The following is a 57671-nucleotide window of genomic DNA, read 5'->3' on the forward strand; positions in this document are numbered from 1 at the left end:
AGCGCCGATGGTACTGCACTCGGGAGGGTGTGGGAGAGTAGGACACCGCCGGACAATCTTCCAATTCAGGGCCACCCCCGCACGGGGCGGCCCTGAATTGCGTTCTCCCCCGGAGAAGCCGGCCGGAGCCGGCTCCCGGACGAGCGGACTCAGCGGCTCTGGACGGACTCACGGATGTCGCGGAACAGGGCCGCCGCGTCGTCGACCCGGCGGCCCGGGAACATGCCCATCACCACGCTGCCGTGGTCGGCCCATCCGCACACGGCGAAGTCGCCGCCGTCGCCGCTCGTCGTACCGCACTTCATCACGCCACCCAGGCGGCCCGCGTCCACCTCGCGGAGCCCGGCGACGCGGCCGGTCTCGTCAGCCATCAGGCGGAACAGCGTGTCCAGGTCGCGTTCGGGCTGCCAGAGCAGCGTGGTGCCGCCGAACAGGAGCACCGAACGCTTGGCGTCCCCGCGGTCGGAGTAGACGGCGCCGAAGCCGCGGTCCAGCTCGATGTCGGCGGCCAGCCCGTCACGCAGGTAGTCGGCGGTGCTGCGGGCCCGCTCGCTGTCGTCCCGCACCAGCCCGGCCACCTCGGCCGGCTGGTCGAGCGTGGTGTCCTTCTGCTGGAACACCCGCCAGCCGCCCAGCCCGAGCGCTCCGGCGCCGGCCAGGCCGGCCGCGAGCAGTGCGGCCAGGACGACCTTGCGGCGCCGCGAGACAGGGCGGCGTTCGGGCTCCTGCGCGGGGTCGCGGCGGCTCAGCTCGATCGGCTCTTCGGTCAGCTCGACCGGATCGGAACCCCCGTCGACCGGGCGCTCGGTGAGATGCGCGTCGGACATGACCGCCACCGTACGCGAATCACAGGTGGTGCACGTCGGGTCCCCGAAAGCGCTCCGTAGACTTTCAGGGTGACCGAGAGACTGGATGCCCGACGCCCCGACGCCCCGACCCTCGCCGGCCAGTACCAGCCCGGCGAGGTAGAGCAGCGACGGTACGAGCAGTGGGTAGCCGGCGGGCACTTCCGGGCGTCGGCGGACAGCGAGAAGCCGCCGTTCACCATCGTCATCCCGCCGCCGAACGTCACCGGCTCGCTGCACATGGGCCACGCCTTCGAGCACACCCTCATGGACGCGCTCACCCGGCGCAAGAAGATGCAGGGGTACGAGGCGCTCTGGCTGCCGGGCATGGACCACGCCGGCATCGCCACCCAGAACCTGGTCGAGCGGCAGCTCGCCGGTGAGGGGCTGTCCCGCCACGACCTCGGGCGGGAGAAGTTCGTCGAGCGGGTCTGGCAGTGGAAGGCCGAGTCCGGCGGCGCGATCCTCGGCCAGATGCGCCGGCTCGGCGACGCCGTCGACTGGGACCGCGAGCGGTTCACCATGGACGAGGGTCTGTCCCGGGCCGTGCAGACCATGTTCAAGAAGCTCTTCGACGACGGTCTCATCTACCGGGCCAACCGGATCATCAACTGGTGCCCGCGCTGCCTCACCGCGCTGTCCGACATCGAGGTCGAGCACACCGACGACGAGGGCGAGCTGGTCTCGATCCGCTACGGCGACGAGGTCGTGGTGGCGACCACCCGGGCGGAAACCATGCTCGGCGACACCGCGGTGGCGGTGCACCCGGACGACGAGCGCTACCGGCACCTGATCGGCACCGAGGTGGAGCTGCCGCTCACCGACCGGCGGATCCCGATCGTCGCCGACGAGCACGTCGACCCGAGCTTCGGCACCGGCATGGTCAAGGTGACCCCGGCGCACGACCCGAACGACTTCGAGATCGGCCAGCGGCACGATCTGCCCTCGCTGACGATCATGGACGAGCGCGGCGTCATCACCGCGCCCGGCCCGTTCGAGGGCCTGGACCGGTACGAGGCCCGCCCGGCGATCGTCGCGGCGCTGCGCGAGCAGGGCCGGATCGTGGCCGAGAAGCGGCCGTACCTGCACGCGGTCGGGCACTGCTCGCGGTGCAAGACGACAGTCGAGCCGCGACTGTCGTTGCAGTGGTTCGTCAACACCGCACCGCTGGCCAAGGCCGCCGGTGACGCGGTGCGCGACGGCCGGGTGAAGATCGAGCCGGCCGAGCTGGCCAAGCGCTACTTCGCCTGGGTCGACAACATGCACGACTGGTGCATCTCCCGCCAGCTCTGGTGGGGCCACCGCATCCCCGTCTGGTACGGCCCGGACGGCGAGATCGTCTGCGTCGGCCCGGACGAGGAGCCGCCGACCGGCGAGGGCTGGCGGCAGGACGAGGACGTGCTGGACACCTGGTTCTCCAGCGGCCTCTGGCCGTTCTCCACGCTCGGCTGGCCGGAGCAGACTCCGGACCTGGCGAAGTTCTACCCGACCAGCGTGCTGGTCACCGGCTACGACATCCTGTTCTTCTGGGTCGCCCGGATGATGATGTTCGGCCTGTACGCGATGGACGGCGTGCAGCCGTTCGACGTGGTGGCGCTGCACGGCATGGTCCGTGACGAGCACGGCAAGAAGATGTCGAAGTCGTTCGGCAACGTGGTGGACCCGCTGGACTGGATCGACCGGTTCGGCGCCGACGCCACCCGGTTCACGCTCGCCCGGGGCGCCAACCCCGGCCAGGACGTGCCGGTCAGCGAGGAGTGGTGCCAGGGCTCCCGCAACTTCTGCAACAAGCTCTGGAACGCCACCCGGTTCGCGCTGCTCAACGGCGCGCACACCGACGGCCCGCTGCCGGACGCCGGTGACCTCTCCACCGTCGACAGGTGGATCCTGTCCCGGCTGGCGCACGTCACCGCCGAGGTCGACGAGCAGTTCGAGGCGTACGAGTTCGCGAAGGTCTGCGACCTGCTCTACCACTTCGCGTGGGACGACGTCTGCGACTGGTACGTGGAGCTGAGCAAGCCGGTGCTGGCCGAGGGCGGCCCGGCCGCCGACGCCACCCGGCGGGTGCTCGGGCACGTGCTGGACCAGCTCCTGCGGCTCCTGCACCCGGTCATCCCGTTCGTCACCGACGAGCTGTGGGCCGCGCTCAGCGGCGGCGAGACCGTGCTGGCGGCGTCCTGGCCGGTCGCCGACCGTGCCCTGATCGACGACGCCGCGGAGGGCGAGGTCGGCACCCTGCAGCGGGTGGTGACCGAGGTCCGGCGGTTCCGCTCGGACCAGGGGCTGCGGCCGACCCAGCGGGTCGCCGCCCGGCTCGACGGCCTGACCGGCGCGGGCATCGCGGCGCACGAGCCGCTGGTCCGCTCGCTGGCCCGGCTCGACGTGCCCGCCGACGACTTCCAGGCCAGCGCCACGCTGGCGATGCCCGGCGAGGTGAGCGTCGCGCTCGACACCCGCGGCTCGATCGACGTGGCCGCCGAGCGCGCCCGGCTCACCAAGGACCGGGCGGCGGCCGAGAAGGAGGCCACCCAGGCGCGGGCGAAGCTGGACAATCCGGCGTTCGTCGGCAAGGCGCCCGAGCCGGTGGTGGCGAAGATCCGCGAACGGCTGGCGGTGGCCGAGGCGGACCTGGTCCGGATCGACGCCGCCCTGGAGGCGCTTCCCGCATGAGCGCGAGGAGTGAGCCGGGGTTGCGAGCCCCGCAGTCGCGAACGAAAGATGGCTCCGCATGAGCGAACGCACCGACCCCAGCGCGTTCGCCGAGGTGGACGCCGCGCTCAACGCGCGCGGCTTCACCCGGATGCACTTCGAGCTGGAGAAGATCGAGACCCTGCTCGACCTGCTGGGCAGCCCGCAGCGGGCGTACCCGTCCATCCACCTGACCGGCACCAACGGCAAGACCTCGACGGCGCGGATGATCGACTCGCTGCTGCGGGCGTTCGGGCTGCACACCGGCCGCTACACCAGCCCGCACCTGGAGACCGTCCGGGAACGGATCAGCCTGGACGGCGAGCCGGTGAGCGAGGACCGGTTCGTGTCCACGTACCGCGAGATCGCGCCGCTGGCCGAACTCGTCGACCAGCGGTTCGCCGAGCCGCTGACGTACTTCGACATGACCACGGCGCTGGCGTTCGCCACGTTCGCCGACGCGCCCGTCGACGTGGCGGTGGTGGAGGTCGGGCTCGGCGGCGCGGAGGACGCGACGAACGTGATCCAGGCCGGCGTCGCCGTGATCACCCCGATCGGGCTGGACCACACCGAGTGGCTCGGCGACACGATCGAGGACATCGCGCTGCACAAGGCGGGCATCATCCACCCCGGCGCCACCGTGATCGCGGCGGCGCAGGAGGAGGAGGCGGCCCGCCCGATCCTGGAACGCTGCGCCGAGGTCAACGCCACCGTCGCGCGCGAGGGCGCCGAGTTCGGCGTGCTGCGCCGCGCGGTGGCGGTCGGCGGCCAGGTGCTGACCATCCAGGGCCTGGGCGGGGTCTACGAGGAGATCTTCATCCCGCTGCACGGCGCGCACCAGGCGCAGAACGCCGCTGTGGCGCTGGCCGCCGTGGAGGCGTTCCTCGGTGCCGGGGCGCGGCGGCAGCTCGACATCGAGGCGGTCCGTGAGGGCTTCGCCGCGACCAGCTCGCCGGGCCGGCTGGAGCGGGTGCGTTCCGCCCCGACGGTGCTGCTCGACGGCGCGCACAACCCGCACGGGATGGCCGCCACCGTCGCCGCGGTGCAGGAGGAGTTCGCGTTCAGCAAGCTCGTCGGCGTGCTGGCGGTGCTCGGCGACAAGGACGCGGCGAGCCTGCTCGAACTGCTCGAACCGGTGCTCGACTCGATCGTGGTCGCGGAGAACAGCTCGGCCCGGGCGATGCCGGTGGACGAGCTGGCCGCGCTGGCGCGGGAGATCTTCGGGCCGGAGCGGGTGCAGGTGGCCCGGGAGATGCCCGACGCCATCGAGGCGGCGGTGGCGGAGGCCGAGTCGGACGTGCCGGGCGAGCTGGCCGGGGTGGGCGTGCTGGTCACCGGATCGGTGGTGACAGTGGCCGACGCCCGCCGGCTGCTCAAGCGATGACCGGCCCGCAGCGCCCGACCGGTCCGCAGCAGCCGACCGGCGCGGAGCAGCAGGCCGGCCCGGAGCCGCGCCCGGACGTCGGGCCGCAGGCGACCGGTCTGGACCAGCCCGACGGCGGCCGCCGGTCCGGGCTGCGGAACCCGGACAAGGCGGTACGCGGGCTGGGCGCCGGCACCATGTCGCTGGAGGCGCTGGTGCTGCTGCTGGCCATCCAGCCGATCCGGGTGGTCGGCGGTGACCTGAGCGGCGCGGCGATCGGCGTGATCGTGGCGCTGGCGGTCGCCTGCGTGGTGCTCGCCGGCATGATGCGCCGCCCCTGGGCGTGGCACGCCGGCACCGTGATCCAGGGACTGCTGCTGCTCTCCGGGCTGCTGCACTGGTCGCTGTTCGCGCTCGGGGTGATGTTTGCGCTGGTGTGGGCGTACGCGCTGCACGTGCGGCGGGTCATCCTCGGCTGAGGACGGCCCGCCGCGTACGGCTCAGGCGTCGGCGAGCGTGCGCCACTGCGTCAACGCGACGCCGTGGCCGTCGGGGTCGCGGAAGGCCGCCGCCCACACCTCCAGCTTGGTGCCCCGGTTGACCACGCGCGGGGCGTACGTGAACCGGACGCCGGAGTCGCGCAGCCGCTCGTACGCCCCCTGGATGTCGTCCACCTCCAGGTTGACGTGCACCAGGCGGCGGCTGATCGGGGCGGCGCCGGTCACCCGGCGCAGCACCAGCCGGGTCGGCCCGGAGGAGAGCACGGCGTTGCCCTCGCCCCGGTCCAGCTCGTCGAAGCCGAGTTCGCGGTAGAAGTCGAGGGACCGGTCCAGGTCGGTGACGAGCAGCGTGATGCCGACGCCGCTGATCGGGCTGGCCAGCTCGTCCGGCTCGGCCGCGCCGGCCGGGCCGAAGATCGCCTCGTCCAGCTCCTCGGGCGTCGGCGGCGCGTCGGAGCGCCGAGGCGCGTCCGCGGGGTCGTCCAGCGGCACGTCGATCGGGTCGGGCCCGGTGTCGGCCGGCCCGGTGCCGGCCGGCCGGGTGTCAGCCGGTCCGCTGTCGACGAGCACGGTCTCGACCGGCACCGTGTCGGGCGGCTCCTCGGCCGGCGAGCGGGGTGCCGGGGCGCGGCGGGGGAGCGGGCCGGGGCCGGCCGTGCGGTCGGCCCGCTCGACGAGCTGCCCCTCCAGCACCACCGGGCCGCCGGGGCTCTGGTGCAGCACCACCGGTTCGCGTTCCTCGGCCCGGGGCGGGACGTCGTCCAGGTACGGGTCCGGCGCGGGCGGGTAGTCGTCGCGGAAGTCGTCCTCCGGCGCACGCCCGGCCCACGGCGGCGCCTCCTGCGCGATCAGCGGCTCGTCCAGCGGGTCCGGCTCGGCGGCGTACTCGGGCGGCAGGTCGGCGACCGCGGCGGCGCTCTCCGCGTGCGTGGGCACCTCGTCCCAGAGCACGCGTACGTGCCGCTGGTCGTCGAGCGCCACCCGGACCGGCAGCGCCTGGCCCAGCGAGGGCCACTTGGCGACCGGCACCCGAGGCTCGATGATCTTCTTGGAGCGGGGCGGCAGCCCCGGCGCGTCGATGACCAGTTGCAGCTCGCACCGGCCGAACGCGTACTGGGTGGGTGGTTCGGAGGCGCTGTGCACGTGCCCCAGGCCGATCACCCAGGTGCGGCCGCCCCCGCGCACCGTGGCCAGGGCGATCGCCAGCACCAGCAGCGCGACGCCGAGCGCCACGATGGCCCAGCTGGTCATGCCGAGCCCGAACACGGTCACGAAGGTGGCGACGGTGCCCAGCACCGCCCCGATCAGTTTGCGTACCGGCGCGATCGTGCGGTTCCCGCCATTCGCCACAGTGGACCTCCCAGGGGTTCCAGGGCCAGGCTAGGCCGCCGCGGCGGGCCAGGGAAGACGCAGCCGCCGCGCCGGCGCCGGGACCGGGTCGCTACGCTGACCGTACCCAGCCGAACCCCGTTTGAGTGCGCAGGAGGAACCCAGCGTGTCCAGCAGCAGCCCGGACGAGCGGACGCTCGTACTGATCAAGCCCGACGCGGTACGCCGCGGTCTGGTGGGCGAGATCCTGTCCCGTTTCGAGCGCAAGGGCCTGCGGATCGACGCGATGGTGAGCCGGAGCATGGACGGCGGCTTCGCCGACCAGCACTACGCCGAGCACGTCGACAAGCCGTTCTACCCGCCGCTGAAGACGTTCATGACCAGCGGCCCGCTCGTGGCGCTCGTGCTCTCCGGCGACCAGGTGATCGAGGTGGTGCGCGCGATGATCGGCAGCACCGACGGGCGCAAGGCCGCCGCCGGCACCATCCGCGGTGACCTGTCGCTGTCGAACCGGGAGAACCTGGTGCACGCCTCCGACTCGGCGGACAGCGCCAAGCGCGAGATCGCGCTCTGGTTCCCCGAGCTGGCTTGAGCGGTTCCGGCGGCGGCTCCGGGCCGCCGCCGGCCCGTCAGGGAGTCGGCGCGGGTGGCAGCGTGCCGAGTTCGCGCACGATCCGCTCCGCCAGGGCCACCGCCCGGGTACGCGCCTCCGCGGTGACCGCCTTCCGGTCACCGGGACGGGCCGGGCGGGCGCAGAGCACACTCGCCTCGACGAGGTAGCCCCGGTGCCGGACGACCACCCGGGCGTGACCGAGCAGCGGATAGTGGCCGCCGGAGTCCAGGCGGTCGCTGTCGGCGGTGACGGTGGCGAGCACACCCGTCGTGCCGGCCACCCGCACCGGAGCGCTGGCGCCCCGGTAGCCGATCACGCCGCTGTGCGGTTCGCCGAGCAGGTGCGTGGCGCCGCCGGTGCACGTCGTCCGGCGTACCGTCTCGAACGCCTGCTCGACCAGCGGCGGCGTCGCGTCGGGCCGCACGGCCGCGACCACCTGGACCCGGCCGATCGCCTCCCCGCGCTGCCCGCCGCCGGAGTAGGCGGCGGGCTTCGTCTCGGCGCGGACGGTGAAGAAGGATCTGACGGTGACCGGGTCACGGTAGTTGCCGACCAGTGGCCTCGGCATGTCGCAGAGGCCGAGCTGCGCGCTCGCGTTCGCTGTCGACTCGGCGCGTTCGACCGGGCCGAGACGCCCGGCGGCGCGGCGTACCGCGGCCAGGACCGCCGGCCCTTCGTGTTCCGGCGCGGGCGACGCGCTGGGCGCCGGTGGCGGCGACCCCGTCGCGGGCGCGACCGGCGTCCCGGCGCCGCAGCCGGCGAGCAGGGTCGCCGCCACCAGGGCGGCAGGGATCAGTCGGGCACGCACGTTTCCTCCCCCGTCGGCGTGTCACCGGCGACTGTAGAGGAACCGCCCGCCGTCCGGGGGGTGCGTTACTCGGTCGGCGGCTCGGTCCGGCAGGTCACCGCGACCCGGTTCCACACGTTGATGGTGGCGATCGCCATCACCAGGTCCGCCAGTTCCTTCTCCGACCACACCTTCGCCGCGGCGTCCCAGACGTCGTCCGGCACGCCGTGCTCGCCGAGCCGGGTCACCGCGTCGGTGAGGGCCAGCGCGGCCCGCTCCCGCTCGTCGAAGAACGGCGCCTCGCGCCACGCCGCGACAGCGAACAGCCGGCGGCTGTCCTCACCGGCCGCCAGCGCCTCGCGGCTGTGCATGTCCACGCAGAACGCGCAGCCGTTGCGCATCGACGCCCGCAGCTTCACCAGTTCCAGCACGGTGTGGTCCACGTTCGCCCGGACGTACTTCTCCAGGCCCAGCACGGCCTGGTACGCCTCGGGTGCCACCGCCGCCATGTCCATCCGGCTCATCGCCGCCTCCTTGAGGTTGGGGTACGCGGACAGGACGGGGCGCGGCGGGTGCGATGTGACGGCACGGCGGTGTGACGGTGGTCATGGCGCGGCTGGACAGCCGACGTTGAGGTGCCGGTCACCTCGACCGGAGTTCCCGGCCACCTGCGGCCGGTAGACCGGGCTGGCGACACTGCCGAGACCGGGAGAGACCATGACGCACTTCGATCGACGTACCCTGCTCCGCGCCGGCCTGGGCGCCGGTGCCGGAGTCGCCGGCGGCGCGCTGCTCGGCGCGCCCGGCGCGCCCGCCGCGCCCGGCCTGCGGCGCGGCGGCCGGCCGTTGCTCACCCACGGCGTGCAGAGCGGCGACGTGACCGCCGACTCGGCGCTGGTCTGGACCCGCGCGGACCGGCCCGGCCGGATGCTGGTCGAGGTGAGCCGCCGGCCGGACCTGCGCGGCGCCCGCCTGGTGCGCGGCCCGGTGGTCGACCCCACCGGCGACTTCACCGGCCGGGTCCGGCTGCGCGGCCTGCCCGCGGGGGAGCGGCTGCACTACCGGGTACGGGTGGAGAGCCTGGACCGGCACGGCCTGTGCAGCGAGCCGCTGACCGGCTCGTTCGCCACCGCACCCGGGCGGCACCAGCGGCGTGACGTGCGGTTCGTGTGGACCGGAGACATCGTCGGGCAGGGCTGGGGGATCAGCCCCGACTTCGACGGCCTGGCGATCTTCCGGGCGATGCGGGAGCGCCGCCCGGACTTCTTCCTGTGCAGCGGCGACACCGTGTACGCCGACGGCCCGCTGGCTGAGAGCGTCGTGCTGCCGGACGGCCGGACCTGGCGCAACCTGGTGACGCCGGAGAAGAGCAAGGTGGCCGAGACGCTCGCCGAGTACCGGGGGCAGTTCGCGTACAACCTGCTCGACGAGCACCTGCGGGCGTTCGCCGCCGAGGTGCCGCAGATCAACCAGTGGGACGACCACGAGGTGGTGAACAACTGGTACCCGGGGGAGATCCTGGCCGACGACAGGTACGGCGAGAAGCGGGTGGACGTGCTCGCCGCCCGGGCCCGCCAGGCGTTCCACGAGTGGCTGCCGGTGCCGGTCGGCGGGCCGATGTACCGCAGGCTGTCGTACGGGCCGCTGCTGGACGTGTTCGTGCTGGACATGCGCACCTACAAGGACCCGAACGACGGCAACACGTACGCCGACCGCGACCGCGGGCTGCTCGGCCGGGCGCAGCGGGAGTGGCTGATCCGGGAGCTGCGCGCGTCCCGGGCCACCTGGAAGGTGATCGCCAACGACCTGCCGATCGGCGTGGTGGTGCCGGACGGGGCAGACGCCCAGGAGGGCGTGGCACAGGGCGACCCCGGCGCGCCGGCCGGCCGGGAGCTGGAGTTCGCCGAGGTGCTGCGCGCCTCGCACCGGGCGGGGGTGACCGGGCTGGTGTTCCTCACCGCCGACGTGCACTACACCGCGGCCCACCACTACGACCCGGCGCGCGCCGCGGTGCGGGACTTCAGCCCGTTCTGGGAGTTCGTCTCCGGCCCGGCGCACGCGGGCGCGTTCGGGCCGAACGCGCTGGACGGCACGTTCGGCCCGGAAGCGGTCTTCGTGCACGCCCCGCCGCGCGCCAACACCTCCCCGGCCGAGGGCTTCCAGCACTTCGGCGAGGTGACCATCGACGGCCCGTCGCGGGCCCTCACGGTCCACCTCCGCGACCGCTCCGGCGCCTCCCTCTGGACCACCACCCTCCCGGCCCCGTCGCGCCCCGCCTGACCCCCGCCTGACCCCCGCCCAGGCTGCGTCGATCATGAGGTTGGCGGCGATGTCGATCTCGGATTTCGCCGTCAACCTCATGATCGACAGGGTGAGCCGGGGGGTGGGTGGGGGTGGGGGTCGAGTACGCTTGACTGGCACAGGCGACGACCCGGCCATCACCGGCGAGCCTCCGGAGGAACGGCCGGGTGACCGGCTCAGTAGAACCGGACGGGACCGGCCCGTCACAGCCGGCCAACGAGCGGGCGGTCGCACCTCGGCCGCCAAGCGGGGTGGTACCGCGGGCCACACCCGGGACGCCGGTCACGGCGTACCGGATCCGGCTCGTCCTCGCAGAACACAGACGAGTGAGCTGCTGAGGGAGAGCGACAGGCGATGGCCTATCCGTTGCACGACCCGACCGGCGCCGGTGTCCCGGCGAGCCCGGATCTGCCCGCGGTCGAGCGCCGGGTGCTGGAGCACTGGACGGCCGACAGGACCTTCGAGGCGTCAGTCGAGGCGAGGCCGACCTCCGTTCGGCAACCGGACCGGACGGACTCCGCCGATGGCGGCGTCGCAGGCGTCGCCGGAAACGAGTATGTCTTCTACGACGGCCCGCCGTTCGCCAACGGCCTGCCGCACTACGGCCACCTGTTCACCGGCTACGTCAAGGACGTGGTGCCGCGCTACCAGACCATGCGCGGGCGGCACGTCGAGCGCCGGTTCGGGTGGGACTGCCACGGCCTGCCCGCCGAGGTGGTGGCCGAGAAGCAGCTCGGCATCACCACCAAGGCGGAGATCCTCGAACTCGGCGTGGCCCGGTTCAACGACGCCTGCCGCACGTCGGTCCTGGAGTTCACCCACGACTGGGAGCGGTACGTCACCCGCCAGGCCCGTTGGGTCGACTTCGCCAACGACTACAAGACGCTCGACCTGGACTACATGGAAAGCGTCATGTGGGCCTTCAAGACCCTGCACGACAAGGGCCTGGTCTACGAGGGCTTCCGGGTGCTCGCGTACTGCTGGCGGTGCGAGACGCCGCTGTCGAACACCGAGACCCGGATGGACGACGTCTACCGGGACCGGCACGACCCGACGCTCACCGTCTGGTTCGAGCTGACCGCCGACGAGAACGCGCCGGAGCCGCTGCGCGGGCCGGTCAAGCTGGCCGTCTGGACCACCACGCCGTGGACGCTGCCGTCGAACCTGGCGCTCGCCGTCGGCCCCGGCATCGAGTACGCGCTGCTGGAGCGCGACGGCGAGCGCTACCTCGTCGGCGCCGCGCGCCTCGGCGCGTACGCCAAGGAACTGGACGGGTACGAGCAGGTCGGCACCGTGTACGGCCGCGACCTGGTCGGACGCCGCTACAGGCCGCTCTACGACTTCCTGGTCGAGCCGGCCGGCCCGAACGCCTACCAGGTGCTCGGCGCGGACTTCGTCACCACCGAGGACGGCACCGGGATCGTCCACCTGGCCCCCGCCTTCGGTGAGGACGACCAGAACACCTGCAACGCCGCCGGCATCCCGACCGTCGTGACCGTGGACGACCACACCCGGTTCACCGCGCTGGTGCCGCCGTACCAGGGCGAGCAGGTCTTCGACGTGAACAAGCCGGTGATCCGGGAGCTGAAGGAGCGGGGGGTGGTGCTGCGGCAGGACACCTACACCCACTCGTACCCGCACTGCTGGCGCTGCGACACCCCGCTGGTCTACAAGGCGGTGTCGTCGTGGTTCGTCGCGGTGACGAAGTTCAAGGACCGGATGGTCGAGCTGAACCAGCAGATCAACTGGACCCCCGGGCACATCAAGGACGGCTCGTTCGGCAAGTGGCTGGCCAACGCCCGGGACTGGTCGATCAGCCGGAACCGGTTCTGGGGCTCGCCGATCCCGGTCTGGCGCTCCGACGACCCGAACCACCCGCGCGTGGACGTGTACGGCTCGCTCGCCGACATCGAGCGGGACTTCGGCGTACGCCTGACCGACCTGCACCGGCCGGCGGTGGACGACCTGGTCCGCCCCAACCCGGACGACCCGACGGGCAAGTCGATGATGCGCCGGGTGCCGGAGGTGCTGGACTGCTGGTTCGAGTCCGGCTCGATGCCGTTCGCCCAGGTGCACTACCCGTTCGAGAACCGCGAGTGGTTCGAGCACCACTACCCGGGTGACTTCATCGTCGAGTACATCGGGCAGACCCGCGGCTGGTTCTACACCATGCACGTGCTGGCCACCGCGCTGTTCGACCGGCCGGCGTTCCGCAACTGCCTGAGCCACGGCGTCCTGCTCGGCTCGGACGGGCGCAAGATGTCCAAGAGCCTGCGCAACTACCCGGACGTCTACCACGTGTTCGACTCGTACGGGTCGGACGCGATGCGGTGGATGCTGATGTCCTCGCCGGTGATGCGCGGCGGCGACATGGCCGTCACCGAGTCGGGCATCCGCGACACGGTGCGCCAGGTGCTGCTGCCGCTGTGGAACGTCTGGTACTTCTTCTCGCTGTACGCCAACGCCGACGGCCACACCGCGCGTCGCCGTACCGACTCGGCGAACGTGCTCGACCGGTACGTGCTGGCGAAGACGAACGAGCTGGTGGCGACCGTCGGCGCGCAGATGGACGCGTACGACATCTCCGGCGCGTGCGCGACGGTGCGGTCCTACCTGGACGCGCTCACCAACTGGTACGTGCGCCGGTCCCGGGACCGGTTCTGGGCCGGCGACGCGGACGCGTTCGACACGCTGTGGACCGTGCTGGAGACGCTGTGCCGGGTGGTGGCGCCGCTGGCGCCGCTGACCGCCGAGGAGATCTGGCGCGGGCTGACCGGCGAGCGGTCGGTGCACCTGACCGACTGGCCGCAGGCGGAGGAGTTCCCGGCCGACCACGAGCTGGTCTCCGCGATGGACAACGTCCGGGCGGTCGCGTCGGCGGCGCTGTCGCTGCGCAAGGCCAAGGGCCTGCGGGTACGGCTACCGCTGGCGAAGCTCACCGTGGCGTCGCCCGTCGCCGCCCAGCTGCGGCCCTTCGCCGACCTGGTCGCCGACGAGGTGAACGTGAAGGAGGTCGTGCTCACCGACGAGGTGTCCGCGTACTGCCGGCAGGTGCTCACCGTGGTGCCGCGGGCGCTCGGCCCGCGCGTCGGCAAGGCCGTCCAGCAGGTGATCAAGGCGGTCAAGGCGGGGGAGTGGGAGCTGCGCGACGGAGCCCCGGTCGCCGCCGGGGTCACGCTCGCCGAGGGCGAGTACGAGCTGCGCCTGGTCGCCGCCGACGCCGAGCACTCCGCGCCGCTGCCCGGCGGTGAGGGCGTGGTCGTGCTGGACACCGAGGTCACGCCGGAACTCGCAGCCGAAGGGCTGGCCCGGGACGTGGTCCGGGTCGTGCAGCAGGCCCGCCGCGAGGCCGACCTGGACGTCTCCGACCGGATCGCGGTGGCCGTCTCCGCCTCCGAGGAGGTACGCGCGGCGGTCGCCGCGTACACCGAGTTCGTGGCCCGGGAGGTGCTGGCCGACAGCATCGACTTCGCCGAGGGCCTCGACGGCTTCACCGGTGAGGCCGGCGAGGGCGAGCGCGTGACCGTGACGGTCCGCAAGGTGTGAGCGGACCGGGCCCTCCTGCACCCCCCTCGGGTGGAGGAGGGCCCGGCCCCGGCGAGTGGACTGCGGGCCACCCGCTCGGTGGCGGACGGCCGCGTCGGCTACCGTGACAGCGCCTGTTTCACGTACGACCGCCGGAGGACCCGTGCCCCTGCTCTACACCATCGGCAAGCTCACCGTGGCGCCCGCGCTCCGGTTGGCCTTCCGTCCGCACGTGGAGGGTTTGGAGCACATCCCGGCGACCGGCGGCGCGATCTTCGCCAGCAACCACCTCTCCGTCGCCGACGAACTGCTCCTCGGCACCGTGGTGCCCCGTCACCTGGCGTTCTGGGCCAAGTCGGAGTACTTCAAGGGCACCGGGCTCAAGGGCGGCTTCTCCAAGTTCGTGCTCACCGGCCTGGGCGCGATCCCGGTCGAGCGGGCCGGTGGGCGGGCCGCGCTCACCGCGTTCGACGCGGCGATCCCGGTGCTCAAGGCAGGTGACCTGGTCGCCGTCTACCCGGAGGGCACCCGCTCCCCGGACGGGCGGCTCTACCGCGGGCGTACCGGCACCGTCCGGCTGGCGATCGCCGCCGGCGTGCCGATCATCCCGGTCGGCGTGACCGGCACCGACAAGGCCCAGCCGATCGGTACGCGGATCCCGCGACCGGGCCGCGCCAAGATCACCATCAAGTTCGGCAAGCCGCTGGACTTCACCGGCCGTCCCGACGACCGCACCTCGCTGCGCGCGATGACCGACGACATGATGGCCGAGATCCAGAAGCTCAGCGGCCAGGAGTACGTCCCGCGCTACGCCCCGAAGCGCGCCGACCAGACCGCCGGCGACCAGGCCGGCGGCGAGCCGACCGCCTGAGCGGTCACGACTTGGGCACCACCACGCGCTGGCGCAGGTCGTTCAGCAGCCGCCCGCTGTCGTCCACGGAGAGCCGGGTGAACACGCCGGTGGTGAGACTGCCGTGGTCGGCCGAGACGCAGACCACCACCGAGTCGCCGTCCGCCCGGCCGACGGCGCAGCGCTCGTGGCGCCCCCGTACGCCGGTGTCCACCACCACCGACTCCTGCAGGGCGTAGTCCCCGGCGAGGCGCTCGATCTCCGACTTGGCGTCCGACTCCGGGCTGAACCGCAGGCCGGTGCTGCCGAACAACGTCACCCGCTTGCCGTCACTCGTGCTGTAGATGCCCGCGAACGTGTCCTCGGCGAGCAGGTTCGACTCGCGTACCTGGGATTTCAGCTCCTCGGCAGCGGCCTTGCTGCTCTCGTCCTGGCGCAGCCGCATCGAGTCGATCTGGTCCGGGAGGGTGACGCTGGCCGGGTACTGGCTGGAGATCGGCTGGAACCACCAGAGCGGGAGGCCGCAGCAGCAGGCGACGGAGAGCAGCAGCAGCCAGGGCCAGCGGCGCCGGCGCCGGGTCCGCTTGGGCGGCTGCTGCCAGCCCGGGGGCGGCGCGACAGGCGGTCCGGCCTTGCCCCGGCGCTGCTTCGGCGGCCGGCCGGGCTTCGCCGGCGGCGCGACGGGCGCCGCCGGTGGCAGGAGCCGGGCTGCGGGCGGAGCGGGGTGGTGCGGCGGTGGGACCGGCCGGGCCGGTCCGGGGTACGGCGGGCTGTGCGGCGGCGGCGAGACCGGCCGGGCGGCGGGCGGCGCGGGATGGGCCGGTGGCGCCGGTTGCGGGGCGGGGTGAGCCGGTGGCGCCGGGTGGGCCGGGTGGGGGTTGTCCGGCACGGCCCAGGGCGCGGTGTACGGCAGCGTCGGCGTCGGCGGCGGCAGCTCGGGGGCGTGCAGCTCCCAGCCGGTGGTGTCCACCCCCGCCCACGGGTCGACCGGCGTGGCGTGTTCCGGTGACGCGAGCGGCGGCACCGGCGTGGGCTCGGCGGACTCACCCCAGGCGGGCCGGCGCGGCGGCGGTGGCGGAACGGCTGCGGAACCGCTCCAGCGCGGCGCGGGCGCCTCGACCCGGGTCCGGTCGGGTGTGCTCTCCACGCGGGTGGGATCCGGGGTGTTCTCGACCCGGGTGGGCCCGGGCGTGGGCGTGGCCTGCTGCGGCTGCGGCGCGAGGTCGATGCGGGTCGGATCCGGCCGGCGCCCGGTCCGCGCGGTGGGGACGGGCGTGGTGCGGCCGGGAACCGCTGCCGAACCCCGGGCCCGGGTGACCGGTACGGGCGGGGTGGCGTCGGTGCCGGCCGGCGTCCCCGCGTCGGCGGCCGGCGCCTCGGCGTCGTCGGTAGGGGCGTCGGCGCCGTCGACTGTCGTTCCGGCGTCGCCGACGGCGGCGTCCGCGTCGTCGTTCGTCGTTCCGGCCCGGCTGGGCGATTCGGCGTCGCCGGCCGCTGCGCCCACCGGCTCGGCAGGCTCCGTCGGTTCGCCCTGGTCGGCCGGGCCGGCCTGCTCCGACGGGTCGGCCGGGGCGGCCTGGTCGGCGGGGGTGGCCTGGTCGGCCGGGTCGGCCTGCTCCGACAGGTCGGCCTGGTCGGCCGGGGCGGCCTGCTCCGACGGGTCGGCCGGTGCGGGCGTCGGCTGCGCGTCGGGGGTCGAGGCCACCGGGCTCGGCGCGGCCGGGGCGTCGGGCGAGGAGTCCTGTACCCCGTCGTCGGACGGCCGGTCACCGGGCTCGGTGGGGTGCGGCTGCTCGTCGGACGCGACGGCGGACGGCCGGCGGTGGGGCGTACCGTCGTGCGGTCTGCCGTCGGCGGCGTCGGACGGCTGGTCGGCCGGCACCCCGTCCGGGGTCCGGTCGTCGTCGGCGGCCTGCGGCGTGCCGGACGGGAACGCCGGAGCCGAGGCGCCGGTGGCGTCCTCGGTGTCGGCGGCGGTCGCCGGCTCGGTGACGGACGGCATCTCGGCCCCGTCGGCCGGCCGGTCCGCCCCCGGCTGCGGCTGCGGCATCGCGGCTATCTCCTCTCGCGCCCGTTGCGAGGTTAGTACCGCGCCGCCACCCGGGACGAATTCCGCCCCGGTCCCCGGCCCCCGCCCCGGTGATCAAGGAGTTCGTGTCCGGTGGGAGCGCGGGGCAGCACACAAACTCCTTGATCAACGCGGCGGACACGGGCGCGGGCGCGGGAGAAGGCGGGGGCACCGCGTACGCTTGGGCATCATGAGTGCCCCGTCCACGACCCCGCGTCCCGCCGCCGCCAACTCGGTCTGGCCCCGGCTGGAGCCGTTGCTGCCGCAGGTGACCAAGCCCATCCAGTACGTGGGTGGCGAACTCGGCGCCGTGGTCAAGGACTGGGACGCCGCGACCGTCCGCTGGGCGTTGATGTATCCGGACGCCTACGAGGTGGGCCTGCCCAACCAGGGCGTGCAGATCCTGTACGAGGTGCTCAACGAGCTGCCCGACGTGCTGGCCGAGCGGACGTACGCGGTCTGGCCCGACCTGGAGAAGCTGATGCGCGCCCACGGCGTGCCGCAGTTCACCGTCGACGCCCACCGCCCGGTGCGCGACTTCGACGTGTTCGGCGTCTCGTTCTCCACCGAGCTGGGCTACACCAACCTGCTCACCGCGATCGACCTGGCCGGCGTCCCGCTGCTCGCCGCCGACCGCACCGACGCCGACCCGGTGATCGTGGCCGGCGGGCACGCCGCGTTCAACCCGGAGCCGATCGCCGACTTCGTCGACGCCGCGGTGCTCGGCGACGGCGAGGAGGCGGTGCTGGAGATCACCGCCATCGTCCGGGAGTGGAAGGCGGAGGGCTCCCCGGGCGGCCGGGACGAGCTGCTGCTGCGGCTGGCCCGGACCGAGAGCGTCTACGTGCCGCGCTTCTACGACGTCGACTATCTGCCCGACGGCCGGATCCAGCGGGTCGTGCCGAACCGCCCGGACGTGCCGTTCCGGGTGCACAAGCGCACGACGATGGACCTGGACGCCTGGCCGTACCCGAAGAAGCCCCTGGTCCCGCTCGCCGAGACGGTCCACGAGCGGTACGCGGTGGAGATCTTCCGGGGCTGCACCCGTGGCTGCCGGTTCTGCCAGGCCGGCATGATCACCCGCCCGGTGCGGGAGCGTTCGATCACCACCGTCGGCCAGATGGTGCAGCAGGGGCTCGAGTTCTCCGGCTTCCACGAGGTCGGCCTGCTGTCGCTGTCGTCGGCCGACCACTCCGAGATCGGCGACATGTGCTCCGGCCTGGCCGAGCAGTACGCGGGCACCAACGTCTCGCTGTCGCTGCCGTCGACCCGGGTGGACGCGTTCAACATCGACCTGGCCCAGGAGTTGTCGCGCAACGGGCGGCGGACCGGTCTGACCTTCGCCCCCGAGGGCGGGTCGGAGCGGATCCGCAAGGTGATCAACAAGATGGTGTCGAAGGAAGACCTCATCCGCACCGTGGTCACCGCCTACTCCAACGGCTGGCGGCAGGTGAAGCTCTACTTCATGTGCGGCCTGCCCACCGAGACCGACGAGGACGTCCTCGAGATCGCCGACATGGCGCACGAGGTGATCCGGGCCGGCCGCGCCGCGACCGGATCCAAGGACATCCGCTGCACGGTCTCCATCGGCGGGTTCGTGCCGAAGCCGCACACCCCGTTCCAGTGGGCCTCGATGGAGCGGCCGGAGGTCATCGACGGCCGGCTCAAGCTGCTCAAGCAGGCGATCAACAGCGACCGCTCGCTGGGCCGGGCGATCGGCTTCCGCTACCACGACGGCGAGCCGTCGCTGATCGAGGGCCTGCTGTCCCGGGGCGACCGCCGGGTCGGCGCGGTGATCCGCAGGGTCTGGGAGAACGGCGGCCGGTTCGACGGCTGGAGCGAGCACTTCTCGTACCAGCGGTGGGTGGACGCCGCCGCCGAGGTGTTGCCGGCGTACGGCGTGGACCTCGACTGGTACACCACCCGCGAGCGCGAGGAGCTGGAGGTCCTGCCCTGGGACCACCTCGACTCCGGCCTGGACAAGGACTGGCTCTGGCAGGACTGGCAGGACTCCCTGTCGGAGTACGAGCAGGACGACTGCCGCTGGACGCCCTGCTTCGACTGCGGCGTCTGCCCGTCCATGGACACTGAGATCCAGATCGGCCCGACCGGCCGCAAGCTGCTGCCGCTCACCCCGGTCAACGGCCTGAAGCTGCCCGCCGCCGCGCAGGGCTGAGGCCACCGGCACGCACCGGAGCGCGGGAACCCGACCGGGTTCCCGCGCTCCGTCGTCTTTCCCGGTGACCGGCGCCATACCTGGGGCGGGGGTGCCCCGACTGGTCCTTCCTCGATACGCTGCGTCCGTAATGGACCGGCCGGGGCCGGCAGCGGGGAGGACAGTCAGGATGGGCATCAATCCGCCGGACACCGGCGATCTGCACGTCAGCGTCGAGGACCTGGACGCCGCCGCGGAGTACGTCGAGCGTCTCAAGCAGTACGTCGACGACACCATCGGCTACGAGATGGAACGCATCAAGGAGCGGATGAAGGGCGACAGCGGCAACGCCCAGACGGTGCCCAACGGCACCCCGTTCGGCGCGTACGAGGACGCCCGGATGCAGTGGCAGGCGCTGACCACGTCCACGGCCAGCATGGAGGCCCACCTCAAGGCCATCTCCTCGAAGCTGGCCGGCCTGAAGCAGGGCACACAGGACATCGCCAAGGCGTTCCGCGACGCCGAGGCCCGCAACGCGGCCAACGGCAAGGACATCGAGCGGCTCCTGGAGTCCGCGGCCCCGCCGCCGGACGCCGGGCAGCAGCCCACCTACCCGTACACGGCCTGAGGGGGAGACGGTCATGGCAGGAGGCACCTGGGAGCGCTGCGTCCGTGAGGTGACGCTCTCGGCGGACCCGGAAACCGTCGGATCGGTCGGCGCGGGCTGGAAGAACCTCTCCACCGCGCTCGGCCACCTGCGCGACTCGCTCGTCGGTCGCTCGTTCGTCGGCCCGATCGCGGCCGGGCAGGAGCGCCCGCACACCGGCGGCCTCCCCGGGATGCTCGCCGGCTGGAAGGGCAGCGGCGGCGACGCGTACCGCGAGCACCTCGGGAACATCGGCAAGGAGATCGAGGAACTCATCACGCACGCCAGCAACGTCAGTGGCGCGCTGACGCGGATCGAGGGTGACATCCGTACGGCGGTGGCGAGCATCCCGATCCCGCTGATGGACAACTTCGGCTGGAACGAGTGGAGCCTGCCCGGCGGCACCGAGCTGGACGACGCCCGCGACGGCGAGAGCCAGTCCGGCTTCCTCGCCGCCCTGCGCAGTGACTACCAGGCCAACCAGGCGCTCTACGCCGACGGCGCGTTCCGCGACAAGGCCGACGACCTCGAAGCCACCATGAAGATCGACGGCAACGCCAGCGACCAGAAGCGGGGCGGCTGGTGGGACACCAAGTCGCACCTCGACAACTGGTACCGCGACAACCAGCAGGCGGCCAACAAGGCGATGTCGCCGCTGCCGGCCGCGGTCGAGGCCGAGCGCCCCAAGCTGGCCGTACCGATGCCTGAGGGGGGTCTGGACGACGGCTACCGCCCGGACACCCGCGTACCCCCGTCCGGAGTGCCCGGCGGCGGGCTGCCGGGCGGCGGTGGCGGCGGCATCGGCGGTGGCGGTGGCGGCGGCGGGATGCCCTCGCTGGGCAGCACCGGTATCGGCGGCGGTGGTGCCGGCGTGCCCGGCGGCGGCTCGTTCACGCCCCCGCCGACCACGGGCGTGCCCGAGCTGGGTGGCGGCGGTCCCGGCGGCGGCTCGTACACTCCGCCGGGCACCGGCGTGCCCGGCGCCGGCGCCCCGGGTTCCGTCAGCCCCGAGTACGGCAGCGGCCTGGCCGGCGCGGGCGGGCCGGGCACGATCACCCCGGGCGGCCCGGGCAGCACCCTCGGCGGTGGTGCCGGACTGAGCACCGGCGGCGCCGGCTTCGGCGGCGGTGGCGGTGGCGCCGGACTGGGTTCCGCGGGCGGCATCGGTGGCGGTGGCCTCGGCGCCGCGGGTGGCATGGGCGTGGGCGCGCTGCCCGGCATGGTCGGCGGCGGTAACGGCAAGGTGCCGCCGCTGACCAGCGCGGCAGGTGCGCTGCGCGCGGCGGCGGGCGCGGGGCCGGGCGGCACGGGCGGCGCGGGCGGTGCGCGTGGCGGCCTGGCCGGCGCGGGCATGATGGGCGGCGGGATGATGGGTGGCCACGGCGGCGCCGGGCATGGCGGCGGTGGTGGCGACCACTCGTCGTGGTTGACTGAGGACGACGATCCGTGGGGCGCCGGTGACGGTGCGTCCCCGGGCATCCTGCGATGAGGACGGACGGATGAGGGTGCACGTCGGCGCGCTCCGGCCGGTGGTGGCCGCGCTGGCGGCCGGGCTGATGGTGCTGGGGGCCGCGCAGCCCGCGGTCGGCGCGCCGCGCCGGTCCGAGCAGTGGTATCTCGACGAGCTGCGGATCGACCGGGCGCACCAGATCTCCACGGGGCGCGGTGTCGTGGTCGGAGTCGTCGACACCGGCGCCGACGCCGACCACCCGGACCTGCGCGGTCAGCTCCTGGCCGGCCGGAGCACCTCCGGCTCCGGCGACGGCCGGCGCGACCCGGACGGTCACGGCACCCACATGGCCGGGATCATCGCTGCGAACGGAGCCGGTGTGACAGGCGTCGCGCCGGACGCCCGGATCCTGCCGATCCGCAAGCCGGCGGCCGAGATCGGCGATCCGGGCCACTCCGCGACCGGAATCCGGATGGCTGTCGACGGCGGCGCGAAGGTGCTCAACCTGTCCTACGGGCACGCCGGAGCCATCGACGAGGGCGAGGAGGCCGCGATCCGGTACGCGCTGGAGCGCGACGTGGTCGTGGTGGCCGCCGCCGGCAACGTCCGCAAACTCGGCCCCGACGTCGCCGCGCCCGCCAAGATCCCCGGCGTGATCGCGGTGACCGGCACGACGCGGGGTGGCGGCTTCTGGTCCGGGTCGGCCCAGGGCCCGGAGGCGGTGATCGCCGCGCCCGGGGACGAGGTCTACAACATCGGCCCCGACCGGGGGTACGGCTGGGGCGACGGCACCTCCGACTCCAGCGCCATCGTCGCCGGTGTGGCGGCGCTGATCCGGTCGAAGTTCCCGCGGCTCTCCGCGCCCGACGTGATCAACCGGATCATCCGTACCGCCCGGGACTCCGGCCCGCCCGGCCGCGACCCGCGGTTCGGCTTCGGCCGGATCGACCCGGTGGCGGCGCTGACCGCCGACGTGCCGTCGGTGTCGGCGAACCCGCTGCTCGGCGCCGCCCCGCCCAGCGCGTCCGCGCCGCCGGCCGCCGCCGAGGACGAAGACTTCGACGTGACCGACTACGGCGACCGGGGCGGCCCCACCGACCAGCAGGTCATGGTGATCGGCATCGGCATCGCTGTGGCGGTTGTGGTGCTGCTGGCACTCGTGGTGTTCCTGATCTGGAACCGCCGCCGTCACCGGCGCGAACTGGCCCGGGCCGGCTCGATCCCGGACGAGGCGCTGGACCGGATGGACGGCGGTGGGCAGGGCCCGCCGGTCCCGGCCGGCTATCCCGCCGCCCCGCCTTCCGGGTGCGGCCCTCCCGGCAGCCACCCGTCACCCGGCGCCTACGCCCACCCGGTCACCCCGCCCCACCCGGGCGCGTACCCATCCCCACCCCAGCAGCCCACCCCACCCCACGACACCCGCACCTGACCCACCCACCCAACCCCTACCCCGTCGATCATGAAGTTGACGGCGATGTCGATCTCCAATCGGCCCGTCAACCTCATGATCGACCGGCTGCCTGGCCCCGCCTCGCTGTGCCCGGTGATCAAGGGGTTTGTGGGGCCGGAGTGGGGCGGATCTGGACGTCAAGTCCTTGATCATCGTGTCAGGGCCCCACCTGAGTGCCGGGAAGGGCTGGGGTTTGGGTGGGTTTGGGGTGGGTGGGGTGGCCCCGGGTGTGGGGCGCGGTGGACGCTGCGTCAGGATGAGACCGATACGCAGGCACAGCCGAGGAGCTCACGATCGCCAGAAAGCCTCAACCCGAGGGCGGCCAGGCCCCCGTCGTCCAGCGGGTCCGTATCCGGTACGCCAAGCGTGGGCCGCTGCGGTTCACCTCGCACCGCGACTTCGCCCGGGCCTTCGAGCGCGCGTTGCGCCGGGCCGGCGTACCGATCGCCTTCTCTCAGGGGTTCACCCCGCACCCGAAGATCTCGTACGCCTCGGCCGCGCCGACCGGTGTGGCGAGCGAGGCCGAGTACCTGGAGATCGGGCTCCGGGAACCGGTCGACCCGGCGCGGCTGCGTGAGGCGCTCGACTCCGCGCTCTCGCCCGGCCTCGACGTGCTCGACGCGGTGGAGGCCACCGGCGGCAGCCTGGCGGACCGGATCGAGGCGTCGTACTGGCGGATCGAGCTGCCCGAGGTCGACCCGAAGGTGCTCGCGGAGGCGGTGGCGGCCTTCACCGCCGCCGAGGAGATCCAGGTCGAGCGGATGACCAAGCAGGGGCGGCGTACGTTCGACGCCCGAGCGGCAGTGGTGTCGATCGATGTCGTGGCTCCGGCTGAGACGCCTTCCGGGGCGGCGGCCGTACCGTGTGCGATACTCGAACTGGTCGTGCGGCAGGTCACCCCGTCCGTTCGGCCCGATGACGTCCTGTCCGGCCTCCGTGCGGTGGCCGCCCTGGAGCCGCCGGTCACCCCGAAGGTGATCCGGCTGGCGCAGGGCACGCTGACCGCGCAGGGCGAGATCGTCGATCCGTTGGACGCGGATCGCGACGGGGCAACCATCGGAGAGCGCTGACCGTCGGTCAACGCTCTGGCAGGCAGACTTCGGCGGTCGCGCGTTTGCGCGCCCGGCGGAAACACCTTTGCGGCAACCCTGCGTGGCAGCGCTCACCCGCGCCCGGGGCGGCCAGAACTGGAGAACGTCCATGCTCGAGAACGAGCCCGAGGGCGGCGAACGGACCGGCGCAGAGCCGGCCGGGACGACCGCCGACAGCGCCACCACCGCCTCCGGCAGCGCTGACACCACCGCCTCTGCCCGCACGGAGGGCGCCCCCTCCGGCAGCGCCGACGGCGCCACCGTGGAAGGCGCCGCCACCGTGGAAGGCGGCGCCACCGTGGAAGGTGTCGCCGAGACCAAGCCGCCCGCCCGTAAGCGGGCCAGCCGCCGCAAGGCCGCTCCGCTGAACCAGCCGGAGCAGACCGACGCGCCGGTCGAGGCGTCCACGACGGTGACCGGCAGCGGCGAGTCGCCGCAGGCCGAGGTGTTCGCGCCGGTGGCCGGCGAGTTGGACACCGCGCCGAAGACCACCCGGCGACGTCGTAAGGCGACGCCGGCGAAGGCGGTCGAGGAGCCGGTGGCCGCGGCCGGCGTGGAGGCCGCCTCGGAGGAGGTCGTGCCTCCGGTCAAGGTGACCCGGACCCGTCGTCGCAAGGCCACGCCGCCGGCTGCCGAGACGGTCGCGCCGGACGAGACCGCCGTCGCGGGGCAGGCGCCCGCGGACGGGGTGATCGACGGGCCGGTCTCCGCGCCCGGGGGCGAGCTGATCGCCGAGGGACGCGCCGACATCGACGGCGCCGAGACCACCACGGACAAGGCCACCACCAGCGAGAACAAGGCCGCGCGCGGCGGCAGGGTGAGCGCCGGCGGCACGGCCGGCATCGGTGAGACCACCGGCGAGGACGTCGAGGCCGAGAGTGTTGAGGACGCGAGCGCCGCGTCCGCGCGTACCGCAGAGGTCGACCTGGCCCGCGGCGGCGGCCCGGCGGACGCGACGGGCGTGGTGTCGACGGGCGCCGCCGTGCCGCGCGCGGCCGAGGAGCCGGCCGAGGCGCCGCCGGCCACGAGCCGCCGGCGTCGTGCCGCGCTCTCCGCGCCGACCGTCCTGTTCATGGCGCCGCAGCCGGACGAGGCGCCGGCCGTCCAGGTGACGTACCCGGCGGCGGAGGAGCCGATCGAGGAAGCGGTCGAGACCGGCCGGCGTCGCCGTCGGGCCCGCCGTGAGGTCGAGCCGGTCGAGGCCGAGGTCGAGCCCGAGGCCGCCGAGGAGGAGCCGGCCGCCGAGGCCGAGGAGGCAGCCGAGGCGGACGAGGACGACGAGACGGCCGCGGGCCGGCGTCGTCGCCGCCGGGGCCGCCGGGGTCGTGGCCGGGGCAAGGGCGGCGCGGACGACGCCGACGACGAGGACGTCGACGAGTCCGGCGCGGCCGAGACCGCCGAGGCCGAGGCCGAGGAGTCCGCCGAGGACGAGGAGGCCGAGGGCGAGGGGCTGACCCGTCGCCGTCGCCGTCGTCGCCGCCGGGGCGCCGGGGAGGCGGACACCGCGGCCGAGGACGGCGTGCCGACCGTCGTCAAGATCCGCGAGCCGCGCAAGCCGGTCGACGAGGTGCAGGGTGTCTCCGGCTCGACCCGGTTGGAGGCCAAGCGGCAGCGCCGCCGGGACGGTCGCGAGCAGCGACGTACGCGGCCGCCGATCCTGAGCGAGTCGGAGTTCCTGGCCCGCCGCGAGGCGGTGGACCGGGTGATGGTGGTCCGCCAGCGCGGCGACCGCACCCAGATCGCCGTGCTCGAGGACGGCGTGCTCGTGGAGCACTACGTCACGCGGAACTCGTCCGGCACCATGGCCGGCAACGTCTACCTGGGCAAGGTCCAGAACGTCCTGCCGAGCATGGAGGCGGCCTTCGTCGACATCGGGCGCGGGCGCAACGCGGTCCTGTACGCCGGTGAGGTCAACTGGGACGCCACCGGCCTGGAGGGCCGGGCCCGCTCGATCGAGCAGGCGCTGCGTTCCGGCGACTCGGTGCTGGTGCAGGTGACCAAGGACCCGATCGGGCACAAGGGCGCGCGGCTGACCAGCCACATCGCGCTCTCCGGCCGACACCTGGTCTACGTGCCGAACGGCAACGCCTCCGGGATCAGCCGCAAGCTGCCCGACACCGAGCGCAAGCGGCTGCGCGACGTGCTGAAGAAGCTGGTGCCGGACGGCGCCGGGGTGATCGTCCGGACCGCGGCCGAGGGCGCCAGCGAGGACGAGCTGGCGCGCGACGTCAAGCGGCTCCAGGCGCAGTGGGAGGACATCCAGGCCAAGTCGACCGAGGGCGGCGCCCCGGTGCTGCTCTACGAGGAGCCGGACCTGGTCATCCGCGTGGTCCGGGACCTCTTCAACGAGGACTTCCGCGAGCTGGTCATCGAGGGCGAGTCCGCGTACGGCGAGGTCGAGTCGTACCTGTCGCACGTGTCCCCGGACCTGGTGGCGCGGCTGCGCCGGCACGCCGGGGTGGCGGACGTGTTCGCCGAGTACCGGATCGACGAGCAGATCCTCAAGGGGCTGGACCGGAAGGTCTTCCTCCCCTCGGGCGGCTCGCTGGTGATCGACCGCACCGAGGCGATGACGGTCATCGACGTCAACACCGGCAAGTACACCGGCTCCGGGGGCAACCTGGAGGAGACGGTCACCCGCAACAACCTGGAGGCGGCCGAGGAGATCGTGCGCCAGCTCCGGCTGCGCGACCTCGGCGGCATCGTGGTGATCGACTTCATCGACATGGTGCTGGAGTCGAACCGGGAGCTGGTGCTGCGCCGGCTCACCGAGTGCCTCGGCCGGGACCGTACGAAGCACCAGGTCACCGAGATCACGTCGCTCGGCCTGGTGCAGATGACCCGTAAGCGCATCGGCGCGGGCCTGCTGGAGGCGTTCAGCGAGACCTGCGAGTGCTGCAAGGGCCGGGGCGTGATCATCCACACCGAGCCGGTGCCGGAGAAGCCGCGCGGCGGGGCGGGGGAGAAGGTCAAGGCGGTCGCCTCGGCGGTCGCCGCGCCGGCCGAGGAGAAGGGCCGCCGCCGGGGCCGTAAGGCCGCCGCGGAGAAGCCCGCGGAGAAGCCCGCGGTGGAGGCCGCGCCGGAGCAGCCGGCCGCGCAGGCCGCCGCCGAGCCGCCGGCCGCGCCGGAGCGGACCGTCGCCGAGGTGGCCGAGAACGACGACGACTACTACGACACCCAGGGCTACGACCTGTCCCGGTTCGAGACGGACACGCCCGCCGCCCCGGCGGTCGCGGACAGCCAGGAGGGCGACTCGGCCCGGCTGGCCGCCGCCGACGACCCGGACGCGCTCGGTGACGGAGACAACGACGACGACAGCGGCGCCCCGCGTCGGCGGGCGCGCCGTGGTGGCGCCCGGCGGCGTACCCGGCCGTGAGGTGCTAACGCGCTGACCTGCGCGAACAGGGCCCCCGATCCGCCGGCAGAAGGCGGAGCGGGGGCCCTGTCGTGCCCGCCGGGCCGGGCGGAGAGGCACCGACCGGCAGCCCGGTTTGGGGGGCGGGCCGGGTATGGCGTACGCTTGCCTGCGGCGCACTTTGGTGTGCCGAGTTCCCGCGTGCCCGCGCCGCCGGTGTCACGGCTCCCGGCGAGACGCCGTGGGAACGACCGTCGACGGTGTGACAGCCGGCAACGGTGCAATAGACGCCAGCAGCCTCAACGACAGGGAGTCCGCCTCCGATGTACGCGATCGTCAAGACCGGCGGCAAGCAGTACAAGGTCGCCGAGGGCGACGTGATCGAGGTCGAGAAGCTCGCCGGTGCCCCCGGCGACGCGGTGAAGCTCACCGCGGTGCTCCTCGTCGACGGTGACGACCTGGTGACCGACGCGGCGAAGCTCGCCAAGGTCGCGGTGTCCGGCGAGATCGCCGCGCACACCAAGGGCCCGAAGATCCGGATCCACAAGTTCAAGAACAAGACCGGCTACCACAAGCGCCAGGGTCACCGCCAGCCGCTGACCCAGGTCAAGGTGACCGGCATCTCCAGCGGGAAGTAGGTCGTCCTCCAATGGCTCACAAAAAGGGTGCGTCCAGCTCGCGTAACGGCCGTGACTCCGCGGCCCAGCGACTCGGCGTGAAGCGCTTCGGTGGTCAGGTCGTCAGCGCGGGTGAGATCCTCATCCGTCAGCGTGGCACCAAGTTCCACCCCGGTGACCTGGTCGGCCGTGGCGGCGACGACACGCTGTTCGCGCTGGCCGCCGGTTCGGTGCAGTTCGGCACCAAGCGCGGTCGCAAGACCGTCAGCATCGTGCCGCAGCAGTAGTTCTGAAAGCGTTGCGGGCCGCGGACCTCGAGTCCCGGCCCGCTTCGCTTTTTCACGTGCGGGGCGGACCCCGCTGGAAGGATTGGCGTCGTGACGACGTTCGTTGACCGGGTCGTCCTGCACATGCAGGCCGGCGACGGCGGGCACGGCTGTGTCTCGATCCACCGGGAGAAGTTCAAGCCGTTCGGCGGGCCGGACGGCGGCAACGGCGGCCACGGCGGCAGCGTGTCGCTGGTGGTCGACGCGCAGGTCACCACGCTGCTCGACTTCCACTTCCGGCCGCACCTCAAGGCCGAGAACGGCAAGGGCGGCGCCGGCTCGAACCGGGACGGCGCCAACGGCCGTGACCTGGTCATCAAGGTGCCGAACGGCACCGTCGTGCAGAGTCTCGACGGTGAGGTGCTGGCCGACCTGGTCGGCGTCGGCACCACGTTCGAGGCGGCCCGGGGCGGCCGGGGCGGGCGCGGCAACGCCTCGCTGGCGAACGCCCGCCGCAAGGCGCCCGGCTTCGCGGAGCTGGGTGAGCCCGGCGACCGGCTCGACGTGGTGCTGGAGCTCAAGAGCGTCGCCGACGTGGGCCTGGTCGGCTTCCCGTCGGCCGGCAAGTCGTCGCTGATCTCGGTGATCTCCGCGGCCAAGCCGAAGATCGCCGACTACCCGTTCACCACGCTGGTGCCGAACCTGGGCGTGGTCCGGGTGGACAACCACACCTTCACCGTCGCCGACGTGCCGGGCCTGATCCCGGGTGCGGCCAGCGGCAAGGGTCTGGGCCTGGAGTTCCTCCGCCACGTCGAGCGCTGCGCCGTGCTGGTGCACGTGATCGACACCGCGACGCTGGAGCCCGGCCGCGACCCGCTCGCCGACATCGACGCCATCGAGTCGGAGCTGTCCCAGTACGGCGGGCTCGCCGACCGGCCCCGGCTGGTCGCGCTCAACAAGGTCGACGTGCCCGACGGCAAGGACCTGGCCGACATCGTCCGTCCGGACCTGGAGGCGCGCGGCCTGCGCGTGTTCGACATCTCGACCGCGACCCGCGAGGGCCTGCGCGAGCTGACGTACGCGATGGCGGAGCTGGTCGACCAGGGCCGCCGCGCCGCCCCGCCGGCCGAGCCGACCCGGATCGTGATCCGCCCGAAGGCGGTCGACGACGCCGGCTTCACCATCGAGGCCGAGCCGGACGGCTCGTACACCGTGCGCGGCAGCCGGCCGGAGCGCTGGGTCAAGCAGACCAACTTTGACAACGACGAGGCAGTGGGCTACCTGGCCGACCGGCTGGCCCGCCTGGGCGTCGAGGAGAAGCTCGCCAAGGCCGGCGCGCAGGCCGGTGACCTGGTGCGCATCGGTGACCGGGAGTTCGACTGGCAGCCGACGCTCTACGCCGGTGTCGACTTCGTGCCCGGTAACCGGGGCACCGACGTGCGGCTGGAGGAGAAGTCGAACCGTCCGTCGGCGTCGGACCGGCTCGCGGCCCGCAAGGCCCGCCGGGTGCGGCCGGAGGACGAGGTCGAGGCCACGCCGGCGGCGGAAGCGGACGCCGAGTAGCCGTTTCCGGGTCGGTGGCGGGAAACCTGCGCGAAATCCGGCCGATCTAACGTACGGGCATGTTGATCGAGTCCCGTCCCGCCACCGATCCGGAGATCGCCGCGCTCGTCGTCGCCCAGCAGCGTGAGCTGCGTGACGCGGACGGCGGGCTGGACGGGCAGGTCACAGTCGTGCACACCGACATCCACTACCTGGCCGTCGTGATCGGCGGCCGGGCGGTCGGCTGCGGCGGGCTCCAGGCGCTCGACGCGGACACCGGCGAGCTGAAGCGGATGTACGTGCGGCCGGCGTACCGGGGCCGGGGCATCGCCCGGCAGCTGCTCGTGGCGCTGGAGGAGCTGGCGTTCCAGCAGGGGCACCGCACGGTGTGCCTGGAGACGGGCACCTACCTGCCGGCCGCGATCGGGCTCTACCGGTCCAGCGGGTACGAGCCGATCCCGGTCTACGGCGAGTACGTGGACAACCCGTACAGCGTCTGTTTCGCCAAGCGGCTGCCGGTGGCGGCCTGATCGGCGGCCCCTGACGCTCAGGCGCTGGTCTGCGCGTGCGGCGCGGTGACCGGCTTGGACTCGGGGCTGGCGTGCTGGCGCAGCACGATGCTGAGCAGGATCAGCACCCCGACGGCGAGGAACTCGCTCTGCCAGTTCTGCATGGACTGGAACCAGAAGTCGCTGGTGCCGAGGAACTGCCACGCGCTGATCGGGGCGGCGCCGCTCTCCAGCGCCTGCTCCTGGTTGTAGGCGGCCACGCCGCCGAACAGGTGCCCCAGGAACGCGCCCCCGAAGATCATCAGGAGTGCGATGGCGAGGCTGTTCCGGTAGACCACGAGCGGCAGCCCGCCGACGCGTACCGGCCACGGCGAGTCGGGGCCGGCGTGGTCGCGGTTGTCCTCCGGCCGGTCCGTCTGGTCCTCCGGCTTCGACTCGGCCGAGCCCTTCTGCACCAGGTACGCGGTGAGCAGCACGTAGCCGCCCATCTGGAGGAACTCCGACTCCCAGTTCTCGAACACCGCCTCCGCGAAGTGCCCGGTGCCGAGGTAGGCCCACCAGCTCAGCGGCTCGGCGCCGTACTGGCTCAGCTCCTCGTTGTGCACCTGCCAGCCGAAGACGCTCTGCAGCAGCAGGAAGACCAGGAACGCGCCGAGCATGGCTATCGAGAGCATGTTGTCGCGCAACCACCGTGGCATCGCCGGACCTCCTCGACCCGTTCGCGGTTGCCCTCCTGCCCGGCACCGGGCCGGGGCAAACGCCTGCTCGGCGTGTCGCGCCTGGTCAGGGGCGGTCGAAGGGTGCCTCCACCCGGCTGCCGGTGCCGAGGTTGTTGTTGAGCAGCAGGCCGGCGGCGAGCATGCCGAAGCCGAGGGCCAGGTGCAGCCAGTTGTCGGCGTCGTTCACCGGCACGAAGTTCACAGCGGTGTCCCGGTCGATGGCGAAGCCGTACAGCCACAGCACCAGGTAGAGCGCGCCGCCGCCGGCGAGGAACACCCGCGCACCGCCCAGCCGCCGGGCCATCAGCAGACCGACCAGCCCGAACGACAGGTGCAGCAGGTTGTGCAGCACCGACACCTGGAACACCCCGAGCAGCTTCGCCTCGGAGTGGTGCCCGGCGAACGTCATGTCGCCGTAGTGGGTGGTGATGCCGGGCACGAAACCGAGCACGCCGATCAGCGCGAAGAGGGCGGCCGCCGCGAGCGCGACCTTCTGCACCGCAGGCCGGGCGGACGCGTGTTCGCGCAGGTCACGTGCCATCCCTGTCACCCCCGTGGGACTCGCCGCCGCCCGGGCGGGCAGGCATTCCATTGTCTGACCGGGGCGGGCCGCTCCGGCAGAGAAATCAGGAAACAGGCATGGACCCGCCGACCTGGGGTAGGGCGATTGTCACGCGGAAACAATCCGCGTACCCCCCGAAGACACCCGCTGGGAACACACGAGCGGAAGGGACACCATGACTCAGGATCTTTCTCCCAGTTCGGCCACGTACCAGTCGACGAACGGTGGCGGCGTGCGCGACCAGGCCCGCCAGGTCGGCTCAGACGCCGCAAGCGCGGGCGGCGCGGTCGCGCAGACCGCCAAGGAGCAGGGCCGGGAGGTGGTGGGCGAGGCCAAGCGGCAGGCCCGCGACCTCTACGGCGAGGCCCGCGGTCAGGTCACCGCGCAGGCCGGTCAGCAGCAGCAGCGCGCCGCCAGCGGACTGCGGTCGCTCGCCGACGAGATGCGCACCATGGCGCAGCAGGGCGGCGGCTCCGGGCCGGTCACCGAGCTGGCCCACCAGGCGGCCGAGCGCGTGCACGGCGTGGCCGGCTGGCTGGAGCAGCGCGAGCCGGGCGACCTGCTCAACGAGGTGAAGACCTACGCCCGCCGCAACCCGGGCACGTTCCTCGTCGGCGCGGCGCTGCTCGGCGTGGTCGCCGGGCGGCTCACCCGCAACATCACCGCGCTCGGCGACGACAGCACGGCGCGGCCGGCGTACGACCCGGACCGCACCGCCGTCATCCCGACCGCCCGCGAGGTGCCGGACCAGGTGCCGCCGGGCGGCTACCTCGACCCGACGCCGGGCAGCTACGCCGAGCCGGACCCGGGCTACTCCGCGCCGGGTGCGACCTACCCGGGTGGCGGCGCCCCGAACACCTGGGCCGACCCGGTGGGTGGTACCGGTCAGCCGCTGCCGCCGCCGGAGCGCACCGACCCGCTGCCGGGTGTCCCGTCGACCGGCGCTCCCCGCCCGTGACCGGCCGCACCGGCAGAAGGGAGGCGACGGCATGACCGTACCCACGCAGGACCCCGGCTATCAGGCGGCGGGCGCCCCGCCCCACGCCGACGAGGTGCGTGGCAGCTCGCTCGGCGACCTGATGCGTCAGGTCACCACCGACCTGTCCACGCTGATGCGCCAGGAGGTCGAGCTGGCCAAGGCCGAGATCCGCCAGGAGGGCAAGAAGGCGGGCAAGGCCGCCGGCCTGTTCGGCGGCGCCGGTTTCGGCGGCTACATGGTGGCGCTCTTCGTCTCGATCGCCATCTGGCAGTTCCTCGACAACGTCATGGACTCCGGGCTGGCCGCGCTGATCGTGGCCGTCATCTGGGCCGCTGTCGCAGCGGTCCTGTACTCGATGGGCAAGAAGAACGCCGAGCGGATCCGCGGCCTGAAGCAGACCAACGACAGCGTGCAGCGCATCCCCGACGCGCTCAAGCCGCACCCGGAGGGAGTCACCCGATGAGCACCGATCCCGAGCAGATCCGCCGCGAGATCGAAGCCACCCGCAACAACCTCAGCTCGGACGTGGACGCCCTGGCGTACAAGGTCAGCCCGAGCCGCATCGTCGACGACCGCAAGCAGCGCGTACGCACCGCGCTGACGAACGTGAAGGACAAGGTGATGGGAACCGCATCGGACCTCGGCCACAGCACCGGCCACGCCGCCCACTCGGTGGGCGACCACGCCTCCTCGATGGCCTCCACGGTGGGCGACAAGGCGCAGTCCGCCGCGGCCACGGTGAGCGACGCCGCCCACCGGGCGCCGCAGGTGGTACGGCAGAAGTCCGAGGGCAACCCGATCGCCGCCGGCGTGATCGCCTTCGGCGTCGGCATGCTGGTCTCCTCGCTGATCCCGGCCACCCGCCGCGAGCAGCAGGTCGCCGCGCAGGTCAAGGAGAAGGCCGCCGAGCACGGCGGCGTCGTCAAGGAGAAGCTGGGCGAGGTCGCCGGTGAGCTGAAGGAGGAACTGCGCGAGCCGGCGCAGCACGCCGCCGAGTCGGTGAAGGCCACCGCGCAGGACGCCGCGTACACGGTCAAGGACGACGGCCGCGCCGCCGCCCAGGACGTCCGGCACAGCGCCGAGCAGGCGCGCGACGAGGTGCGGTCCTGACGGTCCGTTCCCGCTTCCGGCCCGGGGCCCGTCCGATCGTCGATCGGACGGGCCCTTCCCGTGCCGTGACCGTTCAGGGTGCCGCCCGCTCGGCGCGCAACGGTGGGGGCACCGCGCCGGTCTCCACCCAGAGCACCAGATCGTCGGGGCGGCGCCGGGTCATCCGCCGGCGCAGGACCCGGGTGGGGTTGGCCGCCGTCCGCAGCCGGGCACCCGCGTAGGGCACCCCGCCGCGTAGCCGCCGCCCCACCGCCAGCCAGGCACACAGGCCGCGTTCCAGCACCCACGCGGGCGCGGCCAGGCTGGTGTGCGCCGGGAAGACCCGGGCGCCGCCGGCCCGCCGCCGGCCCAGCTCCGCCACGGCGACAGTCGCCAGCCCGGCGCGCAGCAGCAGCCCGGGCCGGCGGGTGGCGAGCGCGGCCACCGTCGCCGGCAGCACCGCCAGCGCGGCCAGCAGCCACACCGGCCGGGCCGTCTCGTCGTACGCCTGGCGGACGCGCTGCCCGAGGAAGTGCGCGGCGGTGGGCGGGAGCCGCCGCACGTAGAGCCAAGCCGGGGTGGCGGTGCTGCCGCCGTACGCGCGCACGGTCCGGACCAGCTCCAGGTTCTCGAAGAGCACGTCGGGGTCGTAGCCGCCCATGGCCAGGAACGTGCTCCGCCGCACCGCGAGCGTGCCCGGCCAGTCGCCGCCGAAGACGCGGGCCAGCAGCGTCCGGCCGGTGTCCCACCAGGCGTGCCAGGGCAGCGGGTCGAAGTGGTTCTGCGGCCGGACCAGGTCCACCCCGTCCAGCATCTGGTGCACGGCGCGCAGGGCCGTCCGGTCGTACCGGACGTCGTCGTCGGCGATCACCACGTGCTCGTGCCGGGCCAGCGCGACGCCGGTGAGTACGCCGAGCACCTTGCCGTTGCGCCCGCGCAGCGCCGGGTCCGGCGGTACGTGCCGCACCAGCCCGTGCCAGGCGGCGGCGTGCCGCGCGAACAGCTCCGGCGCCGATCCGTCGACCACCACCACGTCGACCCAGCGGCTCAGCTCGCGCAGGTATCCGGTCAGCTCGTCCAGGCCGCTGTCGTCGTGGGCGCGCAGCGGCAGGACGTACGCCATCGGGAGCCGGACCGGCGCGGACGCGGCGCCCGCGTCGTGCGGGTGTGCGGCGGCAGGTCGGTTCACGTCGCCTCCCTCGTGTCGGTCACGCGACTTGCCCGGAATGCGGCTGCTGAAACCGTTTCGGGCGCGCTGCGCCGGGTAGCGCAGCGGGATACGGACGGTCCGAGTCGGGAGGAGACGTGATGCCCAGCAACGCGACGAGATGGGCGCTGGCCGGCGCCGCCGCGGTGACCGCGCTCGGGGTCACCCGGACGGTGGCCCGGCGGCGGCACCGGCACCAGCCCGACCGGGAGGACGGCTGGTACGTGGTGCACCGCGGGATCACCGTGGACCGGCCGGTCGACGAGGTGATCGGTTTCTGGACCGATCGGGAACGGCTGGACCGGGGCCTGGCCGAGTGGGCGACGCTGGAGCAGCTCGACGCGAACCGGTGGCGCTGCGTGGCGGCCGACCCGGCCGGCGGCGGCACCGAGTGGCGGGCCGAGATCACCGTCGACGGTCCGGGCCGGTTGAGCTGGCGGGTCACCGACGGGCCGGTGGCCCAGCGCGGCCGGGTCGAGCTGGCCGCCGCCCCGCAGGACCGGGGCACCGAGATCCGGGCCGAGCTGCGCTGGCGGTCCGGCCCGATCCGGCGGGCGGTCGGCCTCGTCGGCGGCAGCGACCCGGACCTGGGTCTGCGCACCACGTTGCGCCGGATCAAGTCGCTGATCGAGACCGGGCAGGTGCTCGACACCCGGCACGACCCGTCCGGGCGCAGCCCGCGGCAGGAACGGGCGACGGACAAGGTACGCGAGAAGCTGATGGCGGGAGGACGACCGTGAGGGCGTTGTGCTGGGAGGGCGTCGGCAAGCTGGCCGTGCGGGACGTGCCGGAACCGACGATCAGGTCCGGCGGCGACATCATCGTCAAGGTACGGGCGAGCAGCGTCTGCGGCTCCGACCTGCACCTGATCAACGGCTACCTGCCGGCGATGCGCGAGGGGGACATCCTCGGCCACGAGTTCATGGGCGAGGTGGTCGAGACCGGCCCCGACGTGCGGCGCATCTCCGTCGGTGACCGGGTGGTGGTCGGCTCGGTGGTGGCCTGCGGCTCGTGCTGGTACTGCCGCACCGAGCAGTTCTCGCTGTGCGACAACTCCAACCCGCAGCCGGTCTTCACCGAGAAGCTGTGGGGCCACTCGCCCGCCGGCATCCTGGGCTACTCGCACGCGGCCGGCGGCTACTCCGGCAGCCACGCCGAGTACATCCGGGTGCCGTTCGGCGACGTCGGCGCGTTCACCGTGCCGGACGGGGTGCCGGACGACTCGGTCGTGTTCGCCTCCGACGCCATGCCGACCGGCTGGATGGCCGCCGACTTCTGCGACCTCAAGGGCGGCGAGGTGGTGGCGGTCTGGGGCGCCGGCGGCGTCGGCCAGATGGCGGCCCGGTCCGCGCAGATCCTCGGCGCCGAGCGGGTCGTGGTCATCGACCGGCTGCCGGAGCGGCTCGCCACCGCGTCGCAGCGCCTCGGCGTGGAGACGATCAACTACGCGGAGACCGACGTGCTGGAGGCGCTGCGGGAGATGACCGCCGGGCGCGGCCCGGACGCCTGCATCGAGGCCGTCGGCATGGAGTCGCACGACGTCGGCCCGGCGTACGCGTACGACAAGGCCAAGCAGACGGTACGCGCGCAGACCGACCGGCCCACCTCGGTGCGGCAGGCGATCATGGCGGCGCGCAAGGGCGGCACGGTGAGCATCGTCGGCGTGTACGGCGGCCTGGTGGACAAGTTCCCGCTCGGCGCGGCCATGAACAAGGCCCTGGTGCTGCGGATGGGGCAGATGCACGCCCAGCGCTACATCCCGATGCTGCTGGACCGGGTCGCGGCCGGCGAGATCGACCCCGGTTACCTGGCCACCCACCCGATGTCGCTGGAACAGGGCGCCCGGGGCTACGAGATCTTCGAGAAGAAGGAGGACGGCTGCCTGCGTACCGTGCTGCACCCGCAGGCCGCCTGACCGTCCCGCGGAAGGGGGTGCGACCGCTCAGTGCAGCGGGCGTACCCCCTCGGCCGGACGTACCCCGTCGAGCACCAGCCCGCCGGGCGGCAACGCCGGCATGGCGCCGAGGTCGAGCGCCAGGTCCTGCGGCGGTACGCGGTACGTCATCGCGCCGGTCAGGTTGGTCACCGCCCGCTTCATCAGCTCGATCGTGATCCACTCCCCGGCGCAGCGGTGCCCGGTGTAGTGGTCGCCGCCGCCCTGCGGGACGAAGCCGAACGGGTCGTCGCGCCACCCGGCGAAGCGTTCCGGCCGGAACCGTTCCGGCTCGGGCCACACGTCGGGGTGGTGGTTCGTGCCGTACAGGTCGAGCAGCACGCGCCGGCCCTGCGGGAAGGAGTACCCCCGCCACGTGAACGAGCGGCGTACCCGGGCCGCGGCGACCGGGAAGAACGGGTAGTAGCGGCGTACCTCCTGCACGAACTGCTCGGTCGCGGCGTCGTCGCCGGGTAGCCGGTCCCGCCAGTGCGGGTGGTCGTGCAGCGCCAGCGCGGCGAAGACCACGTACCGGTCCACCGCGACGGTGGGGCGCAGCACGTTGAGCAGCTCCACGGCGGCGATCCGGCGCGGCAGCGGTAGGCCCCGTTCGTCCCGGTGCCCGGCCACGACCGCCAGCGCGCTGCCCTCCGGGGCGGGCACCGCGTCCGCGCGTACCCGCTCGATCAGGTCGCCGGCCCAGCGTTGCGCGTGCCGGCGGCCGAGCCGTCCGCGCCAGTGCCGGGGGCCGAGCGCGGCCGGCGCCTCGATCATCGCGTGCATCTCGGCGGTGCGGCGCGGCACGTCGGCCTCGGCCAGCGGCACCCCGGCCCAGGCCCAGACCGTACGGGTCAGGATCTTTCCCACCTCGTCGTAGAGCACCACCGGACCGCCCCCGGCCCAGTCGGGGATCCGGGCCCGCCACTGCTCGTCGAAGATCTCCCCGAGGCGGCGGATCGCGGCCGGGGTCATGATCGACATGAACATCGCCTTGCGGACCAGGTGCGCCTGTCCGTCGAGGCCCTGCACGCCGCCGACGCCGGTGAGTGTGCGCTGCCCGCGCATCGGCATGGCGCCGCGCCGGACGAACCGCTCCTCGTCGTAGAACAGTTCGGCGGCCTCCCGGCCGCGCAGGCAGATCGTCGGCTCCAGCAGCAGCCGGGTCTGGAAGACGTCGCTGCCGAGGCGGTCGCAGCGGTCGCCGACGAAGCGGTAGCCCTCCCGCAGGAAAGCGATCGTGCTGTCCGGGCTCCGGTCGCTCGGCATGGTGCTCATCTCGGCTGCTCCTGACGCGGTTCGGCGACCCTGCCTACCTACCCGGGCCGGCGCGGCCGAACCCTCCATTTCAGCAGCTGCGGCCCTTCGGGGGAGGGGCCGGCCACGCGGGCGGTTGCTGGCCCCTCCCCGGGCGCGGAAAAGCTGGTTTCCTCGGATTCGCGGACCGGCGGCGACCGGTCCGCCGCCCGCCGGCACGACGTCCGGCGGGCGTCACCGGCGACGGGGGAGGGCACCGATGCGTGACGACAGGGCGGCACGACGGCACCGCGAGGCGTCGGCCCGGCTGCGCGGCGACGGCCGCGACGGGCCGCTCATCGGCGCGCCCCGGCGCTCCGCACCCCGCCCGCCGCGCCACTTCACCGTTCACCTGGGCTTCGCCGCCGCCGATCCCGCCGTCGCGCGGGAGCACGCCGTGGCGTACGCCGAAGCGCTCGGCCTGCTCCGCCCGGAGCTGGCGCTCGGCGCGGCGGCGCTGTCCCCGGCGGACGCCTGGCACCGCGCCGAGCGGCTGTTCTGCGACGCGGCCGGGCCCGACGGCGAGCGCTGCGCCGACGTGGCCGGTCACCCCGGCTTCCACCACGCGCCCGGTCCGGGCGGCCTCGGCTGGGGCGACGGTGACTGAGGTGCGTTCAGTCCAGGTCGAACTCGCCGTCCTGGGCGCCCGCGACGAACGCGTCCCACTCGGCCTGGGTGAAGACCAGCACGGGCCCGTCCGGCTCGGCGGAGTTGCGCATACCGATCAGGTCGTCGACGAAGGCCACTTCGACCGCTCCCTCGGAGGTGTCGCCCTCAGCCCGCTGCCAAACCGCCCGGGAGAGGTCGAAATCGCCCTTGGGGTGCTGACCCATCGCTGCTCCTCCATCGCCGTGCGTAACGGGAAGGCCCGAGCGGACCTCATCGGGCAGGATAAGCGGATGCCGAGCCTCACCCGTGCAGAGGCGACCGCGCGCCGCGCGTCGATCACCGTTGAGTCCTACGATGTGGACCTCGACCTGACCGGCGACGCCGAGCGGTTCCGCTCCGCCGTCACCATCCGGTTCCGGGCCACCCCCGGCGCCGAGACCTTCGTCGACGTCAAGCCGCGCCGACTCCTCGCCGCCCGCCTCAACGACCGCGACCTCGACCCGGCCCTGCTGGCCGGTGACCGGCTGCCGCTGACCGGGCTGGCCGCGACCAACACGCTCACCGTCGAGGCCGAGATGGCCTACTCCAACACCGGCGAAGGGCTGCACCGCTTCGTCGACCCGGCCGACGGCGAGACGTACCTCTACGCGATGTCCTTCCTGGACGACGGGCCGCGCATCTTCGCCGCGTTCGACCAGCCCGACCTGAAGGCACCGGTGACGCTGACCGTCACCGCGCCGCCGGAGTGGACTGTCGCCGCCAACGGGCCGCTCGCCGACCGGCCCGCGCCGGGGCGCTGGGAGTTCGCGCCCACCGAGCCGCTGGCCACCTACTTCGTCTCGCTGATCGCCGGGCCGTGGCACGTGCTGCGCGCCGAGCACGACGGCATCCCGCTCGGCCTCTACTGCCGGCGTTCGCTCGCCGCCCACCTGGACGCCGACGCCGACGAGATCTTCACCGTCACCCGGCAGTGCTTCGACCGCTTCCACCAGCTCTTCGCCGAGCGCTACCCGTTCGGCAAGTACGACCAGGCGTTCGTGCCCGAGTTCAACGCCGGCGCGATGGAGAACCCGGGCCTGGTCACGATCCGCGACGACTACGTCTTCCGCTCCGCCGTCACCGACACCCAGCGGGAGCTGCGCGCCACCACCATCGCCCACGAGATGGCGCACATGTGGTTCGGCGACCTGGTCACCATGAGCTGGTGGGACGACCTCTGGCTCAACGAGTCGTTCGCCGAATACCTCGGCACCCGGGTCACCGCCGAGGCGACCCGGTTCGACCGGGCGTGGACCACGTTCGCGAGCCGTCGCAAGGCGTGGGGCTACACCGCCGACCAGCGCCCCTCCACCCATCCGGTGGCGCCGGAGGAGGTCGCCGACGCCGCCCAGGCGCTGCTGAACTTCGACGGCATCTCGTACGCCAAGGGCGCCAGCGTGCTGCGCCAGCTCGTCGCCTGGCTCGGCGACGAGGCGTTCCTGGCCGGGCTGAACGCGCACTTCGCCGCGCACCGGTTCGGCAACGCCACGCTCGCCGACCTGCTGGCCGCACTCGGCACGGCGAGTGGCCGCGACCTGGACGGCTGGGCGGAGCGCTGGCTGCGCCGCGCCCAGGTGAACACGCTGCGGGTCGACACCGCCGTGGACGCCGACGGGCGGTGGACCGACGTGGCGATCGTGCAGACCGCCCCGGCGAGCCACCCGGTGCTGCGGCCGCACCGCATCGCGGTGGCCCACCACGCCGCGGACGGCCCGGCGTACCGGTTCGAGGTCGACCTCGACCCGGACGCCGCCGGCGGCCGTACGCCCCTGCCCGAGCTGGTCGGGCGGCCCGCCACCGGGCTCGTGCTGCCGAACGCCGGTGACCTGACGTTCGCGAAGATCCGGCTCGATCCGGCCTCGGCGGACGCGGTGCCGCTGCTGCTTCCCGCGCTCGACGATTCGCTGGCCCGGGCGCTGCTCTGGGCCGAGACGCTGGACGCGGTCACCGACGGGGAACGGCCGGCCGGCGCGCTCGCCGAGCTGATCGGGGCGGCGCTTCCGGCCGAGACCGAGGTGACGATCGTCGAGGACGTGCTGCTGCTCAGCCGCCGGCTGATCGACCGCTACCTCGATCCGCTCGCCCGTGACGCGGCGCTGCTGCGGGTGGCGAACGCCTGCGCGGCGCTGCTCGACTCGGCGTCCGCGGGCGGCTCGTTGCAGCTCGCCGCCGCGCGCGGTCTGATCGGCGCCACCACCGACACCGCGATGCTGACCGGCTGGCTGGCCGGCGAGGGCGTGCCGCCGGGGCTTGCGGTCGACGCCGACCTGCGCTGGGCGGTGCTGCGCCGGCTCGTGGTGCTCGGCGCCGCCGGGGCGCCGCAGATCGACGCCGAGGCCGACGCCGACCGCAGCGCCACCGGCGCCGAGCAGGCCGCCGCGTGCCGGGCCGCGCTGCCCGACGCCGACGCGAAACGGGCCGCCTGGGAGATCGTCACCCGCAGCACCGAGCTGTCCAACCGGCTCGTCGAGGCGACCGCAGAGGGCTTCTGGCAGCCCGAGCAGGCCGAGTTGACCGCCGGCTACGTGGAGCGCTACTTCGCCGACATGCCGGCGGCGGCGCGTCTGCGTACCGCGTGGGTGGCCGACGCGGTCACCGTCGCCGCGTACCCCCGCTACGCCGTGGCGCAGACCACCCGGGAGACGGCCGCGGCGCTGCTGGCCCGCGACGACCTGACGCCCGGCCTGCGGCGGTGGGTGACCGACCTGGACGACGACATGCGCCGGGCGCTCGTGGCCCGGACGGCGGTGGCCGCCGCGTCGGCCTGACCGGAGCCACGCCGGGCGGGCTCATCCGCCCGGCGTGGCCGACCCCGTCCGGGCCTGTGCGCGGCGCGGCCTACGATCGCTGGGTGGAGGAAGACATCCGGCGGGTCGGCATCATGGGCGGCACGTTCGACCCGATCCACCACGGGCACCTGGTGGCGGCGAGCGAGGTGGCCGACCGGTTCGGTCTGGACGAGGTCGTGTTCGTGCCGACCGGGCAACCGTGGCAGAAGGCGGAGGAAGCGGTCACCCCGGCCGAGGACCGCTACCTCATGACGGTGATCGCCACCGCCTCCAACCCGCGTTTCCAGGTGAGCCGGGTCGACATCGACCGGGGCGGTCCCACCTACACCGTCGACACGCTGCGCGACCTGCACGCCGAGTACGGTCCGAAGGCGCAGTTGTTCTTCATCACCGGCGCGGACGCACTGGAGCGCATCCTCTCCTGGAAGGACCTGGACGACGCGCTCGAACTGGCCCACTTCATCGGCGTGACCCGGCCCGGCTTCGAGCTCACCGACCAGCACCTCCCGGCCGACTCGGTGAGCCTGGTGCAGGTGCCCGCGATGGCCATCTCCTCGACCGACTGCCGCGCGCGGGTCGCCCGGGGAGAGCCGGTGTGGTACCTGGTGCCCGACGGTGTGGTGCAGTACATCGCGAAACGGCGTCTCTACCAGCGGTGATTCGCCCCCGAAAGTCCCGGTTCATGCCTGAAATCGACCAGAACTGACAAGTCGACGCACCGCCGGATGTGAGAGGCTTGGAGGGTCGCACGGTTGATCGAAGGAGAACGGTGACAGTTTCCGAACGCGCGCACGAGCTGGCAATGGCCGCCGCCCAGGCCGCGGCCGACAAGAAGGCACAGGACATCGTCATCATCGACGTGGGCGACCAGCTCGCGATCACCGACGCGTTCCTGCTGGCCGCCGCTCCGAACGAGCGTCAGGTGCTCGCCATCGTCGACGCCATCGAGGAGCGCCTGCTGGAGCTGCCGGAGAAGGCCAAGCCGGTGCGCCGCGAGGGCGAGCGGGGTGGCCGCTGGGTGCTGCTCGACTACGTCGACATCGTGGTCCACGTCCAGCACACCGAGGAGCGCGAGTTCTACGCGCTCGACCGGCTCTGGAAGGACTGCCCGCAGATCCCGTTCACCGATCGCGACCTGGCCGACTCGGCCGCCGGCACCGCCACCGCCGAATGACCCGCCTGATCGTCTGGCGGCACGGCAACACCGACTGGAACGCCGCGAGCCGGGTCCAGGGGCAGACCGACGTGCCGCTCAACGACCTCGGCCGGGAGCAGGCCCGTGCCGCCGCGCCGGTGCTCGCCGCGCTGCGCCCGGACGCCATCGTCGCGAGCGACCTGCGCCGGGCCGCCGACACCGCCGCCGCGCTCGCGGCGCTGACCGGGCTGCCGGTCCGCTCCGACGCCCGCCTGCGCGAACGGCACTTCGGCCAGTGGCAGGGCCTCACCCTCACCGAGGCGGCCGAGCGGTTCCCCGACGAGTACGCCCGCTGGCGGGCCGGCGACCCCGACCCCGGTGCCGGCATCGAGCCCCTGTACGACCTGGGCGCCCGGCTCGGCGCCGGATTCCAGGACGCCGCAGACCTCGCCGTCGGCGGCACCGTGGTGGTGACCACGCACGGCGGCGGCGCCCGGCAGGGCGTCGGGCACCTGCTCGGCTGGGACCACACGGTGCTGCGCAGCCTCGGCGCGCTGTCCAACTGCCACTGGACCGAACTGCGCCACGACGACGTCCGGGGCTGGCACCTGCGGGCGCACAACGTCGGCCTGATCACCCAGCCGGCGCTCACCGACGCGGTCTGACACCTCCGGCCCCGGCACGTCACAGCGCCATCGGCTAGCGTGCCGGTCATGCCCGTCGCGGTCGTCACCGACTCCACCGCCTACCTGCCCCCCGACCTGGTCCGCGCACGCGGGCTCACAGTCGTTCCGCTCACAGTCGTCCTCAACGGCGCGGAAGGGCTGGAGGGCGTCGAGACCTCCCCGGCCGACGCCACCCGCGCGCTCAGCGGCCGGCGGGTCTCGGTGAGCACGTCCCGGCCCGCGCCGGAACAGTTCGCGCAGGTCTACCGCGCGCTGCTCGCCGAGGGCGCCGACGGGGTGGTGTCGGTGCACCTGTCCGCCGAACTGTCCGGCACCGTCGAGGCCGCCCGGCTGGCCGCCGCGGAGGTCGGCGACGACCGCGTCACGGTGGTCGACAGCCGATCCACCGGCATGGGCCTCGGCTTCCCGGCGCTCGCCGCCGCCGCGGCCGCCGCGCAGGGCGCCGACCTGACCGGGGTACGCGACGCGGCGCTGGACGCGGTCGCCCGGACCACCATCTACTTCTACGTCGACACGCTGGAGTTCCTGCGCCGGGGCGGCCGGATCAACGCGGCCGAGGCGCTGCTCGGCACCGCCCTCTCGGTCAAGCCGATCATGCACATGCCGGACGGCGCGATCGTGGTCAAGGACAAGGTGCGTACCGCCAGCCGCGGCGTGGCACGCCTGGTCGACCTCGCCGTCGAGGCAGCCGGTGACGCCCCTGTGGACCTCGCCGTGCACCACCTCGCCGCGCCGCAGCGGGCCGAGCAGTTGCTGACGGCGCTGACCGAGCGACTGGGCGACCGGCTGCACGACACGTACGTCACCGAGGCCGGAGCGGTGGTCGCCGCGCACGCCGGGCCGGGGCTGGCGTGCGTGGTGGTGCACCGCCGCACGCCCTAGGGTGGCTGGATGAGCGCACTGTCGTACGTCGTGACCGGCGGCGGGCGCGGCGTCGGACGGGCCGTCGTCGAGCGGCTGGCCGCCGACGGGGGCACTGTGGTCGTGGTCGAGCGGGACACCAGCGCGGTGGACTGGCTGGCCCGGCATCCACTGGCCGACCGGCTGCACGCCGTGACCGGGGACGCCGGCGACGAGGCGGTCACCGGCCGGGCCGCCGACCGCGCCGAGGCGTACGCGCCGCTGGCCGGTTGGGTCAACAACGCCGCCGTCTTCCGCGACGCCGATCTGCACCGCGCGCCCGCGAGCGAGGTGGTCGACCTGATCGCGCTCAACCTGCGTCCCGCGGTGGCCGGGGCCGGCACCGCCGTACGCCGGTTCCTGGCCGCCGGTTCCGGCGGCGCGATCGTCAACGTCTCCTCCCACCAGGCCCGCCGGGCGGTGCCCGGTGCCCTGCCGTACGCCACCGCGAAGGCCGCGCTGGAGGGGCTGACCCGGGCGCTCGCCGTCGACTACGGTCCGCGCGGCATCCGCGCCAACGCCGTCGCGCTCGGGTCCGTCCACACCGAACGGCACGCCGCCTACCTGGCCGGACTCGACCCGGCCGGGGTGGCGCACGTCGACGCGGAGATGGCCCGGCTGCACCCGCTCGGCCGGATCGGGCGTACCGGCGAGGTGGCCGAGGTGGTCGCGTTCCTGCTCTCCGAACGCGCCTCGTTCGTCAACGGCGCGACGGTGCCGGTCGACGGGGGACGGGCCGCGCTCGGCCTGGACCCGGAGGCGCGCTGAGCTTCGCCTCCCGGCCGCCCTAGCACAGTCAGGGCCTGATCGGGTTCCTGTCCACAGTGCTCCCGTCGTCCACAGGTGCTGGTTCACCGGCCGACGGTTGACGAGCCGTCGCCGTAGCGTCCCGAGCCGTGCCAGACGACGAGGAGACGACGGTACGGCGGCGGCTCGCCCGGCTGTTCGGGTTCGCGGACGCCGCCGCCGTCCCGCCGATCCGCGCCGGCCACGTGCGCGAATCCGGCCATCCGGATCTCCGAGGCCGGCTCCGGTCTGTGCCGGCCGAGATCGAGCCGGTTCTCGGGCTGCGTCCCGGCTTCCCGGAGCGCTACGGCGGACGGGAACATCCGTTCGAGGCCGAGCCCGCCTCCGCCGAACCGGACGTCGACGCGATCCACGACACGCCGGCAGCCGAGCGGAACCTGCCGTCCCGGCTACCCGGTCCCGGGGCGTTCGACCCCGGCCGGCGGGGTGTGCGTGCGCTCGCGGCGGTGGCGGCGGTAGTGGTAGTGGTGGCGGCCGTCTGGGCGTGGCGCTCGCGCCCCGGCGCTGAGCCCGTCCAGCCGGTCGCGGCGTCCTCCGAGGCGCCCGTGAGTGTGGCGACCGAAGCGGCTCCCGGGGTGCCCGCGCCGGTCGGCTCATCCGGTCAGGTGGTGGTCGCGCTGGCCGGCAAGGTCCGTCGCCCCGGCCTCGTCCGCCTCCCGGCCGGCGCGCGGGTGGCCGACGCGATCGAGGCGGCGGGCGGCGCGCTGCCCGGCGTCGACGTGGCGCTGCTCAACCCCGCTCGCAAGGTCACCGACGGGGAGCTGATCCTGGTCGGCGTCACCGCCCCACCGGGGCAGGCCGGACCCGCCGCAGCGGGCGGCGGTGCGCCGGGCGGCTCGGCGGCGACCGCCGGACCGGTCAACCTCAACACCGCGACGCTGGCCCAGCTCGACGCGCTGCCCGGCGTCGGCCCGGTGCTCGCCCAGCGGATCCTCGACCACCGGGACCGCAACGGCGGGTTCCGGTCCGTGTCCGACCTGCGCCAGGTCGACGGCATCGGCGACGCCCGGTACGAGCAGCTCAAGGAACTGGTGACGGTGTGAACGGCCGACGCGGGCCGCGCCCCGGCCTCACCGGCGAGAGCGCCCCCGAACGAGCCGGTGCTCGCGCGACCGGGCCGGCCGGCGCTGCGGCGGGCGGTGAGCGTGGCCAGGGGCTCCCCGCGCCCGTCGACGGTGACGCGGCCGGCCGCGACGTGCCCGACCTGCGGCTGGCCGGGCTGGCGGTGGCCGCCTGGCTCGCCGCGCTGGCCGGGTTGCACCTGACGGTCCGGATGAGCGTGTGGGTGGCCGCCGTCGCCGCCGCGATCGCCCTGCTCGTGGGGATGCACCTGGGCGGCGTGCTCGGCCGGCCGGGTGCGACGGTGCGCCGCTACGGCTGGATCGCGGTCGCCGTGCTGCTCGGCGCGCTCTGCGGTGCGGCGGCCACCGGCGCCCGCGTCGCGGTCCGCGACGCCGCCCCGGTCCGCGCGCTCCTCACCGACCGTGCACCGGTCACCGCCGAGCTGGTGCTCCGAGACGACCCCCGTCCGATACGCGGTGCGCCCGGCCGTCCGCCGATGCTGCTGGTCCGCGTGGATCTGATCCGGCTCACCGGACCCGACGGCACCCGGGTCACCGGCCCGGTGCGCGCGCTGGTGCTCGCCACCGATCCGGCCTGGCGTCCACTGCTCCCCGGGCAGCGGGTCACCAGCCGGGGACGGCTGTCCGCCCCGCGCGGCGGCGACCTGACCGCCGCCGTGCTCTCCACCGCCGATCCGCCCACGCTGCGCGGCGACGCGTCGTGGCCGCAACGGGCCGCCGGCGTGCTGCGGGCCGGCCTGCAACGGGCCTGCGAGCCGCTACCCGACGCGCCGGGCGGGCTGCTGCCCGGTCTGGTGGTGGGCGACACCAGCCGGCTGCTGCCCGAGGTGGAGGAGGACTTCCGGGCCACCGGGATGACGCACCTCAACGCGGTGTCCGGCTCCAACGTGGCGATCGTCGTCGGGGCGGTGCTGCTGCTGGCCCGCTGGGCACGCGCCGGTCCGCGTACCGCCGCCACGCTCTGCGTACTCGCGCTCGTCGGGTTCGTCATCCTGGTCCGGCCCTCGCCGAGCGTGGTGCGTGCCGCAGCGATGGGTGCGATCGGGCTCGCCGCGCTCGCCGCCGGGCGGTCCCGGTCGGCGCTGCCCGCCCTCGCCGCGGCGGTCACCGGACTGGTCCTGTTCGACCCGGACCTCGCGGGCGATCCGGGTTTCGCGTTGTCGGTCTGTGCGACCGGGGGACTGCTGCTGCTCGCGCCGGGATTGCGGGACGCGTTGCGGCGCCGCGGCGTACCGGCCGGGCTGGCCGAGGCGCTGGCGGTTCCGGCGGCCGCGCAGCTGGCGTGTGGCCCGGTGATCGCCGGGCTGTCCGCGACGGTGAGCCTGGTGGCGGTGCCGGCGAACCTGCTCGCGGTGCCGGCCGTCGCGCCGGCCACTGTGCTCGGCGTGCTGGCGGCGGTGTTGTCACCGGTGTGGCCGGGTGGTGCGGAGTTCCTGGCCTGGTTGGCGAGTTGGCCGGCGCGCTGGCTGGTGGCGGTGGCCGCGTACGGGGCGGACCTGCCGGCCGGGAACCTGCCGTGGGCGGGCGGGGTGGCAGGGGCCCTGCTGCTGGCGGCGGTGAGCATGGCGCTGCTGCTCGCCTTCCGCCGACGCCGGGCGCGGCGGCTGATCGCTGTCGTCGCGGTGGCGGTGGTGCTGGGCGCGGTGCCGGTGCGACTGCTCGCCTCCGGCTGGCCGCCACGTGGCTGGGTGGTGGTGGGGTGCGCGGTGGGGCAGGGGGACGCGGTGGTGCTGCCGGTCGCCGCCGGCCGGGCCGTGGTGGTCGACGCCGGCCCGGAACCGTCGGGCGTCGACGCCTGCCTGCGCCGCCTGCGCGTACGCGAGGTGCCGCTGCTGGTGGTCAGCCACTTCCACGTCGACCACGTCGGCGGTGTGGCCGGGGTGTTCCGGGGCCGTCGGGTGGGTGCGGTGGTGGGTCCGTCCTGGTCCGAGCCGCCCTACGGCGCGGCCCAGGTACGCGAGGCGGCCCGTCGGGCCGGTACGCCGGTGGCCCCGGTGCAGGCGGGCTGGCGGTGGCGGGCGGGCGTGGTGGACCTGGTCGCTGTCGGGCCGCCGTACCCGGTGCGGGGCAGCCGGTCCGACCCGAACAACAACTCGCTGGTGCTGGCCGCCACTGTGGGCGGGGTACGGATCCTGCTCACCGGGGACGCCGAGACGGAGGAACAGCGGGCGGTGCTGGAGACGACGCCGGCCGCTCAGATCCGGGCCGACGTGCTGAAGGTGGCCCACCACGGGTCGGGGTACCAGGCACCGGAGTTCCTGGCCGCGGTGCGTCCGGCAGTGGCGCTCGTCTGCGTGGGTGCCGACAACGACTACGGGCACCCGAACGCCGGGCTGCTGGACCGGCTGACCCGGGGCGGTGCGCGGGTGGTGCGTACCGACACCGACGGTGACGTGGCGGCGGTCCGGGTGGGGGGTGGTCTCGCCGTGGTGAAGCGTGGCGCCGAGTCAGGGCGGCCGCGTTGAACAAGGGGGATCTTGTCGCAGTAGATGGGGGATCAAGGCAAATGTCTGGATTTGCGCTGTGTGCGGGCTGCGCCGTCACAGTCCCCGATGAGCAGGCCCGGCCGGGTCGGAGGGCGTGCGAGTATGGGCGACGTGACCCCCGCCGACCTGCCTCCTATTGTGCTCGTCCTCGGCGACGAGGAGCTGCTCGCCACGCGAGCGGTCACCGAAGCCGTCGCGCGGGCCCGCGAGGTCGACCCCGACGTGGACGTGCGGGAATACCAGGCCGGCACGCTCACCGTCGGCGAGATCGTCGAGATGCTCAGCCCGTCGCTGTTCGGCGGCCGCCGGGTGCTCGTGCTCCGCTCCGGTCAGGACGCCCGCAAGGACCTGTCCGCCGCGCTGCTGGCGTACGCGAAGAATCCCGACCCGGACGTGCAGCTCGTGGTGCTGCACCTGGGCGGGGCAAAGGGCAAGGCGTTCGCCGACGGCCTGCGGGCGGCGGGTGCCGCTGTGGTGCCGGCGGTGAAGCTCAAGGGCGACCGGGAGCGGGCCGCGTTCGTGCGGGACGAGATCCGCCGCATCGGCGGCAAGTGCACGCCCGACGCGGCCGACGCTTTGGTCGCGGCCGTCGGGAACGACATGCGTGAGCTGGCCGCCGCCTGCTCGCAGCTGGTCGCCGACACCGACGGGCGGATCGGCGCGGACACGGTCGCCCGGTACTACCGGGGACGGGCCGAGGTGACCGGCTTCACCGTCGCCGACGCGACGATGGTCGGTGACGTGCCAGGCGCGCTGGAGGCGCTGCGGTGGGCGCTGCACGTCGGCGTCGACCCGGTGCCGATCGCCGACGCGCTGGCCGACGGCGTACGGACCGTGGCCCGGGTCGCCGCCGCCGGCCGGGGCAGCGCGTTCCAGTTGGCCAAGACGCTCGGCATGCCGGCCTGGAAGATCGAGAAGGCCCAGGTACGCGCCCGGGGCTGGACGCCCGAGGGCCTGGTCGAGGCGATGCGGGTGGCCGCCGAGTGCAACGCGGCCGTCAAGGGCGGTGCCGACGACCGGGCGTACGCGCTGGAGCGGGCCGTGTTCTCGGTGGCGGCGGCCCGGCAGGGCGGCGCCCGGTGACCCGAGCGTGGTCGACGGTGGCCACGGACGAGGAGCGGTACCGCCCGCTCTACGCCCGGGTGCTGGGACTGCGCTTCGTCAACCCGGGTGGGGTGCTCTGCTTCCTCTTCTTCGAGGGTGCGGTGGCACTGGCCGTGCTGCTCGCGCTCGCCGAACTGGTGAGCTGGTGGGCGGTGCTGGTGCTGCCGATCGCGGTGGCGGCCATGGTCAAGCTCAACGACGTGGTGGCCGAGATGGTCGTCCGCACCGCCGCGCAGGTGCCCGAGCAGGAACGGGACCGCTTCCGCCGGCAGATGGAGCCAGTGATCGGGCGGGCCCGGGTGCCCACCGGCGCCCGCGCGCTGCCGGGCGCCCCGACATCGGCAAGCGTCAGTGCGCGGTCAGGCGGCGCGACGTCGGCGAGCGAACGGGCGTTCCCGGGCGGTCCGACGCCGGTCGCCGACCCCCGGGGCATCCGCTACCACCATCCGCGACGCTCGACGTTCGACCGCCCCGGCGAGCGGTGACCACGGCGTCCCCCGTGTGCGCCGACACGCAGCTCACCTCGGCTGCGGCGGGCCTCGGCCTGCGGCCCTGAGCGGGGACGCCGGGGCAGCCGCACACCGGAGCCACCCGCGTCGCCTCCCGAGGTCCGCATCCTCCCGCCGATGCGATCATCGGCCCGTCGGCTGCACATACCACCCCGAGCCGCCACTGCCACAGCGGTCACCGGTGGTACCGATCACGCCGCAGATCTTGGTACGAAATGGCCCCGGTAAGGGCCGTTTCCTACCAAGATCTCCGCGCGGCATGACGCGTGGTCGGATATGGCCCTCCGTAGGGGCCGAAGTCTTCCGAGCGTGCCGTACCCAGGCGGTGCGGCGGGGAGTGCGGACAGCCGGAAGCCCCGTGGGCGCGGTGGCCCCGGGGCTTCCGGTGGGATCTGTAGCGCTGGTCAGGCAGAGAACGAGGCGACGCGCTTGGCGATCGCCGACTTCCGGTTGGCCGCCTGGTTGGCGTGGATGACACCCTTGCTGGCAGCCTTGTCCAGCTTGCGGGTGGCCTCACGCATGAGCACGGTGGCCTTCTCGGTGTCGCCCGCCTCGGCAGCCTCGTGGAACTTCCGGATGGCGGTCTTCAGCGACGACTTGACCGACTTGTTACGCAGCCGGCGCTTCTCGTTCTGCCGGTTGCGCTTGATCTGGGACTTGATGTTCGCCACGCGACAGCCTCGTCTTGATAGCTCGGGTTGGTCTGCTTTCGCGCACGACGAGCATGCGTCATCGCCGCGCGAAAAGCCAGGCTACCAGGTCGGCCCCGGACGAGCCAAAACGCCTCCAGCCCGGGCGGGACCGACGCCCCTCCACCAGCCCGCCGCCGTCCCCAAGCCCGCCGCCGTCCCCAGCACGGCGCCGTCCATCAGCCCGCTGCCGGCCGGGAGCCCGCCGCGGGCCGGGGCCGGCTGGAAGCCTGTGGCCGGACCGGGCCGGATGACCCGGGCCGGCCGGACCGTCCGGGCGGCGTTCGGCAGGCCGGGCCGAGCGGACCGGATCACGAGGGGCGCGGGCGGCGTGCCCAGGACCAGCCCCGGCGCTCGGCCAGCCAGCCGAGTGCCTGCTCCCCGCTCCACCGCTGGTGGGCGCGCAGGTGCGGGGAGCCGTTCGACGGCCCGGCCTCGGCGTCGGTCAGGAAGTACCCGGCCAGCGCCGCGAGCGTCACGTCCAGCGCGTCCTCGGGCGCCCCTGCCGCCGCCGGGTGGGCGGCGAACGCGGCGTCCGCGTCGAGGCCGCTGGCGTACGCGGTGAGCAGCAGCCCGGCCAGGTCGAACCAGGCCGGCCCGTGGCAGAGCCAGGGCCAGTCGCACAGCCAGGCCCGCCCGCCGGAGTCGATCAGGAGGTTGTCCACCCGCAGGTCGCCGTGGGCCAGCCCCGGGGCCGCGTCGGCGTACCCGGGCAGGCGGGACTCCAGCGCGACCAGCTCGGCCAGCGGCGCGCCGGTCGCCGGCTCGGGCAGCGGCTCACGTCCGGCGGCCACCTCGTCCCACCAGAGGATGTCGTCGCGGGCCAGGTCCGCGAGGCGGGGGAGCGGGAGCGCGGCCAGCTCCGCGGGCGGTTCGGCGAGCGCGGCGGCGATTTCGGCGTACGTGGTGAGGGCGGCGTCCAGCTCGGCCGGCTCCCAGGGCAGCCGGGGGGTGTGCCCGTCGATCGCGTCGAGCGCGACCGCGTACCAGCCGGACCCGGTGAGCGCCCAGCGCGGCCGGGGCACCGGCAGGCCGGCCGGGAGCCGGGCCAGGATCGCCGCCTCATGGGCGTACCAGTCGACCAGGTGCCGTTGCCCGTGCAGCGCCGCCGCCTTGACGAACGCGCGCTCCCCGGCAGGGCCGGTCAGGACGGCGGCGAAGCCGCTGGTGAACCCGCCGGCCGCCACCCGGACCGCCGCCGGTTCGCCGCCGATCCGGGCGGCCAGCGCGTCCCGCAGCCCGGCCGGCAGGTCGGCCCAGCCGGGCCGGACGGCTGTCGACCCGTACGGGACCGGGGGCAGTGAGATCGCGCGCACCGCACCATGCTGCCGCACCGGCGGCGCGTGGCGAACCGGCGCGTCGGTGGGCTCTGCCAGACTGCCCGTCATGAGGACCGACGAGTTCTGGCAGTTGATCGACGACGCCCGCGCCGGTGCCGGGGGAGAGCCCGACGCGGTCGCCGCCCGGGCGGTCGCGCTGCTGGCCGAGCGCGACCCGGAGGAGATCGTCGGGTACGCCCACCACCAGCGGCGGGTACTCGCCGCCTCCTACAAGGTCGACCTCTGGGGCGCGGCCTACCTGATCAACGGGGGCGCCTCGGACGACGGCTTCGAATACTTCCGGGGCTGGCTGATGACCCAGGGCCGGGCGGTGTTCGCGCGGGCGGTCGGCGACCCCGACGCGCTGGCCGAGCTGCCGCAGGTCCGGGCCGCGGCGCTCAGCGGCGAGGAGTTCGAGTGCGAGCAGATGCTGGCGGTGCCGTGGGACGCGTACCGGAAGGCCACCGCGTCCGACCTGCCGGCCGAGCGTGACCCGGTTCCGGTGCCCGACCTGAACGACTTCTGGGACTTCGACGACGAGGAGGAGGCCCGCCGCCGCCTGCCGAGGCTGGCCGCCCTGTTCGTCGAGCCACCCGTGGAATAGCGGAGCCACCCGTGGAATAGCGGTGGAGTGAAGGGGGAGTCCGGGCGCGCCCCGGGCGACGTGGGACCATGGAGGGGGCCGGCGGCGCGCCGGCCGCTCACGTCAGCCGACCAGAACGGACCGCTGTGCCACCGACGCTCGATCCCGGCGCGAACGCTCCTGGTGCCACCGACCCGGCGCGCATCCGGAACTTCTGCATCATCGCCCACATCGACCACGGGAAGTCGACCCTGGCCGACCGGATGTTGCAGCTCACCGGTGTGGTCGACCCGCGGCAGATGCGCGCGCAGTACCTGGACCGGATGGACATCGAGCGCGAGCGCGGCATCACCATCAAGAGCCAGGCCGTGCGGATGCCGTGGACGATCCGCGAGGGCGACCGGGCCGGCGAGACCGCCGTGCTCAACATGATCGACACTCCGGGCCACGTGGACTTCACCTACGAGGTGTCCCGTTCGCTGGCCGCCTGCGAGGGCGCGATCCTGCTCGTCGACGCCGCGCAGGGCATCGAGGCGCAGACGCTCGCCAACCTCTACCTGGCGCTCGAGAACGACCTGCACATCATCCCGGTGCTCAACAAGATCGACCTGCCGGCCGCCCAGCCGGAGAAGTACGCCGAGGAGCTGGCCCACCTGATCGGCGGCGACCCGGCGGACTGCATCAAGGTCTCCGGCAAGACCGGCGAGGGCGTGCCCTACCTCCTGGACGAGATCGTCCGCCAGTTCGTGCCGCCGGTGGGCGACGCCGAGGCCCCGGCCCGCGCGATGATCTTCGACTCGGTGTACGACGTCTACCGGGGCGTGGTCACGTACGTCCGGGTGATCGACGGCCGGATCTCCGCCCGGGACCGGATCAAGATGATGTCCACCGGCGCGGTCCACGAGCTGCTGGAGATCGGCGTCATCTCGCCGGAGATGGTGAAGGCCGACGCGCTCGGCGTCGGCGAGGTGGGTTACCTGATCACCGGCGTGAAGGACGTGCGCCAGTCCCGGGTGGGTGACACCGTCACCATCAACAACAACCCGGCCAAGGAGGCGCTCGGCGGCTACAAGGACCCGAAGCCGATGGTCTACTCGGGTCTCTATCCGATCGACGGCTCGGACTACCCGAACCTGCGCGAGGCGCTGGACAAGCTCAAGCTCAACGACGCGGCGCTCACCTACGAGCCGGAGACCTCCGGCGCGCTGGGCTTCGGCTTCCGCTGCGGCTTCCTCGGCCTGCTGCACCTGGAGATCATCCGGGAGCGGCTGGAGCGGGAGTTCAACCTCGACCTGATCTCCACCGCCCCGAACGTGGTCTACCGGGCCATCCAGGAGGACGGCGAGGAGATCGTGGTCACCAACCCGAGCGAGTACCCGACCGGCAAGATCGCCGAGGTGTACGAGCCGACCGTGCGGGCCACTGTGCTGACCCCGAACGACTACGTCGGCGCGGTGATGGAGCTGTGCCAGGGCCGCCGGGGCAGCCTGCTCGGCATGGACTACCTCTCCGCCGACCGGGTGGAGCTGCGCTACACGCTGCCGCTGGCCGAGATCATCTTCGACTTCTTCGACCAGCTCAAGAGCCGCACCAAGGGTTACGCCTCGCTGGACTACGAGCCCTCCGGCGAGCAGGCGTCCGACCTGGTCAAGGTCGACATCCTGCTGCACGGTGAGCCGGTCGACGCGTTCAGCGCGATCGTGCACAAGGACAAGGCGTACACGTACGGCACGACGATCGCGGCGAAGCTGCGCTCGCTGATCCCGCGCCAGCAGTTCGAGGTGCCGATCCAGGCGGCCATCGGCAGCCGGGTGATCGCCCGGGAAACCATCCGCGCGATCCGCAAGGACGTGCTCGCCAAGTGCTACGGCGGTGACATCAGCCGGAAGCGCAAGCTGCTGGAGAAGCAGAAGGAGGGCAAGAAGCGGATGAAGATGGTGGGCCGGGTGGAGGTCCCCCAGGAGGCGTTCATCGCGGCGCTGTCGTCCGACTCCGGCGACGGCAAGCCCGCCGGCAAGAAGTAACAGTCAGGCTGCACGAACCGGCCGGCGTCCTGGTGTCCAGGGCGCCGGCCGGTTCGCGTACCCAGGAAATTTTCAGCCTCTGGCAGCGCTCCCACCTGCGGGTTCGTCCCGGACGGGGGAGTGGCGGTCGATGCGGCCGGTTTCGGTTTTCGATGCGTCGGGCACTTAGCGGGCACGACAGCAAACGCACACAGAACGTGCGAAATCGCTTTAGGAGGACCGACCGTGGAGTTCACCGTCTGGGGCATCATCACCGCGCTCGTCGTGGGTCTGATCGTCGGCGCGCTGGGCCGGCTGGTCGTGCCGGGCCGGCAGAACATGCCGATGTGGCTGCACATGGTGATCGGCGTCGGCGCGGCGCTGCTGGGCACCGTCCTGGCCCGGGCGCTCGGCATCGCCACGCAGACCGCCGGCATCGACTGGGCCGAGCTGGCCGTGCAGGTCGTGCTCGCCGCCATCGGTGTGGCCCTGGTGGCCGGCGTCGGCCGCCGCCGCAGCGTCTCGCGTTACTGATCGACGCATCACGCGCCTCGACGGGCGCCCGGCCGACACGGCCGGGCGCCCGTCGGCGTATTCGGCGCATTGAACCCCGTCGGTGCGCGGGGTCCGCCCGCCGCGCCGGGTTTCGGCGAGAAGTAGCAGGTCAGGGTACGTCTGAACAATTCGTCATCGGAGTCGGTTTGGATTTCCGGGCGGTCGGGAACTTAGCGATCACGACAGTAACCACACGAAAAAGTGTGACCCGATCTTAAGGAGGAGGGCGACCATGGAGCTCACCGTTTGGGGCATCATCACGGCGCTGGTCGTTGGTCTGATCGTCGGCGCGCTGGGCCGGCTGGTCGTGCCGGGCCGGCAGAACATGCCGATGTGGCTGCACATGCTGATCGGCGTCGGCGCCGCGCTTCTGGGCACGATCGTGGCCCGGGCCTCCGGCTTCGCCGAGACCGCCGGCATCGACTGGCGCGAGCTGATGCTGCAGGTGCTGTTCGCCGCGATCGGCGTGGCCCTGGTGGCCGGTGTCGGCCGTCGCCGCGGCGTCTCGCGCTACTGACCCCGCACCACGCGCCTCGACGGGCGCCCGGCCTCACCGGCCGGGCGCCCGTCGGCGTATGTGGGTCCTGAACTGCCCGGACGGCATCGATGTCGGCCGGGCCTCCGGCTGCGATACGGTCGCCTGTGCCCTCCGTCACGAACACCCCCTGTTGTAAAGGAAATTTTCCTACTAAGGTGCGGCGGAGAAGGTTAGTGCCAAACGGCCCTGAGGGAGATATGGCGTGAACAGGTGGAAGCGGCTGGCTCCGGTCACCGCCATCGTGGCGTCGGCCGCGTTGGTGCTGACCGCGTGCGGTGGCTCCGGCGACGACGACAAGGCCGCCGACAACAGCAAGCTCACTGTGTGGATGATGGGTGAGGGCGGCGACGCCCAGACCAAGTTCCTCGACAGCGTCGAGGCGGAGTTCAAGAAGAAGCACCCCGAGACCGACGTCGTGGTGCAGTACATCCCCTGGCTCGAGGCGCCGAAGAAGTTCCAGGCCGCGCTCGCCGGTGGCGAGGGCCCGGACGTGACCGAGCTGGGCAACACCGAGACCCAGGGCTGGGCCGCGCAGGAGGCCCTGGCCGACGTCTCGGACAAGTTCAACGGCTGGTCCGAGGGCAAGGACATCCTGCCCGACCTGGTCAAGAACGCGCAGCTCGACGGCAAGCAGTACGGCGTGCCGTGGTACGCCGGCGTGCGTGCCGTCTACTACCGCACCGACTGGTTCGCCGAGGCCGGCGTGAAGCCGCCGACGAACTGGGACGAGATGGTCGCCGCCGCGAAGGCCGTGCAGGCCAAGAAGCCCGGCACCTACGGCATCGCCCTGCCCGGCAACTCCGAGCTGCCGTTCTACTCCTTCCTCTGGGGTGCCGGCGCGGAGATCGCCACCAAGGAGGGCGACAGCTGGAAGTCCGGCTACAACACCCCCGAGGCGCAGAAGGCGGTCAAGTTCTGGACCGACCTGGTGACGGTGCACAAGGTCGCCCCGCCGGCCGCCGCCGGGTGGAACGAGGTCGACGCCCGCACCCAGTTCGCCACCGGCAAGGCCGCGATGGCGTTCGCCGGTAGCTGGCAGGGTGGCGCGATGAAGAAGGACAACCCCGACATCGAGAAGGTGTGGGGCACGTTCCCGATTCCCGGCCCGGACGGCAAGCCCGCCCCGGCCTTCGCCGGCGGCTCCGACATCGCCATCTGGAAGGACAGCGAGCGGCAGGCGCTGGCCTGGGACTACATGACCGTGCTGCTGAGCAAGCAGAAGGACAAGGAGTTCGCGAGCAGCCTCGGCTTCTTCCCGGTCTACCAGGACCTGGTCAGCAGCGGCGACTACGCGAACGACAAGGTGATGGCCGCGTTCGCCACCGCCATCCAGAACACCAAGCTCACCCCGCTCACCCCGAAGTGGGTCGAGGTCAGCCGGACCAAGACGGTGACCCAGGCGATGAACAGCTCGGTCATCAAGGGCCAGAAGACGGTCGAGAAGGCAACCGCCGACGCGGCCACCGAGATGGAAAGCATTCTCAACGCCAAGTGACCACGCTGACCGAGGCCACCGGCAAGGCCGCCGCGCGGGACACCCCCGCGCGGCGGCGCCGTCGCCGGGTGGACCACCTTCCGTACCTGCTTCTCCTGCCGTGCCTGGCGATCATCGCCGTGTTGCTGCTCTGGCCGCTCGGCCAGGTCGTGTGGATGTCCTTCCACAAGCTGGACAGCGTCCGGCAGCTACGCGGCGACCGCGAGTGGCCGTGGGTCGGCCTGGCCAACTACGCGCAGATCCTCGGCGACCCGTTCTTCCGTACGGTGCTGCGCAACACAGTGCTGTTCGCGGTCGCCAACGTGGCGCTCACGATGATCCTCGGCACGCTGGTCGGGCTGCTGCTCAACCGCCTGGGCAAGAAGATGGCCACGTTCGTGGCGAGCTGCGTGATGCTCGCCTGGGCCACCCCGGCGCTGACCGGCACGATCGTCTGGAAGTGGATCTTCGACGACACGAGCGGCCTGGTCACCTGGCTGTTCAACAAGCTCCCGGACGGGCTCTCCACGGCCCTGTTCGGGCGCAGCGACTGGACCGGGTACGGCTGGTTCAACGACCCGCTGCTGTTCTTCGCCATCCTGACGCTCGTGGTGGTCTGGCACTCGTTCCCG

The 57671-nt window shown here is 73.4% G+C and carries 51 protein-coding genes (1 of these 51 running past the window's edge); 39 read left to right on the top strand and 12 right to left on the bottom strand.

Features of this window, described 5'->3' with window-relative positions; all coding sequences use genetic code 11:
• Window positions 1-149 precede the first annotated feature (149 nt).
• Window positions 150-827 (bottom strand): hypothetical protein, encoded by a 678-nt coding sequence (locus V6U82_RS24480; protein ID WP_334464884.1) that lies wholly within the window; start codon window positions 825-827, stop codon window positions 150-152.
• Between the two features lie 69 nt (window positions 828-896).
• Between V6U82_RS24480 and V6U82_RS24485 the strand changes: the two genes are divergently transcribed.
• From V6U82_RS24485 to V6U82_RS24495, 3 genes are read left to right on the top strand one after another with little or no spacing between them, the layout of a single operon-like run.
• Window positions 897-3515 carry a valine--tRNA ligase gene (locus V6U82_RS24485; RefSeq protein WP_334464886.1) on the top strand — a complete coding sequence of 873 codons (2619 nt, stop codon included), beginning with the start codon at window positions 897-899 and terminating at the stop codon, window positions 3513-3515.
• A 58-nt stretch (window positions 3516-3573) separates the two neighbouring features.
• Window positions 3574-4917 (top strand): bifunctional folylpolyglutamate synthase/dihydrofolate synthase, encoded by a 1344-nt coding sequence (locus V6U82_RS24490; protein WP_334464888.1) that lies wholly within the window; start codon window positions 3574-3576, stop codon window positions 4915-4917.
• Complete coding sequence (locus V6U82_RS24495) at window positions 4914-5375, top strand: DUF4233 domain-containing protein (protein WP_128138253.1); 462 nt, start codon at window positions 4914-4916, stop codon at window positions 5373-5375. The genes V6U82_RS24490 and V6U82_RS24495 overlap by 4 nt, the downstream gene beginning before the upstream one ends.
• Before the next feature lie 21 nt (window positions 5376-5396).
• Here V6U82_RS24495 and V6U82_RS24500 read toward each other — a convergent pair whose 3' ends face one another.
• Complete coding sequence (locus V6U82_RS24500; protein WP_334464891.1) at window positions 5397-6746, bottom strand: VOC family protein; 1350 nt, start codon at window positions 6744-6746, stop codon at window positions 5397-5399.
• A 145-nt stretch (window positions 6747-6891) separates the two neighbouring features.
• Between V6U82_RS24500 and ndk the strand changes: the two genes are divergently transcribed.
• Window positions 6892-7317 carry a nucleoside-diphosphate kinase gene (ndk, locus tag V6U82_RS24505; protein WP_334464893.1) on the top strand — a complete coding sequence of 142 codons (426 nt, stop codon included), beginning with the start codon at window positions 6892-6894 and terminating at the stop codon, window positions 7315-7317.
• Between the two features lie 37 nt (window positions 7318-7354).
• Here ndk and V6U82_RS24510 read toward each other — a convergent pair whose 3' ends face one another.
• Together V6U82_RS24510 and V6U82_RS24515 are read right to left on the bottom strand one after the other, a co-directional pair.
• Complete coding sequence (locus V6U82_RS24510) at window positions 7355-8146, bottom strand: hypothetical protein (protein WP_334464895.1); 792 nt, start codon at window positions 8144-8146, stop codon at window positions 7355-7357.
• A gap of 65 nt (window positions 8147-8211) precedes the next feature.
• Window positions 8212-8649: a carboxymuconolactone decarboxylase family protein gene (locus V6U82_RS24515; protein ID WP_128137314.1), complete on the bottom strand. Its 438-nt coding sequence runs from the start codon at window positions 8647-8649 to the stop codon at window positions 8212-8214.
• A gap of 193 nt (window positions 8650-8842) precedes the next feature.
• Between V6U82_RS24515 and V6U82_RS24520 the strand changes: the two genes are divergently transcribed.
• The 3 genes from V6U82_RS24520 (at window position 8843) to V6U82_RS24530 (ending at window position 14822) form a co-directional block, all read left to right on the top strand.
• Window positions 8843-10405: an alkaline phosphatase D family protein gene (locus V6U82_RS24520; RefSeq protein WP_334464898.1), complete on the top strand. Its 1563-nt coding sequence runs from the start codon at window positions 8843-8845 to the stop codon at window positions 10403-10405.
• Window positions 10406-10780: 375 nt separating this feature from the next.
• Window positions 10781-13972 carry an isoleucine--tRNA ligase gene (ileS, locus tag V6U82_RS24525; protein ID WP_334464900.1) on the top strand — a complete coding sequence of 1064 codons (3192 nt, stop codon included), beginning with the start codon at window positions 10781-10783 and terminating at the stop codon, window positions 13970-13972.
• 142 nt (window positions 13973-14114) lie between these two features.
• On the top strand, window positions 14115-14822 hold the full coding sequence (locus V6U82_RS24530) for a lysophospholipid acyltransferase family protein (protein ID WP_128138439.1): 708 nt from the start codon (window positions 14115-14117) through the stop codon (window positions 14820-14822).
• A gap of 4 nt (window positions 14823-14826) precedes the next feature.
• Here V6U82_RS24530 and V6U82_RS24535 read toward each other — a convergent pair whose 3' ends face one another.
• A complete protein-coding gene (locus V6U82_RS24535) occupies window positions 14827-16851 on the bottom strand; it encodes a hypothetical protein (protein WP_334464902.1) in 2025 nt (674 codons plus the stop codon).
• Window positions 16852-17059: 208 nt separating this feature from the next.
• On the opposite strand from V6U82_RS24535, the gene V6U82_RS24540 reads away from it, so the two are divergent.
• From V6U82_RS24540 to V6U82_RS24585, 10 genes are all read left to right on the top strand, one after another.
• Complete coding sequence (locus V6U82_RS24540; protein ID WP_128139044.1) at window positions 17060-19045, top strand: TIGR03960 family B12-binding radical SAM protein; 1986 nt, start codon at window positions 17060-17062, stop codon at window positions 19043-19045.
• Window positions 19046-19214: 169 nt separating this feature from the next.
• Window positions 19215-19652: a hypothetical protein gene (locus V6U82_RS24545; protein ID WP_334464903.1), complete on the top strand. Its 438-nt coding sequence runs from the start codon at window positions 19215-19217 to the stop codon at window positions 19650-19652.
• A 13-nt stretch (window positions 19653-19665) separates the two neighbouring features.
• A complete protein-coding gene (locus V6U82_RS24550) occupies window positions 19666-21159 on the top strand; it encodes a hypothetical protein (RefSeq protein WP_334464904.1) in 1494 nt (497 codons plus the stop codon).
• 10 nt (window positions 21160-21169) lie between these two features.
• Window positions 21170-22549 carry a type VII secretion-associated serine protease mycosin gene (mycP, locus tag V6U82_RS24555; RefSeq protein WP_334464905.1) on the top strand — a complete coding sequence of 460 codons (1380 nt, stop codon included), beginning with the start codon at window positions 21170-21172 and terminating at the stop codon, window positions 22547-22549.
• 371 nt (window positions 22550-22920) lie between these two features.
• On the top strand, window positions 22921-23640 hold the full coding sequence (locus tag V6U82_RS24560) for a TIGR03936 family radical SAM-associated protein (RefSeq protein ID WP_128139295.1): 720 nt from the start codon (window positions 22921-22923) through the stop codon (window positions 23638-23640).
• A gap of 130 nt (window positions 23641-23770) precedes the next feature.
• Window positions 23771-27037, top strand: coding sequence for an Rne/Rng family ribonuclease (locus tag V6U82_RS24565; RefSeq protein ID WP_334464906.1), 3267 nt, complete (start codon window positions 23771-23773; stop codon window positions 27035-27037).
• Between the two features lie 302 nt (window positions 27038-27339).
• Window positions 27340-27654, top strand: coding sequence for a 50S ribosomal protein L21 (gene rplU / locus V6U82_RS24570; RefSeq protein WP_018787289.1), 315 nt, complete (start codon window positions 27340-27342; stop codon window positions 27652-27654).
• 11 nt (window positions 27655-27665) lie between these two features.
• A complete protein-coding gene (gene rpmA, locus V6U82_RS24575) occupies window positions 27666-27920 on the top strand; it encodes a 50S ribosomal protein L27 (RefSeq protein ID WP_013288010.1) in 255 nt (84 codons plus the stop codon).
• Window positions 27921-28010: 90 nt separating this feature from the next.
• The gene (gene obgE / locus V6U82_RS24580; RefSeq protein WP_334464907.1) at window positions 28011-29462 is read left to right on the top strand and encodes a GTPase ObgE; all 1452 of its coding nucleotides are present in this window, start codon (window positions 28011-28013) and stop codon (window positions 29460-29462) included.
• A 59-nt stretch (window positions 29463-29521) separates the two neighbouring features.
• Entirely contained in the window at window positions 29522-29971 is a 450-nt protein-coding gene (locus V6U82_RS24585) for a GNAT family N-acetyltransferase (protein ID WP_334464908.1), read from the top strand.
• Window positions 29972-29988: 17 nt separating this feature from the next.
• Here V6U82_RS24585 and V6U82_RS24590 read toward each other — a convergent pair whose 3' ends face one another.
• Together V6U82_RS24590 and V6U82_RS24595 are read right to left on the bottom strand one after the other, a co-directional pair.
• A complete protein-coding gene (locus V6U82_RS24590) occupies window positions 29989-30648 on the bottom strand; it encodes a DUF6766 family protein (RefSeq protein ID WP_252454258.1) in 660 nt (219 codons plus the stop codon).
• Between the two features lie 85 nt (window positions 30649-30733).
• Complete coding sequence (locus V6U82_RS24595; RefSeq protein ID WP_181726627.1) at window positions 30734-31198, bottom strand: DUF4383 domain-containing protein; 465 nt, start codon at window positions 31196-31198, stop codon at window positions 30734-30736.
• A gap of 208 nt (window positions 31199-31406) precedes the next feature.
• On the opposite strand from V6U82_RS24595, the gene V6U82_RS24600 reads away from it, so the two are divergent.
• Genes V6U82_RS24600 through V6U82_RS24610 form a run of 3 tightly spaced genes read left to right on the top strand, consistent with a single transcriptional unit; the run spans window position 31407 to window position 33320 of the window.
• Window positions 31407-32189, top strand: coding sequence for a hypothetical protein (locus V6U82_RS24600; RefSeq protein ID WP_334464911.1), 783 nt, complete (start codon window positions 31407-31409; stop codon window positions 32187-32189).
• 31 nt (window positions 32190-32220) lie between these two features.
• Window positions 32221-32673: a phage holin family protein gene (locus V6U82_RS24605; protein ID WP_018787295.1), complete on the top strand. Its 453-nt coding sequence runs from the start codon at window positions 32221-32223 to the stop codon at window positions 32671-32673.
• Window positions 32670-33320 carry a DUF3618 domain-containing protein gene (locus tag V6U82_RS24610; RefSeq protein ID WP_128137763.1) on the top strand — a complete coding sequence of 217 codons (651 nt, stop codon included), beginning with the start codon at window positions 32670-32672 and terminating at the stop codon, window positions 33318-33320. Before V6U82_RS24605 ends, V6U82_RS24610 begins: the two co-directional genes overlap by 4 nt.
• Before the next feature lie 73 nt (window positions 33321-33393).
• On the opposite strand, the gene V6U82_RS24615 is transcribed toward V6U82_RS24610, so the two are convergent.
• A complete protein-coding gene (locus V6U82_RS24615) occupies window positions 33394-34488 on the bottom strand; it encodes a glycosyltransferase (RefSeq protein ID WP_334464914.1) in 1095 nt (364 codons plus the stop codon).
• Window positions 34489-34607: 119 nt separating this feature from the next.
• Here V6U82_RS24615 and V6U82_RS24620 point away from each other — a divergent pair, with 119 nt between their 5' ends.
• Both V6U82_RS24620 and V6U82_RS24625 read left to right on the top strand, forming a co-directional pair.
• The gene (locus V6U82_RS24620) at window positions 34608-35246 is read left to right on the top strand and encodes an SRPBCC family protein (RefSeq protein ID WP_334464916.1); all 639 of its coding nucleotides are present in this window, start codon (window positions 34608-34610) and stop codon (window positions 35244-35246) included.
• A complete protein-coding gene (locus V6U82_RS24625; RefSeq protein WP_120568488.1) occupies window positions 35243-36421 on the top strand; it encodes a zinc-dependent alcohol dehydrogenase in 1179 nt (392 codons plus the stop codon). Before V6U82_RS24620 ends, V6U82_RS24625 begins: the two co-directional genes overlap by 4 nt.
• Before the next feature lie 27 nt (window positions 36422-36448).
• On the opposite strand, the gene V6U82_RS24630 is transcribed toward V6U82_RS24625, so the two are convergent.
• Window positions 36449-37714 carry a cytochrome P450 gene (locus V6U82_RS24630; RefSeq protein ID WP_334464919.1) on the bottom strand — a complete coding sequence of 422 codons (1266 nt, stop codon included), beginning with the start codon at window positions 37712-37714 and terminating at the stop codon, window positions 36449-36451.
• Window positions 37715-37952: 238 nt separating this feature from the next.
• Here V6U82_RS24630 and V6U82_RS24635 point away from each other — a divergent pair, with 238 nt between their 5' ends.
• The gene (locus tag V6U82_RS24635; RefSeq protein WP_334464921.1) at window positions 37953-38339 is read left to right on the top strand and encodes a hypothetical protein; all 387 of its coding nucleotides are present in this window, start codon (window positions 37953-37955) and stop codon (window positions 38337-38339) included.
• Between the two features lie 7 nt (window positions 38340-38346).
• Here the strand turns inward: V6U82_RS24635 and V6U82_RS24640 are convergent, their stop codons facing one another.
• Window positions 38347-38565, bottom strand: coding sequence for a DUF397 domain-containing protein (locus V6U82_RS24640; RefSeq protein WP_013287999.1), 219 nt, complete (start codon window positions 38563-38565; stop codon window positions 38347-38349).
• A gap of 66 nt (window positions 38566-38631) precedes the next feature.
• On the opposite strand from V6U82_RS24640, the gene pepN reads away from it, so the two are divergent.
• The 10 genes from pepN to V6U82_RS24690 all read left to right on the top strand — a co-directional run bounded on the left by pepN (window position 38632) and on the right by V6U82_RS24690 (window position 49854).
• A complete protein-coding gene (gene pepN, locus V6U82_RS24645; protein WP_334464927.1) occupies window positions 38632-41148 on the top strand; it encodes an aminopeptidase N in 2517 nt (838 codons plus the stop codon).
• Between the two features lie 83 nt (window positions 41149-41231).
• Window positions 41232-41828: a nicotinate-nucleotide adenylyltransferase gene (nadD, locus tag V6U82_RS24650; RefSeq protein WP_334464929.1), complete on the top strand. Its 597-nt coding sequence runs from the start codon at window positions 41232-41234 to the stop codon at window positions 41826-41828.
• Window positions 41829-41938: 110 nt separating this feature from the next.
• Window positions 41939-42343, top strand: coding sequence for a ribosome silencing factor (gene rsfS, locus V6U82_RS24655; RefSeq protein WP_013287996.1), 405 nt, complete (start codon window positions 41939-41941; stop codon window positions 42341-42343).
• Window positions 42340-42969: a histidine phosphatase family protein gene (locus tag V6U82_RS24660; protein WP_334464932.1), complete on the top strand. Its 630-nt coding sequence runs from the start codon at window positions 42340-42342 to the stop codon at window positions 42967-42969. The genes rsfS and V6U82_RS24660 overlap by 4 nt, the downstream gene beginning before the upstream one ends.
• Before the next feature lie 48 nt (window positions 42970-43017).
• On the top strand, window positions 43018-43872 hold the full coding sequence (locus V6U82_RS24665; protein WP_128138233.1) for a DegV family protein: 855 nt from the start codon (window positions 43018-43020) through the stop codon (window positions 43870-43872).
• A gap of 9 nt (window positions 43873-43881) precedes the next feature.
• On the top strand, window positions 43882-44658 hold the full coding sequence (locus V6U82_RS24670) for an SDR family NAD(P)-dependent oxidoreductase (protein ID WP_334464935.1): 777 nt from the start codon (window positions 43882-43884) through the stop codon (window positions 44656-44658).
• Window positions 44659-44786: 128 nt separating this feature from the next.
• A complete protein-coding gene (locus V6U82_RS24675) occupies window positions 44787-45740 on the top strand; it encodes a ComEA family DNA-binding protein (protein ID WP_334464937.1) in 954 nt (317 codons plus the stop codon).
• Between the two features lie 152 nt (window positions 45741-45892).
• On the top strand, window positions 45893-48244 hold the full coding sequence (locus V6U82_RS24680) for a ComEC/Rec2 family competence protein (RefSeq protein WP_334465011.1): 2352 nt from the start codon (window positions 45893-45895) through the stop codon (window positions 48242-48244).
• Window positions 48245-48367: 123 nt separating this feature from the next.
• Window positions 48368-49348, top strand: coding sequence for a DNA polymerase III subunit delta (holA, locus tag V6U82_RS24685; protein WP_334464939.1), 981 nt, complete (start codon window positions 48368-48370; stop codon window positions 49346-49348).
• Window positions 49345-49854, top strand: a complete 510-nt coding sequence (locus V6U82_RS24690; RefSeq protein ID WP_128138889.1) for a hypothetical protein — start codon at window positions 49345-49347, stop codon at window positions 49852-49854. Before holA ends, V6U82_RS24690 begins: the two co-directional genes overlap by 4 nt.
• 428 nt (window positions 49855-50282) lie before the next feature.
• Here the strand turns inward: V6U82_RS24690 and rpsT are convergent, their stop codons facing one another.
• Both rpsT and V6U82_RS24700 read right to left on the bottom strand, forming a co-directional pair.
• Window positions 50283-50549, bottom strand: a complete 267-nt coding sequence (gene rpsT / locus V6U82_RS24695; RefSeq protein ID WP_128138890.1) for a 30S ribosomal protein S20 — start codon at window positions 50547-50549, stop codon at window positions 50283-50285.
• Between the two features lie 329 nt (window positions 50550-50878).
• Window positions 50879-51955: a phosphotransferase family protein gene (locus tag V6U82_RS24700; RefSeq protein ID WP_334464941.1), complete on the bottom strand. Its 1077-nt coding sequence runs from the start codon at window positions 51953-51955 to the stop codon at window positions 50879-50881.
• Between V6U82_RS24700 and V6U82_RS24705 the strand changes: the two genes are divergently transcribed.
• The 6 genes from V6U82_RS24705 to V6U82_RS24730 all read left to right on the top strand — a co-directional run.
• A complete protein-coding gene (locus V6U82_RS24705) occupies window positions 51954-52490 on the top strand; it encodes a DUF4240 domain-containing protein (RefSeq protein ID WP_135241591.1) in 537 nt (178 codons plus the stop codon). The genes V6U82_RS24700 and V6U82_RS24705 overlap by 2 nt on opposite strands.
• Before the next feature lie 125 nt (window positions 52491-52615).
• Entirely contained in the window at window positions 52616-54493 is a 1878-nt protein-coding gene (gene lepA / locus V6U82_RS24710; protein WP_120568500.1) for a translation elongation factor 4, read from the top strand.
• 225 nt (window positions 54494-54718) lie between these two features.
• Entirely contained in the window at window positions 54719-55006 is a 288-nt protein-coding gene (locus V6U82_RS24715) for a GlsB/YeaQ/YmgE family stress response membrane protein (protein ID WP_116507974.1), read from the top strand.
• A 253-nt stretch (window positions 55007-55259) separates the two neighbouring features.
• A complete protein-coding gene (locus V6U82_RS24720; protein ID WP_030503112.1) occupies window positions 55260-55544 on the top strand; it encodes a GlsB/YeaQ/YmgE family stress response membrane protein in 285 nt (94 codons plus the stop codon).
• A 223-nt stretch (window positions 55545-55767) separates the two neighbouring features.
• On the top strand, window positions 55768-57060 hold the full coding sequence (locus V6U82_RS24725; RefSeq protein WP_128136488.1) for a sugar ABC transporter substrate-binding protein: 1293 nt from the start codon (window positions 55768-55770) through the stop codon (window positions 57058-57060).
• Window positions 57057-57671 carry the 5' portion of a carbohydrate ABC transporter permease gene (locus tag V6U82_RS24730; RefSeq protein WP_334464951.1) on the top strand. 372 nt of this gene lie beyond the right edge of the window, so 615 of the gene's 987 nt are visible here — the first part of the coding sequence; it begins with the start codon at window positions 57057-57059; its stop codon lies beyond the right edge, outside the window. Before V6U82_RS24725 ends, V6U82_RS24730 begins: the two co-directional genes overlap by 4 nt.

Source organism: Micromonospora sp. CPCC 205554, from assembly GCF_036902745.1.
In the GTDB taxonomy this organism is placed as follows: Bacteria; Actinomycetota; Actinomycetes; order Mycobacteriales; family Micromonosporaceae; genus Micromonospora; species Micromonospora tulbaghiae.

Coding starts and splice junctions, on each gene's coding strand:
- V6U82_RS24490 (WP_334464888.1), top strand. CDS start 3,574: ATGAGCGAACGCACCGACCCCAGCGCGTTCGCCGAGGTGGACGCCGCG.
- rpmA (WP_013288010.1), top strand. CDS start 27,666: ATGGCTCACAAAAAGGGTGCGTCCAGCTCGCGTAACGGCCGTGACTCC.
- V6U82_RS24605 (WP_018787295.1), top strand. CDS start 32,221: ATGACCGTACCCACGCAGGACCCCGGCTATCAGGCGGCGGGCGCCCCG.
- V6U82_RS24545 (WP_334464903.1), top strand. CDS start 19,215: ATGGGCATCAATCCGCCGGACACCGGCGATCTGCACGTCAGCGTCGAG.
- V6U82_RS24635 (WP_334464921.1), top strand. CDS start 37,953: ATGCGTGACGACAGGGCGGCACGACGGCACCGCGAGGCGTCGGCCCGG.
- mycP (WP_334464905.1), top strand. CDS start 21,170: ATGAGGGTGCACGTCGGCGCGCTCCGGCCGGTGGTGGCCGCGCTGGCG.
- V6U82_RS24540 (WP_128139044.1), top strand. CDS start 17,060: ATGAGTGCCCCGTCCACGACCCCGCGTCCCGCCGCCGCCAACTCGGTC.
- rplU (WP_018787289.1), top strand. CDS start 27,340: ATGTACGCGATCGTCAAGACCGGCGGCAAGCAGTACAAGGTCGCCGAG.
- V6U82_RS24660 (WP_334464932.1), top strand. CDS start 42,340: ATGACCCGCCTGATCGTCTGGCGGCACGGCAACACCGACTGGAACGCC.
- V6U82_RS24700 (WP_334464941.1), bottom strand. CDS start 51,955: ATGACGGGCAGTCTGGCAGAGCCCACCGACGCGCCGGTTCGCCACGCG.
- V6U82_RS24480 (WP_334464884.1), bottom strand. CDS start 827: ATGTCCGACGCGCATCTCACCGAGCGCCCGGTCGACGGGGGTTCCGAT.
- ileS (WP_334464900.1), top strand. CDS start 10,781: ATGGCCTATCCGTTGCACGACCCGACCGGCGCCGGTGTCCCGGCGAGC.
- V6U82_RS24665 (WP_128138233.1), top strand. CDS start 43,018: ATGCCCGTCGCGGTCGTCACCGACTCCACCGCCTACCTGCCCCCCGAC.
- V6U82_RS24550 (WP_334464904.1), top strand. CDS start 19,666: ATGGCAGGAGGCACCTGGGAGCGCTGCGTCCGTGAGGTGACGCTCTCG.
- V6U82_RS24610 (WP_128137763.1), top strand. CDS start 32,670: ATGAGCACCGATCCCGAGCAGATCCGCCGCGAGATCGAAGCCACCCGC.
- V6U82_RS24670 (WP_334464935.1), top strand. CDS start 43,882: ATGAGCGCACTGTCGTACGTCGTGACCGGCGGCGGGCGCGGCGTCGGA.
- V6U82_RS24600 (WP_334464911.1), top strand. CDS start 31,407: ATGACTCAGGATCTTTCTCCCAGTTCGGCCACGTACCAGTCGACGAAC.
- V6U82_RS24535 (WP_334464902.1), bottom strand. CDS start 16,851: ATGCCGCAGCCGCAGCCGGGGGCGGACCGGCCGGCCGACGGGGCCGAG.
- V6U82_RS24585 (WP_334464908.1), top strand. CDS start 29,522: ATGTTGATCGAGTCCCGTCCCGCCACCGATCCGGAGATCGCCGCGCTC.
- V6U82_RS24620 (WP_334464916.1), top strand. CDS start 34,608: ATGCCCAGCAACGCGACGAGATGGGCGCTGGCCGGCGCCGCCGCGGTG.
- V6U82_RS24705 (WP_135241591.1), top strand. CDS start 51,954: ATGAGGACCGACGAGTTCTGGCAGTTGATCGACGACGCCCGCGCCGGT.
- V6U82_RS24565 (WP_334464906.1), top strand. CDS start 23,771: ATGCTCGAGAACGAGCCCGAGGGCGGCGAACGGACCGGCGCAGAGCCG.
- V6U82_RS24590 (WP_252454258.1), bottom strand. CDS start 30,648: ATGCCACGGTGGTTGCGCGACAACATGCTCTCGATAGCCATGCTCGGC.
- V6U82_RS24720 (WP_030503112.1), top strand. CDS start 55,260: ATGGAGCTCACCGTTTGGGGCATCATCACGGCGCTGGTCGTTGGTCTG.
- V6U82_RS24520 (WP_334464898.1), top strand. CDS start 8,843: ATGACGCACTTCGATCGACGTACCCTGCTCCGCGCCGGCCTGGGCGCC.
- holA (WP_334464939.1), top strand. CDS start 48,368: ATGGGCGACGTGACCCCCGCCGACCTGCCTCCTATTGTGCTCGTCCTC.
- V6U82_RS24495 (WP_128138253.1), top strand. CDS start 4,914: ATGACCGGCCCGCAGCGCCCGACCGGTCCGCAGCAGCCGACCGGCGCG.
- pepN (WP_334464927.1), top strand. CDS start 38,632: ATGCCGAGCCTCACCCGTGCAGAGGCGACCGCGCGCCGCGCGTCGATC.
- V6U82_RS24515 (WP_128137314.1), bottom strand. CDS start 8,649: ATGAGCCGGATGGACATGGCGGCGGTGGCACCCGAGGCGTACCAGGCC.
- V6U82_RS24640 (WP_013287999.1), bottom strand. CDS start 38,565: ATGGGTCAGCACCCCAAGGGCGATTTCGACCTCTCCCGGGCGGTTTGG.
- V6U82_RS24630 (WP_334464919.1), bottom strand. CDS start 37,714: ATGAGCACCATGCCGAGCGACCGGAGCCCGGACAGCACGATCGCTTTC.